Origin of the sequence: Lentilactobacillus farraginis DSM 18382 = JCM 14108, from assembly GCF_000583655.1 — a bacterium.
GTDB lineage: Bacteria > Bacillota > Bacilli > Lactobacillales > Lactobacillaceae > Lentilactobacillus > Lentilactobacillus farraginis.
The window spans coordinates 57,672-100,999 of record NZ_BAKI01000006.1 but is presented as its reverse complement, the minus strand read 5'-3'; the positions used below and the strand labels follow the sequence as shown (position 1 = coordinate 100,999).

Sequence of the window (43,328 nt, the reverse complement as noted above, 5' to 3'; positions counted from 1 at the left end):
ATCTAACAGAAATTCGAGATACCGTCAAAAATAATTATCGTCGTTTCTTCGCGCTTGACCAGCCAAAAGCCGGCTCTGAAAAAATACCGCAAATGCCGGCATTTCAGATCCGACTATTCATTGATAAGGCGCTTCAACAAAAACTGGTTATTGAAATCCAGTTTAATAATGGCACACCGGCTATGCACGGCAAAATGCGACGGCTGTCCCAAAAACGTTATTTATTAACAGATTCACATCAAAAACTGTCCCGAATCTTAAACATTGTGGAAATTCAATCCATCAAACGAATTGATCAACCTTAATCAATCCTGATTAATTTTAACCAATCGCTTATCTTATGGCAGGAAGCTGGATAAAAAATCAATTTATCCAGCTTCTTTTTTGTACCTTTCCGCATGGCCGTTATTCACGAATCTTGGCTTTCTCTTCATCTGCCAAACGGATTAACTCGCCGGCGTGCTCCTTAGTCAGCTTGGTAACAGCTGTTCCTGACAGCATTCTGGAAATCTCATCAACGCTATCTCGGGAATTAAGTTCGGTAATCGTAGTCGTTGTTCGACCATCATGAATCTTTTTTTGAATAAAGTAGTGATGGTCACTCATTGCCGCTACTTGAGGCAAATGCGTAATGCACAACACCTGTGATTTAGTTGAAATTGTATAAATTTTATTTCCCATTGCCTGAGCGACCCGGCCGGAAACACCGGTATCGACTTCGTCAAAAATAATCGACGTTACGCCGGCAGCTCTGGCAAACATTGTTTTAAGGGCCAACATAATTCTTGAAAGTTCTCCCCCTGAGGCGGATTTAACCAATGGCAGCATTTTTTCACCCGGATTGGTTTGAATGTAAAATTCAACCTGGTCGGCACCCAATCGGTTCAGTGTTTGGTTTTCCTTAAAATGAACTTCAAAAACCGCCTTGTCCATATAAAGATCACGAAGCTGCTGATGAACCGCCCGCTCCAGTTCCTTAGCATATCGTCGGCGGATGTCGCCGATTCTTTTGGCATTTTTCACCAAATCAGCCTTAATGGCCGCCAATTGCTGTTCGAGATTATCATCGGTACCGGCATTTCCGGACATTTCGCCTAACTCTGCTTTAATTTTCTGTAAATAATCCAAAATTTGGGTAACTGAATCCCCGTACTTGTGCTTTAACTGATAAATCGTACTAAGTCGTTGTTCAACTTGATCCAAGCGCTCCTGATCAAATTCCAAATTACTCAATTGATCGGAAATTTGACTGGCAACATCTTGGAGCGTATAGAACGCGCCTGACAGGTCATCCGAAATTTGTTTAAAATCCGGATCAAGATCCTCAATTTCCTGCATCGCACTCATCGAAGCCCCAATCGAATCCAGTGAACTGTTCTCCTCACCGCTGATTCCTTCATAACTATTAAGCAGTGCGTCATGAATTTTTTGAAAATTATTCAACCGATCCCGCTCGGCCGTCAGTTCCTCATCTTCATTTTCATGTAAGTCGGCCGCTTCAATTTCTTTAATTTGAAATTTCAGCATGTCCATTCGTTGGGCCCATTCCTTTTCATTTTGGTGTTTTTTTTCATTAATTGCCCGTAGTTTAACAAATTGATCGTAATCACGTTGATAAACTTTTAGGATTGGTTGGATTTCGTCTTCTGCAAATTCATCCAATAATTCAATGTGGCGTTCCGGTCGCATTAATTCCTGATGCTCATTTTGCCCTTGAATGTCAACCATTGTTTCACCAATGCGACGAAGTGTGGCGATATTAATCATCATGCCATTAACCCGACAGCTGTTTCGGCCGCTGGCAAACAGCTCTCTTTCAATGATGACATTCCCATCACTATGGTCAATCCCAAGTTCATCAAGAACTTCGTATGTAGGATTATCATCACTCAGGATAAAGTTGCCTTGAATTACCGATTTTTTAGCGCCGGTTCGAATCAAATCGTGAGATCCCCTACCGCCAACTAATAAGCCAACCGCATCAATTATAATAGATTTTCCGGCACCGGTTTCCCCGGTTAAAACAGTCATCCCGGACTGAAATTCAATATCTAAATGTTCAATAATAGCAAAGTCAGTAATAGATAATTCAAGTAACATGTCTAAACCCTTTCAAATGATTATTAATCGCTTTAGCCGATCAGCTGCCGACCATACCATTAATTCGTTCACGAAAATCAACCGCGTCCCGATTTGTTTTGCAGACAATAAAGACGGTACTATCATCGCCAATCGTCGCAAATATCTCACTGTAATTCATCTGATACAACAACGTCGAAATAACCGGACCGCTACCCGGTAATACCTTCATAAAAACAAATTTATCCTGAGAATCTACCGACACAAAGGAATCCCGAATTGTTTGAATTAATTTCTTTTCGGTATCAACATTTTTTTGAGTCGGCAAACTGTACCGATAGCCTCCCGTAATCGATGGGACTTTAACCAGCTGCATATCTTTTATGTCCCGAGAAACCGTTGCCTGGGTGACTTTAACCCCCTGTTCACCCAATAAAGCAACGAAATCTTCTTGGCGTTGAATGTCATTACTGACGAGTAATTGCTTGATCAATCGCTGCCGATCTTTTTTTCGCATACGAACACCTCCAAAAATTAATGAGAAATTGTTTATGATCTCTTTAATTCAGAATAAGCGTTTTCAATCACTTTTTCAATTGAAATATCTGGATTCATTGCCGGTTTATCAACTGATCTTAAGGCAACCAGAAATTCAATGTTTCCGGCACCACCTTTAATTGGTGAAAAATCGAGATTTTCTACTGAATAGCCCGCTGTTAACGCAAAGTTTAAAATCTTTTCCAAAACCATTCTGTGAACAGCCGGGTCATGAACAATGCCATGTTTACCAACATTTTGTTTGCCGGCTTCGAACTGTGGCTTAATTAAAGCAACTACCTGTCCATTGGGAACCAGGATCGTTTTTAGCGGTGGCAAAATCAGTTCCAACGAAATAAAAGAAACATCAATTGACGCAAACTGTGGCTGACCCTGTGTAAAGTCCGCCAGCTTGCTGTATCTGAAATTTGTATGTTCCATCACAACCACCCGCGGGTCCTGACGTAATTTCCAAACCAATTGTTACTGCCAACATCCAATGCATAACTCAGCTTAGCACCGCTTTGCAGCATGACGTCCGTAAAGCCGCCGGTTGAAGAACCGATGTCCAGGACCGTCAGCCCCTTAACTGCTATGTTGAAAACTTGAAGTGCCTTTTCCAATTTTAGGCCACCCCGACTAACATAGGGCATTGGTTTGCCTTTTAAATGCAACTCGGTATCTACCGGGATCTTCATTCCCGGCTTATCAAGCCGTTCCTCATTATCCCCCAAAACCTCACCAGCCATTACGGCCCGCTTTGCTTTTTCGCGGGTATCAAACAAACCTTGGGTTACTAATAAAACATCAACGCGTTGTTTTTCCATTGTGCTTTTCATCCTTAATTACAAAATAACTACAGAAATCTTCCAGTAATGACGTATCGACTTGCAGTGTTTGATCAGCTGTTTTCAAAGCGTCTTTTGCGCGATCAACCGTCTTTTTTAAGGCGTCATAAGCGCCAGCCAAGCCCAAGAGGTTCGGATAAGTATTTTTACCACTATCCTGATGAACCGGCTTGCCAATGGCTTTTTCGTCACCCACAACGTCCAAGATATCGTCATAAATTTGAAAAGCTGCCCCAAAATTACGCGCGAAATCCAATAATGGCTGCTGATCCTTTTCAGCAACCCCTGCCATAATCAGTCCAGCTTGAACCGCGTAGGAAATCAATGCGCCGGTCTTATTGCGGTCGAGCTTTTGAAGTTCTGCCAGCCGCAGCCGGGTGCCTTCAAACTGGATATCGTCCGCCTGTCCCGACGCCATTCCGTGTGGACCGGCTGCTTTGGCCAACGCCAGGGACAATTGACAACGTGTTTGGGCAGCCAATTCATTATCAACAACCCACTGAAAGGCCAACGCTTGAAGGCCATCACCGGCCAACGTTGCCATTCCGGCACCGTACACTTTATGATTGGTTGGTTTACCCCTTCTCAAATCATCATCATCCATTGCCGGCAAATCATCATGAATCAACGAGTACGTGTGCATTAATTCCAAAGCACACGCAGCCTTTAATTTTGAATCAGTAATTGTTTGTCGAAAAACAGTTAGCGTAGCCAAAGTCAGCAGTGGCCGCAATCGTTTTCCACCAGCGTTAACGGAATAACTCATCGCTTCAAACAATCGTCGTTGATCCGTATCTGGTTCAATATCCGTTTTTAAAACGTGATTAATCTTAGGTGTCCATGCCGCCACAAACCGGTTAAGCCTGCTGTCCATTATTATCATCCTCATTATTATCGTCGGAACCGTCGGACGGATTTTCGAATGGTTTCTCGTTGCCGTCTTTATCCATCATCTTAGCCATCGTGTGCTCAGCATTGGTCAACGTTGACTGGAGTTCTTCACTCAATTTAATCCCCGTCTTAAATTTATCCATGGAATCCTCAAGTGAAACATTGCCTTGTTCAAGCTGGTTAACAATTGTTTCCAATTTTTCCATTTTTTGTTCGAACGTTTCGTTGGTTTTCGGCTCTGTCATTTTACTCATCCTCTTTTTGATTGGTTATTTTATTGACGGTCGCGTTGACAATGCCATCGGTAAAGTGAACATTAATTGTTTTAGAATTCAAATCGGCAAGTCGACTAATAAAGCGACCGCTATCATCAGTCGTATAGGTATAGCCGCGACCCAGAATTTTTAAAGGACTCAGATGGTCCAGCGAGCTAACCAACATTTGGTAATGCTGCTTAGTTCTACTCAAATTTTGAAGCTGGTTTTGTTTAAGCCGCAGTTCCAAAACGTGTAATTTCTGTTGCTGTTCCTTAATGGCATAGGTTGGTGCAACCATTTTCAATCTCATAGTCAATTGTGAAACCGTATTTTTTCTTAAATCGGTTACTTTTCCCGACTGATTTAACAAACGTTGATTCAACAAATCAAGCCTTTGGGAAAAAACTTCATAAATACGTTGAGGGGAAGTGAAGACTGTTGACTGCCGCAATCGTTTCAGTTTTAATTTGGCCTGTTCAATTAGCTGGTATTCAGCATTAATAATTCGATTTTGCGTTGTTTTTAATTCAACCAGCGTTTGATCCAAACGGGGAACTGCCAACTCAGCGGCTGCCGTTGGCGTTGCTGCCCGAACATCCGCAACCAAATCGGCAATGGTTGTATCTGTTTCATGGCCAACCGAGGAAATAATTGGGATTTGACTTTCATAAATTGCCCGGGCAACGTTTTCTTCATTGAAAGGCCACAAATCTTCAATTGAGCCACCGCCACGTCCGATAATCAGTGTATCAAAGTTGCCAATTTGATTAACCCGTTTAATTTGTTGAACAATATCTGCACTGGCTTCGTTTCCCTGAACCAATGCCGGAAAAAGAACAATTTGAGCAATTGGGTATCGCCGCCGGACTGTCGTGATGATATCGCGGATGACGGCACCACTTGGTGAAGTGACAACCGCAATTCGTTTGGGATATTTAACCAGTGCTTTTTTAGGCTGACTAAACAAACCTTCCTTATCAAGTTTTCGCTTAAGTTGCTCATAAGCTTGATAAAGTTGGCCGACACCATCCGGCTCCATACTATCCACATATATTTGATAAGTGCCACCCGGCTCATAAACCGAAACGTGACCCGTTACCAACACTTTCATACCTTCTTCGGGCATAAACTTAATTCGTTTAAAAGCCGATTTAAACATAATCGCACTGATTTTAGCATGATCGTCCTTCAAACTGAAGTACTGATGGGCATTTGGTCGCAATCGAAAATTTGAAATTTCACCGGTTAAATAAACTTTGGTCAAATAGGGATCCACGTCAAATTTACGTTTAATATATTTCGTTAACGCTGTTATTGACAAATACTCAGTCGTCACGGTGAATGCTCCATTCTGCCAAATCAACACTTTGCTGCATTAAAGTTGCAATTGTCATTGGGCCAACACCACCAGGAACCGGTGTAATATAGGCAACTTTATCAAATAAATCATCATAATCAACATCGCCAACCAAGTGGCCCGCTTCATTAATATTTTGGCCAACATCAATCACCGTTGCGCCTTCCTTCACATCGTCTTTTGTTAACGTATGTAGTTGACCGGTTGCGGAGACAATCACATCAGCATTTTTAGTATACTCGGTGATATCTTTGGTCAGCCGGTGAAGAATTGAGACGCTGGCACCTTCATTTAACATCAAAGCAGCCATTGGTTTACCAACAATGGCACTGCGACCCAACATCACCGTGTTTTTGCCCTCCAGATTAATGTGATATTCGGAAAACATGGTCATAATTCCTTTAGGCGTACAGGAAACCGGGTATTTGGTTGAATCATTTAAAAACAATTTACCGACATTAATTGGGTGAAAACCGTCAACATCTTTTTCTGGCAAAATTGCTCGGGTAATATCCTTCTCATTAATTTGATCAGGCAACGGATCCTGAACAAGAATACCGTGTACCGTCGGATCATTGTTGTACTGATCAACCCACTTTAACAATTCTTCTTCCGAAACATCTTCAGGCAGCTGTTTGACAATTGAATTAATTCCCAATCGCTGGGCCGTGCGGTGTTTATTGCGGACATACCGTTGACTTGCCGGATCTTCACCAACAATTATGACAACCAGGCCGGGGGTTATGCCGTCGTTTTCCTGCATTTTTTTAACCCGTTCGCTGGTTTGCTGATTAAGTTTCTTTGCCAATGCTCTTCCATCAATTACTGTCGCCATCTTTTCAATTCTCTCCCTTGTTTATGACAATTCTTCAGAACCGCTTTAAGCAGGCATGAATGTCAACCATAATTTTATATTAACGAGTGTAAAGAAAAAATAGATTTACAATCGTGTAAATCTATTTTACCAGTTCTTCGAGGGCATGTGACAAAATCCCATTAACAAATTTTCGAGAGCGGTCATCACTGTACTTTTTAGCCAGTTCAATCGCTTCATTGATCGAAATTTTTGCGGCGAGATCATCTACATGCAGCATTTCATAAAGGGCAATTTCCAAAATAACCAAATCGGTTTTGGCGATTCGGTTAATTGACCAGCCACTTTTTAAATACTTCTCAATTAAATTGTCAAGCGCTTCTTTATTTGCCATGACACCGGTTACCAACTCATTTAGATACTTGGGATATTGATCACCGTACTTGCCATTTGTCAGAGCTTCAAAAAAATCTTCTTTATTTGTTTGCTGATTGGCATTCAACGCAAATAACGTTTGAAACGCAATCTCGCGAATTTGGTGTCGTGTTAATTCCACTATGCCTCACCATTCTCTTCGTCCGCAAACGGATTATTCGGGTCAACCGAGCTGGTTGTTTTTTCCGGAATAACCCCTTGCACATGGACATTGACTTCGTGAACATGTAACCCAGTCATGAAAAAGACTTGTTGTTCGACCTGTTCCTGAATTTTAAGTGCAACTTTTGGAACTGAAACACCGTAATTCAAGTAAACATAAATGTCAAAAACCAATTCTTCATTCTGATAAGTCAGCTTAACGCCTTTACCATGTTCTTTTTTCCGTGAAAACAATTCATTAACGCTGGACGAGAAAGACCCCCGCATCCGATTAACACCTTCAACTTGCGATGCAGCAATCCCCGAAATAATTTCTAAAACATTGGTAGCAAGTTCAATTTTACCAAGTTTTGGATCGTTCGTATGAAGAACAATATTCGTATCTTCAGCCATCTTAAAGCCTCCGTTTCTGTCCAAAAAAGAATTATGCCCGCGAAATGTAAGTACCGTCCGTCGTATTAATCAATAACTTGTCGCCCTGATTAACAAAGAACGGTACTTGAAGTGTCAGGCCGGTTGTCATCGTTGCCGGTTTAGAACCACCGGATGCCGTATCTCCTTTAATGCCGGGTTCGGTTGAAGCAACTTCAAGCGTTACGGTATTTGGCAATTCAACTCCCAACGTTTCGTTACCATACTGAATAACGTTAACTTCCATGTTTTCTTGAAGATAGTTCAATTCGGCTTTAATTTGTTCAGCCGGAATTGAAATTTGTTCATAAGTATCCATATCCATAAAGACGTGCATGTCACCGTCCGCGTATAAATACTGCATCTTTCGCTGGTCAATTTGAGCTTGTTCCATCTTGGCACCGGCTCTAAAAGTTTTTTCTTGAACAGCACCTGTTCGAAGGTTCTTTAATTTTGAACGAACAAAAGCGCCACCCTTGCCGGGCTTAACGTGTTGAAAACTTAAAATTCGCCAAATCGCGCCATCGACTTCGATCGTTAATCCATTTTTAAAATCAGCAGTAGAAATTGCCATTAATTTGTTCCTCCTAAAAATACCTGTTTGTCAGTATTGAAAAAGATTCCTTTATTCATTTTCAATACAAACAGCCTCATTGTAAAGTAACATACTTTGATTATATAATAATTTGATCGTAAATAGCCAATTTTTCGTGAATCCAGTCCAAACCTTAATTGACTGTTTATAATTGGAAAAAGCATAAAAAAAGGACCAATCGGCCCTCTTTTAACGCTTGTTAATAATTGTTACTTAGCAGCTTCAGTAACTGGGTAAACTGAAACTTGACGTTTGTCGCGTCCTTTACGTTCAAAGCGAACAACACCATCAACCAATGCAAATAACGTATCATCGTTACCACGACTAACATTATTACCTGGGTAAATGTGTGTTCCACGTTGACGATAAATAATTGAACCACTGTGAACAGACGAACCGTCGGCAGCTTTGGCGCCTAAACGACGACCAGCTGAGTTACGACCGTTGGCAGTTGATCCACCACCTTTATGGTGAGAGAAGAATTGTAAATTCATTGCAAGCATATCGACACCTCCAGATTAAAGTTTAATTTTCTACGTTCAACTTAATATATTGACTATAGCTTGTTGCGATGTCAGCCATCCCGTTTTCAAACGTCTTCAATACCGCATCGGATTGAAGTTGCTTGGTTGAATTGGTAGTGACTGGTATTTCAACCGATAAGTAACCACCGTTTTTTTCATCACTGTCGACATCAACATCCAGGCCAACGACTTCTTGAAGACCGTTAACAGTGGTAATGCTGAGCACCGAAACAGCTGAACAAACGATATCCTGTCCGTATTCACCAGCATCGGCATGCCCGGTAATGGTAAATCCCGCCACATGGCCTTTATAGTGGTGAATAGTCGCTTTAATCATCTTATCAGTACCTCATTATATCCGTAAATTAAGCCTTGATAGAATCAATAACAACCTTTGTATATGGTTGACGATGGCCCTTCTTGGAACGTGAGCCCTTCTTTGGTTTGTAACGGAAGATAATAATCTTCTTTTGACGACCTTGTTTTTCAACAGTGCCAGTTACTGATGCGCCATCAACTGTTGGCGTACCAATCTTAACTGAATCACCGCCGACCATAACAACTTGGTCAAAAGTAACCTTATCGCCTTCATTTGCGTCTAACTTTTCAACGTAAATAGCGTCACCTTCTGAAACCTTATACTGCTTACCGCCTGTAGTAATAACTGCGTACACGTTGTGCACCTCCTTATAATATTGCTTAGACTCGCCGAAACGAAGCGTCCCACAATTGGGATCTTATAGCTTGAACCGAGCGGTTGTAGCTGTGGAAGCCACAATTACAACGTTCTAAGTATACATAAATGAGGTGCTTTCGTCAAATTAAATGTGGGATAAAACTGAAAAAGTTTGATTGTGTGGACTACTTCTTTATTTTTTAGGGGTTTTCTTGATTTAAAGGAGTATTTATGTTTATTTTCTTCTGTAGTAATAGTACTCTAGACGTGTAAGTCAAAGTATTGCGTTAATTGAAGAGGTTAAAGAGAAAGTTGTGGCTTACTATGTTTGAAACTGATCTGTTCTAAAAGCTGGCAAATAAATTTTAAAATATTGAGGGAAATATGTATTTTCAACCAGTTTATTGTAATAAGAGATGTCCAATAACTGACGACATTAAAAGCTGAATTTACTTTGGGGAAGCAGAAATAATGAAAAACAATTTGGGGTGTTTAGGATATCTTGCCATTGCGATTCTTTTAGTGTTTGCTTATGACTATTGGATATATTGGGTACCAATAGCTGTAATATTTGGAATTGGCTACGTTGCCAGTCGTTATCATTCAGCGCCAGAAAGAAGACAGGCTCAGCAGCAAGCAGAAAATCAACGAGAGCAAGAAATTAAGCAGCTAAAAAATGACAGTCTAGTGCCTGAAAATGATTCTAGTAACGATCTTATTCTAAAAAATAACGAAAAAATTTATTTTAAGTCAAATATTACTGCAAACTGGGTTGAACCAAGAACTCACACAAGATCCATTCAATACCACGGCCTAACTTCAAGCGTTCGTATTATGAAGGGGATGTATTGGCGTGCTGGGTCAATTAAGCCATTTCGAGAAAAAGAGACTTCTCTTGAAACAATTTTGTCTGGCAATTTAATTCTGACAAATAAACGGTTAGTCATGGTTGCTGATAACGGTACCACTCGTCAATCAACTTACGGAACAATTGCCAATATTATTCCCTACTCTGATGCTGTCGGTATCATGAAAAATTCGGGTAAGACTGTCTATCTTACTGGCAACATTGATGGTGAAAAGATTGCTATTTATCTTACTCGATTAATTAGTGGTGACTTAGATTCACACCAAGTTGCCCCAAAAAATAAATTATCGCAAGATAACTCACCTGCTGATCATTCTGATCACAGTGGATTTGTTTTTGACGATGACAATAATCCCTCACAAAAATATCTAACGCCCCAAGAAGTTTTTGACCGAGTTAAGGGAAATCAACCTATGCGTCTGGATGAGGATCATCAGATATTCGATGTTGGTATGCCCTTTCCAAAGATTGATGACATAAAGGCGGAATTACAAAGCAATCATAGTTACGCAGTTAGTTCAATTAAAAATTGGGAAAGCGATTTAAAAGAATCGAGTGAGGACATTTGCAGATATTTGGGAAACAACCGTTACGAACTTCGTGCATTTAATGAAAACTTTCAAACTTTATATTTCACTTTTAGAAATGGAAAAATGGAATATTCAGCTTTAAATGATAACGGCATTACTAAGCTAATGTAAAAATTATTTAGAAAAGAGACAGAGCATCATGAATTTTACTAAGAAAATAGCTTTAATGGTCGCTAGTATGACTTTAGCAGCTCCCGTATTTTACGGGGAAAATATGATAACCACTCATGCAAGTTCAATGCGTTTTTGCACGCGTCACCAGAACAATCAAAGTTTATCGGTTTATCTGGGGCGGCAACTTTGCCAACAGCCGACTTGGCAAAGGCATCTGGCTAACCCCTGGCAGGCATATCCACATCAAACCGTTTTACCACATGGGTAAAGATGGCTATATGCTACATGTCAGCGGTCATGGCTCAAAAACATATTATGCAAGAACAAACAGTACAAGTTGGTTTAAATATTAATGTAGGCTCTCAACCGGGCTTTTATTTTACAAACCACATGAAGGAGGTAAAAACTATGCTCCCCAAAAGTTTCTTTATTAGTGGCTTTTCAATTAATGGAGACTCTTTATCTGATTATGTTCCCTTAGAAATTACAAAAGAAAAACCATACATTGAACTTAATGGCCTTTTAACTTCGTACTATAAAGGCGAAATGTTGAATGGGCAGAGTTTAATTCCAAGTCTGCTAATTCAATTAAGCTTAGTGATCTCTGATAATACTTCAAAGTCTGTTAAAGACATCAAAGAAATTCCAACACATACCCAAACTTTAGATGTAAAGTCCGCTTCTTTATCGGCTTACCCCTCTTTAAAAAAACCGGCACTGTTTACTGTAAGACTAAATCCATTTCGAGATTTCTCTTTCGACTCCAAGACTTTATCTTATGGAAATTATTATTTTCAGATTGCAATCTTTATAGATACCAAGCGATCAGTTGAAGCTGAAAACCTATTGGTTGTTAATGTACCTGGGAGATTTAAATATTTTGGGAACAATGGAGAAAATAATAATGAACAATGACGAAAAAAATAATGTTATTCCAATGCGCCCTAACGATTTCAAAGATGCTTATTTAAATACTTCATCATTACCTAAAAGAGAGAGATCGGATTATAATGGTGGCAATGATGGAGGTGGTGGAAATATGGATGATCACGTAACTCACAGAGAACTGGATAAGGCTATGGAATCTTTGCAAAAAGATATCAAGCTTTCCCAGGCTGAGACATCAAAACAAATTACCGAGTTGTCTGGAAAAATAGATACCATTCAATCTAACGTAACCGGAAAAATTGACAAAGCTAATTCTGATCTATCGGGAAAGATAAATGCATTAGAAACAAGCGTTGGAGGCTTATCAAAAATAACCTGGTGGATAATGGGAATTATAAGTGCGGGCATTATTGTTCCATTCGTTATTTTGCTTGTTAAAACAATTTTCAAATTATAATCAAGCCCCTTAATTGGGCTTTTATTTTTGATATTTAAAGAACGTATGTACGAAAGGAGATCGGCATATGGATACAATTATAAAGGTTAAAAATAAATGCTTTGCGAGAGTTTCTGTTACGCAAAATGGAAAGCGAACACAGCCAAGTAGAATTTTTGACCGTAAAAGCGATGTCAAGGATTGGATCACTTCTCTGGAAGAGCAGAAAAGGCAGGGCGATATTTATACATATTCTGACCAAGCCCTGCCCGACTATCTTGATCAATGGTATCGGATTTATAAAGAACCGGTAATCAGAGATACAACTAAGCGGCGGTACGAATCAACACTTAGGCTGGTCGAAATTTACTGACGTAATCGTTCGCTCAATTCACTCAGTTACGACAATTACCAAAGTTTCCTGAATACGCTAGCAACAAAATATAAGATCAGCACGGTAAAAAAAGTTCATACCCAAGTGAGGGCAGCAATTACTAAGGCTTTTCAGCAGCATAAAATTAGGGACAATTTTACTGATGGCGCTCAAATTTCTGGCAAGCCTACTAAATCTGCTGCTATGAAATATCTTGAACTTGACGATATTCAATCGTTAGGAACTTATTGCACTAATCACATTAATACAATGGATAACTGTCCAGAAATCATGATTCTAACAGCTTTAATGACTGGCATTCGTTACGAAGAAGCAATCGGTCTGACTTGGGATAATCTTGAATTAGATCAATCCTTAATGCACATTAATCGTGCCTATGATTATATAGCCATCAGTTTACTGAAACCAAAACCTTATCCTCGAAACGAAAAATCACATTAAACGGCCAATTGATTTTTGCCTAAAAAAAGTGGCGCTCAGTTACAACAAATCAATATATTTTGAAAAACGAGTTTAAGAATCCTAATAATTTTGTTTTTTTCACTCGTCAAAAAAAATGTTCCGAGTAATTCGTATTTAAATAATCGTCTGCGCAAATACTACCAAAGAAAAACAATTCATAAGCCGATTACATATCATGGCCTAAAACACTCTCACGCCAGCTTTTTAATTGCTAAACATATCTCTCTATTCAATATATTTCAAAACGTCTAGGACACGAAAACGTAGCCATTACACAACAAGTCTATGCGCATCTTTTGAAATCGGCAGAAAACGAAGAAAGTTCCAAAGCACAAGAGGCAATCAACGGCATCGTCACAAATGACTAATTTTTTTATTGCACAGTTTGTGTGCAGTAGAATGCTTCTCCCTTTATTATCAACAACTTAGCGCAACAATCTATTGCACATTTATTGCACGCACCACTGAAAAGCATTGAAAAAATTGCAAATTAGATAAACAAAAAAACCCTCTCAAACCGTTAAATATCAACGATTCAAGGGACTTTTTCATCAATAAGTTTCAACTACTTTCAGTGGCTAAAACTGCTCTTATGTCGCAAGAGAGATTCGAACTCTCGACCTACGGTTTAGAAGACCGTTGCTCTATCCAGCTGAGCTATTGCGACAAATCAACAATAACCATTATAAGGAAAATAAAGGGGCACGTCAATGTAAAATTGTATTCACCAACCACTTCCTGAACTAATTGCGTTTTTCTTAAGAAAGTTTCGTTTTTATTAAATGAAATTTTCTCTCATGCATAATATTTGAATTCTAGACGTCGTAGCCGGATAATTAAAATAGATAGTAGTGATACTACCTATATTATTAGGAGGTGGAAGTTGTGGGATTCGTTCTTTTTATTGTTTTAATTTTCGCAGTCTGTGGACTTATTCAGTATTTCATCGGTTCTCCAACATCCATAAAGGAGAATGCAAAGCATTTGGCTCAACGTAAATAAGCCATTTATTCAAGGCAGCCAAGACGATGGTTGCTTTTTTTATTTCTATTGTGCAATAAAGGCAGTCATTAAATCCGTCGTATACAAAAAGCAGCCCCCCAAAAAGAGCTGCTGACGGATTTTAAATTAAAATCCAGTTAATTAATAATTATTATCCTGACGTTCCAAATTAACTTTATTCTTGTCGTTAAAGGCTGCTTCAATTTCCTCTTCGGTATACCCAAAATCAACCAAGCCAAATTTAAGGAAGAGCCGCCAAGAATGATTAAAACTTTCTCCACTATGGTTAAAATAGGCATCGAACAACATTCGTTTCAGTGCAAGATATTGTTTGTCCAGGTTGTCTTCCTTCTTTAGATGCTTGATCTTCTCAAGGTCTTTCTCCGAATCAAGTACAAAGTGGTTCCAGTTTTTCAGATTCGAAATCAAGAGATAAAAATCCATTGCGTCTACATATTCATACAGAAGCGTTTCCCGGGGTGTTTTATCCGTATCACTTTTACCGCGATGCGTTTTCCAAACCTTAAACCATTCAGAAGTATTGGCCATTTCAGCCAATTCAACATCCAATGATACAAACGCGTTCTTTATCCTGCTTCATTTGACCAAAAAATCTGCTTCTTTTGCTCAATTTGCCGGTTTAAATAAACCGATGAAGAAATTAGTGCCTGAAGATCCATTCCAATACCTCACTTACATTAGCTATTAATAATTCATAATCGACTCATCCCACTACTGGTCGCTTTCTCATCGATCAATTAATCAGGATAAGCAAAAATATCTATTTTTAACCGGTTATCCAAAAACAAATTGGTTCGACAAAATTTCAAGCTGTTTTTGATTATTCAAATACCATTTTTTGATAAATGGATAATCCAACAATAAATACAGCCAGTTTTCACTCTGTTGATCGTCATGAATGGTGGCGCCCCATCGCGGCCGGCTATTATTCGAATCCGCATCGTAAACCGTCATTTTGGTCCCATTGTCCAACGTTAACGACGCCCCACCGTTATCTTCAGCCATCAGCACGAAATGATTCTCAGCGGACTTAACAAACAATTCATCCATCACATTTTCCGACAATGAACCGGCGGCAAACTGATAGAATTCGCCATTAACACTATCCAATACATTAAAATCAATCTTAAAGCCAAATTTTTCTTTAAGAATAGCAGCGGCTCGCGTGAGAAGTCTTAAAGTATCTTTAATGGCATTAACTTCCAGTTCTGCCAAGTCAACAACAAAATATTGAATTAACGAAGAACCATGAAACATCAGCTCTTTATTTTTCAAATTTAAATAAAAAAGCGGTCGATTATTAAACGTTGGGCCAAAGAAAAAGCCATCAGCATTTTTACTTGATTTTGTGAAGGTAAATGTTTGGTCACCAAGTGAGTCAAACCGACACAAAAGTTTTTGAACCCGCTGTGGGTTACTAATTTGAAAGTTACTATTAATTCCTGACAATGACAGTAACCGCGAAAAGAAAATCAGTTGCACATCTTCATCGGAAAATTGATGTGGAAAGGTGACAAATTCCGTGTTCAAACCAAAATTGGTTAGTGCCACAGCAGCAGACAGCAGACTTTGATTATCGTCCGTTTCACTTAACGCATGAAAAGCTTTTAAATACTGAGCACCATTATCAAGTCCTTGTTGAATGGAATCACTATAATTGGCCAGCAATTCAGCGGTAGTCATGATTTTTTCTTCTGATTCATTACTCACCGTCACTCACCTGCGATTCTTGAGCAAGATTTTGTAGGTATTTGACGTATAACTGATTGTTATTTTCAATGAATGCTTCAAAACTGCCAAAAGTTGCCCGGATATTCTGCTTTTCCAAAGATAAAATCGTCTCTTCCTTTGATAGTGCCAGTATTTTATTTTCATTCTGCTTAATCGTTGACCGACCACTTGCGGCTTCTTCATCAACTTGGGTCAGCTTTAGCATTTCATCATTTAATCGCTGGCGTTCTTCCTTGACTTTGCCAGCTTCCCAAGGCATTGGTGATTTTTCCTGATTCTCTTTTAACTGTTGCCGAATTTCCTCTTTACGGCGGTCACGCTGATCCTGTTCGTTAATGAGCTTGGTGATTCGTTCATTTTCATCACCCAGTTTTTGCATGGCAGCATCATTAACCCGCCGATTCTCAGCCTCCAGCTGAAAAGATTGCGCCAAGATGTGATACTCATTATCATCAAAATTAAATCGGATGTTGATCGGATCCAATTCACCGAACATTCGATGATCCCACCAATTACCAAAATAGACTTGAAATTTGCCTAACTCATATTCGTGATAATAAAAAAATGGATATGTAACCCCCAAATAGTCAATCAGTTTATTACTTAAATGATGACTTAATTCAGCTGTTAGATCAGATGCCAGACCAAAATAGTCAACTTGGGTATCCCCTGTGGCCTGATCGGTTGCCAATTCATTTGCATAGCGGTTTGGATCCATTAATTGGTAAATCCGTAAATCATCACCATTTTTAACAGAATCATTTAAATCGTTTAAATACTGAACCTTTTCCTTTAATGCTTTGGAGAGGAGCGTATCATTTTGACTGAATTGATCCGTTTCCATTTGTCTTTCCATAAATATAGCCTCGTTTTTCCCCGTTATTTATATAATCAATGTTATCTGAAAAACACCGATAAATAAAGCCTAAACATGGTTATTTCGGAATATTTTATAAATAAAAACAGAAAAAGCCCTAACGGCTATTTACTGCATCCCGTTAGGACTTTAAATGAGTTTATTAAGATATATTTAAATAACTATAAATTAATATTTTTCGAGATATTGATCACGTTCCCACTCGGATACTTGGGTCCGATATGAATCGTACTCAAGATTCTTCGCTTCAATAAAGCTGTTGTAGAGACGTTCACCCAATGCGTTCTTCATGACATCATCAGCTGAAAGATCTTTTAACGCATTGTGTAGTGTATCAGGCAGGTTTTGGATATGACTCTTCTGTAATTCTTCAGCATTCATCCGGTAAATATTCCGATCAACGCTGTGTTCCGGTTCGATTTGATTTCTCAAACCATCCAAGCCGGCTTCCAGAATTGTCGCAATTGCCAAGTATGGGTTAGCAGCAGGATCAACACTTCTTAATTCGAGTCGGGTTGAGTTGCCTCGAGCACTCGGAATTCGAATTAATGGTGACCGGTTTGAACCTGACCAGGCAACGTAAACAGGTGCTTCAAAGCCCGGAACCAGTCGTTTATAGGAGTTAACAATTGGATTACATACGGCAGTAAAGGAACGCGCGTGTTTCAGCAAACCGCCAAGGAAGTAATAAGCCTCCTGTGACAATTCCAATTCACCGTCTTTATCAAAGAAGGTATTTCCAGAATCATTAAAGAGTGACATATTGATATGCATACCGGATCCATTGATCCCACTCAACGGCTTTGGCATAAAGGTTGCGTACAAGCCGTATTTACGAGCAACTGTCTTAACAACCAGCTTGAAAGTTTGGATATTATCAGCAGCTGTTAAGGCATCGGCATATTTAAAGTCAATTTCATGTTGGCCAGGTGCCACTTCGTGATGGGCAGCTTCAACGTCAAAGCCCATTTCTTCAAGTGTCAGCACAATTTCACGACGACAGTTTTCGCCAAGATCCATCGGTGCCATATCAAAGTAGCTTCCCTTATCATTCAAATGTAATGTTGGGTCACCATTTTCATTCATCTTAAACAGGAAGAATTCAGGTTCCGGTCCAATGTTAAATGATGTGAAACCGGCTTTCTTCATGTCATTAAGTACCCGGATCAAGTTGTTGCGGGGATCAGCAGCAAATGGTTCGCCATCCGGTGTGTAAACTTCACAAATCACACGGGCAATCTTACCGCGATCGGTACTCCATGGGAAGATCATCCAAGTTGATAAATCAGGATGCAAGTACATATCACTTTCTTCAATTCGAACAAAGCCTTCAATTGAAGAACCATCAAACATCAACTTGTTATCAAGCAACTTGTCCAGTTGACCGATGGGAACCTCAACATTTTTAATTGTTCCGAACAAATCAGTGAACATCAGACGAAGAAATTTAACATCCTCATCCTTTACAATCTTGCGAATATCATCTTTTGAATAATTGTGTCTCGTGGCCATTTATAACGCTCCTATCACTCATTAAATTTGTGGAAATTATTTGGATTGTCAAACGTCGAAGAAGGCGGCTTCAGCCCACCGATATTCATAAATTCGTCTTGAAGAATTTTTCTGACATCGCTATCAGTGAGACCCTTTTGTAAATTCTTTTTCCGTTCATCTTCGAGTTGTTCCTGCTTCTTATAAACTTCTTTAATCCCAGAAATGTTCAGACCATCATCCAGGTAATCCTTGATCTCGAGAAGCCTGTCGACATCATTTAGCGAATACATTCGCCTGTTACCTTCATTACGAACAGGTTTGATTAAATCCTGCTGCTCATAATATCGAATCTGTCGGGCAGTCAAGTCGGTAAGTTTCATGACGGTTCCGATGGGCAAAACTGACATTGAACGCCGTAGTTCCTTCTCTCGCATGTTTCACCTCCTAAATTCTTGTTATCATAATACCATTCCCACAAACAAAGTCAAGCCCAAATGTTATATTTTATGACATCATTTTTTCAATCCTTGGTTTAAAGCCATTCTTCAACATCGTGTTGAAGACGTTTGACATCGTCAGGGCAGTCGATGACGTCGTACCAAGTTGGCTTAGTTTTATTTCGAAACCAAGTCAGTTGACGCTTGGCATAATGCCTGGAATCTTTTTTGACGTTGTCAACAGCCGTCGACAAGTCAATATTATTTTCAAAATAATCGTAAAATTCATGGTAGCCGATTCCTTTACCTGCCTGGAGCCGGTTGCCGCCCTTGTCGTAAAGGTACCGGGCTTCTTCAAGCAAACCGCGGGTCATCATTAAATCTACCCGTTGATTAATACGTGCATACAGCTTTTGTCGCTCGGTTGTTAAGCCGATTATCAACGGGTCATAGCGGCGAGGGTGGTTTACCTGATCCGAAAACCGCCGACCGGTCTTCAAGTAAACCTCCAAGGCGCGAATAACCCGACGAACGTTATTTGGCGAAATTTGTTCGGCTGCTTTTGGATCAACCTTTTTCAACCGTTCATACAGGGCGGCTTTACCGGCCTGCTGAACCGTTTCCATCAGCTGCCGCCTCAACTTATCACTTTCAAACTGATCACCGCCAAGTTCAAGGCCTTCCAACAGTGCCTGTAAGTAAAAGCCGGTACCACCAACAATAATCGGTAAATGGTCCCTGGCAATAATCTCGTCGATTAATCGACTTGCTTCAGCAACAAAGTCGGCTACTGAAAATCGTTCCGTAATATTTCTAACGTCAATTAAATGATGGACAACCCCTTGTTTTTCGGCAGCGGTTACCTTAGCCGTTCCGATATCAAGGCCACGGTATACTTGCATCGAGTCTCCGGAAATAATTTCGCCTTGAAACTGTCGTGCCAGTTTAATTGACATGGCTGTCTTGCCAACTGCTGTTGGACCGACAATTGCTAAAACCTTTTTCAAATCAAGCCACCCCGCATTTCCGCTCTCACTTGAACCGCCCTACCCGGATAATCCGTAATAATGGCTGCCATATTGCGTTCAAAGCAGTATTGCATGTCTTCAGTAGAATTAACCAGCCATGGTCTTAAATGCCGTGCAGCGGCGTAAAATGGGTGCTTTTTGACCCAACGGATATCGGGGTGAAAATCTTCAATTACTTTACTGCGTTTAAGTGTTTTAGCTTGTTTGGCCGCCGTCCTAAATATTCTGGCTTTATATGCCTGCGGATCAATTCGATTTAAAATCTCCAATGATTTGCCATTAAAGCTGGAGTAAATCAGTTGAAACGGATAGTGGCGCCCTGCAAAATACTCATAAACAGCCCGCTCCAACCCAGGGTAATGAATCTTATTGGTTTTTAATTCCAAATTGAAAATTCCTGTGAAATTTATTTTTATCAGCATTTCAACAACCTCTTCAAGTGTCGGTACCCTGGTTCCCTTGAACTCCTCACTAAATTTAATGCCTGCATCCAGTTGCTTAATTTCAGCCAGTGGTTTGTCCATAATCAATCCGGTCCCGTTAGTTGTTCGGTCAACCGTTTCGTCATGCATAATAATGAACCGCTTATCTTTTGAAAAATGGACATCCGTTTCAATGCCCTCGGCACCTTCATCAATTGCCGTTTTAAAGGAAATCAGTGTATTTTCCGGTCGGGTTCCCCGACTGCCGCGATGGGCAATTATTTTCGTATCAATTTGCATGCAATTGCAGCTCCTTAATTTATATTTAAACAATTGAACAAGAAACTAGATATCTGCCAGTAAATAACGCATAATGAAACTATAGAAAGTTTTTTGGGAGGGATTGTAATGAAACATTTCACTAATGGATTAATCGTTGGTGTTTTAGGAACGGTCGCGGCTGGTCTGGGCGCACTGCTGACATTTAAGAAGTCAGTTGTTGACCCGATTGAGGATCAAGAACAAAAATTCGAAGAAAACCGGAAGCGGGCAATGCGTAAAAGCCGAGCAGCCCATCATGGATAAAATCGTTTAAAATCATCAGGTTCAAATAAAAAAGCCGAAACAAAAGAAAATTACTTTTGTCTCCGGCTTTTTTAATACTCCGATTCATTTAATTGCTCTTTTTTTCTTTGCCATCCCAATTCTGATAGCCGGTTTTTAAAATAAAAATTTGTTGATATCCTTTTTTACTCAAAAAAAGTGCTGCCCGTTTGCTGACGGTCTTACCCTGATCATATAAATAAACCGGTAAATCAGGCCGAATCTGCTGGTAAAAGTTCCGGATCGTTGAATATGGCACGTTTCGAGCGCCCAAAATGTGACCGTCTTTAAAAGTCTTGGACTCGCGAAGATCAATCACCTGCGCCTTTCGCATTCCGGATTGAAAATCTGCATTTGTCAGGTATTTGGCCGCCTGTTTAACCCGATAATTTTGGATCAGCGTGTAAATAAGCCACCCCAACAAAATAATAATCAAAAGAATTGTCATCCAACCATTTGCATTCAACGCACCAACAATCAATTTCAGCATCTCACTTTCAAACTTTTATTTTAGGCCCGGTTAATTACAGGGCGTTATCATTTTTAAATTTTAGCGCCAGTGAAGCCGCGCCGATTACACCAGCGTCATTTCCCAACTGGGCGAGCTTTAACTTAGTTGAATCACGAACCGACTTAAAGGCATTTTCCTGGAAGTAACGGGTTGTCGGCTGAAGCAACGTATTACCGGCATTGGAAACACCACCACCGATGATAATATTTTCCGGATTCAGCGTGTTACCGACATGCGACAGTGCCAATCCCAAATATGAGCAGACTTCGTTAACAATTTGATTGGCTAAAATATCACCATTATCGGCTAGGAAAAAGACCATTTTGGAAGTCAGGTCTTCATGCCCATCAATTAATTCCTTAATCCGTGATTTCCCTGTAAAGCGCTTTGCCAAACTTTTGGCAACTTTGACAACACCGGTTGCAGAAGCGTACTGCTCCAAGCAACCACGTTTGCCGCAAGTGCAAAGAAAGCCGTTTTTCTGCACACAAATATGGCCAATTTCACCGGCACCATTATTAATACCGTGAACCAGCTTGCCGTTAGTGACAACACCACCGCCGACACCAGTTCCCAGGGTAACAAAGACAACGTCGTCAGCCTTGTCACCGGCACCTTTCCAATATTCACCCAAAGCGGCGGAATTGGCATCGTTATCAATTGCAATTGGCAGTCCCAGGCCTTCGGTAATGGTTGGGCCGACTTGTTGAACCTGATCCCAGCCAAGATTAAAGGCTCCGACAACCGTGCCCTTTTCACGATCAACAGCTCCGGGCGTTCCCATACCAATACCGATAAAGTCATTAGTATTGTAATCTTCTCGTCGCATCTGATCGGCAATTGATTTAATCATATTTGGTACGATTTGGCTGCCGCTATCACTGATGTCTGTAGGAATACTCCATTTTGTCAGAATATTGCCATCCTCATCAATAAATGCAAACTTCGTTGTGGTACCGCCAAGATCAATTCCAATTAGTCTCTTACTTGCCAAGATAAATCCCCCTGCTTTCATTTTCATGTTTTTCTTCAATTCGGTGCTCATGGTTTAAAACAAGTTTGGCATGAATAAAATCATCGTGGCTGATGAGATGTGCCTGGTGTAAATGATCCAATTCCAATGCCATCACTTCAATATCCCAGAGTCGTTTGCCGACATAAACATAAATGTCGAATTTTTTCAGTAACTGCTGAACATCATACAGCGTTTTCATTATCTCACATCCTTAGTCAAATTTCTTTCAATTTTCGAAATTTATCCTAAAAACTACCCCGCATGCCGATCACAAACAACGCGCCGGCAACCAAAACCAACGTGATACCGGCAATGACTCGTTTTATCGGGTTCACCTTACTAAACGAAACTCCCGATACATAAGCAATCAGAAAGCCGCCGACTAAGCCGCCAAGATGACCAGCAATGTCAATTCCCGGCGTAAAAAGGTCCATCGCGATATTTAAAACAATGAACAGCAAAAATGTTTTAGCCATTGAAACAATTGCCTGGTTTCTGGAAAAGCTTTCTCCCAGCATCATAAACGCACCAAACAAGCCAAAAATGGCCGTACTGGCCCCGGCCGACACGTTGTAACTAAAAGCAAAGCTGGCCAAATTACCAACCACACCCGATACCAGAAAAATAATCAAGAACCGCCAATGCCCAAACAGTGTTTCCACATACTGACCAATAAAGTATAAAGTGATCCCATTCATTAGAATATGGGTTAACCCAATGTGGATAAAAACAGGTGCAATTAGCCGCCAGTATTCGCCAGCCCGAATTAACGGATTGTATTTGGCGCCAAACCGCAACAAGTTACCTGGGTTTTCAGTCCCACCGGTAATGGTCATTATTAAATAAACAAGGATCATTATACCAAGCAATCCATAAGTCACGTAAGGCTTATCACGTAATCGATTTATCAAATTAACTATTCCTCCATAACTAGTGGATAATTTTTTTAACTTTCATATCAAAGTCTTCAATAGGCCAAGCCGCTTTTTCAAAAAATTGAGGCGGCGTTGCGACCGCGATTGACATCCCTTCAAAATCTGCTAAAAATCGGTCATAGTAGCCACCACCGAAGCCAAGCCGGTAATGATCGCGGGAAAAAGCCAAGCCAGGAACAATCAGGGCATCAATTTCTGATTTAGCCACAACAGTCCCACCAACCGGTTCTTGAGTCCCAAACTTTGTTCGCTCCAAGCGGGTCGTCTCATCGAGTACAACAAACGCCATTTGACGTTTGGGAAGGGTCCGGGGGACAACGACCTGCTTTTGATGAGCCTGTGCAAACGTAATAATCGGCTGGGTTGGAATTTCTTCAGCCATACTAAGTGTAACCCCAATGACGTTAGCTTTTAAAAAATCAGAATCTTCAAAAAGCTGCTGATAAAGATGCTGCAACGTCGCCGAGGTTTCCGGTTGTCCTAAAAAATGATGAATTTTTTCCAGCTGTTGTTTTCGAAAGGCAACTTTTACTTTATTTCGCATGCTTTAACCTACTTTACATTTATTTCAAGCTCGACTCAATAATGAGAAAAAGAGACTGGATAAACAGTTTCCCGTTCACTTCCGGCCTCTTATTAATCTCACGCTTTTGCAAAATGAATCTGATTTGGGCCTCACAAAGCCATGTAGCTGAGTTAAAATCCCGCATGAATCATTTTACAAATAAACGTTGTTATTTTGTTTCTCGATGTAATGTCACTTTGCGTTCACGTGGGCAATACTTTTTAAGCTCTAACCGGTCTGGATTGTTCCGACGGTTTTTGCTTGATAAGTAAGTGCGTTCGTGGCATTCAGTACATTCCAATGTAATGTGTACGCGCATGGAATAGGACCTCCAAACTTTTTTCTTTATACAGCTAGTCTAATAGCATCAACTCTGAATATTTTATCATCAATCATCACAAAATACTAGGATTAAATTGATAAATGTTAAGTATTTTTACTTAACAGTCGATGTCGACTGAACTTCTTTCCAATAAGCAGCGTAAATCCGCTTTGCCAGCTGCATATTGTTACTTTCGGCATTGACACCTAAGTTGGGCATTGCTAAAGCAACAACAACTTGTGGATTCGTTGAAGGCGCAAACGATGCCAAGCTCAGCGTAACCGTTTCATTTCCATTATAGAATGTCTGAGCCGTACCGGTTTTGGCGGAAATTTCCGGTTTGATGGTATCCAGCTCGCCACCGGTCTTATAAGTGTTGGTACCATGAACAACGTCATAGAGGCCTCGCTTAACAACATCCCGTTGCGCCTTAGTCATATCAATATGATTTAAAACCTTTGGCATAACCGTTGCCTTAACCGGACCCAGCTTACCGTTCTTACTGGTTCCCCGAATTGACTGCACAATATGCGGCGCAATTCGATAGCCGCCGTTAGCAATGGTTGACATATATTGAGCCACTTGCATTGTCGTATAAGCATCATAGTTACCAAAGGACTCATCCAAGGCACTTCCAATGTGGGAACGACCGCTGGCACCTTTCAAGCCGGTTGATTCACCCGGAATATCAATGCCGGTATTCACACCCAACCCGAACTGGTTGAAGTATCCCCGCAGCTTACTGAAGATCGATGGATTCATTGTCAAAGCCCCGCCTTCAACGTACTTAAACCGAGCCTCTTTCATTGCCAGCTGCATCATATACGAGTTTGAAGAAACTTCCAAGGCGCCACTGGCATCAACTGAAATATTGGAACCACCATTATGGTTGAACCATGATGACTTCTTTACGCCACCGGTCGTAATCGGCTGATCCGTTAGTGTACTATTAGTTGGCGTGATCACCCCGTCCATAAGTGCACCGGAAACCATTGCCCCTTTAACAACGGACCCCATGACAATTGAGCTGTTAATATTGCCAAGAATGTTATCCGTAATTTTAGACGTTTTCGGATTTCGATTAACGCCAGCCATACCAATAATCGCACCATTGTTAGGTTCATAACAACCGCATACGTCCCGGTTGAATTACCGCCGGCACCTTGTTCAGCAGATCTGACAAGCGACTGTAATGTTTTCTGGAACTTAGCGTTAATTGTTAACTGAAGATTATCACCCTTTTGGCCGCCATATTTCTTAATCTGTTTTTTGATCTCGTTGTCACTATTTAAAACAACCTGAGTTTGAGATTTGGTACCACGAAGAACGGGTTCATATTGACGCTCCAAATAACTTTGACCAACACTATCGTTACGAGAATAGCCTTCTGCCAGCAATTCGTTAACCCGGTCACTCGGTAAGCCGGTCTTTTCGTTTGAAACCGTTCCGGTAACCCCTTGGATGGACTTGCCATTTGGATAGTTTCGGCTCCAGCTGGTACCGACGTTAACGCCCGGCATTTCCGACAAATGTTCACCAACTTGGGCCACTTCAGCTTCGGAAACGTTATCGTCCTTGATGTTAACAGTTGAAAGCTGATAAGCACCACTCATTTTGGCAAAAATTTCCGCTGCATTTTTGGTTGCTTCACTAAACCGGGAATTAGGTATCTTTTCAACGTAATCCAAAGCCTTATTGTATTTAGCATCGGCACTATATCCGTCCAATCCGGAAAGTTTTTCCTCAACCGCAGCCAGGTTTTTAGGATTAGCCAAATAATAGTCGGCCAACTGACGCTTGGTCAAGCTGCTTTGGGAAACTCTAACATAATTGGAAAGTTTCGTGGCAGTCTTATACAAGTCGTTTGAAAGTTCGTTAACGCCCTTAGTATAGATGATCGCCTGGTGGGCTGAATTTCCAACCAATACCTTGCCGGTTGAATCATAAATCATCCCTCGCTGCACGTTTCCCGTAACTACGGACGTGTCGGATCGGTTAACCTCGGCTTTAAACTTTGATCCATACATCACTTGAAGATAAGCCAACTGTGTCAGCAATGCTATAAATAAAATACCAACAACAATAAAAATAACATTAATTCTAAAAGGCAGTGACGCTGCCTTTGTTTTTTGGTTCTTCTTAGTTCGTCTTCTAAAGATTTTCAAAGTCATTACTCCTTGCCCATGAACTCAATTCTATCAAATTTCTTTTACAAAAACTAGAACTGTTGGCCAATCTTTAACTTCTTATGATATTCTAAACGTTGACATTTATTTTAAAAAAGGAAGGTCAATGATGAAATCAAAGCGATACCCATTACTACTCTGCTTTTTGATCCCAGTCATCATTACGGTTGGGTACTTTATTTTTAGACATTTTGCACCATTCGGAAGCTCTTCTGTTCTAACAGTTGATATGGGTCAGCAGTACGTTGATTTTTTTGCGCACTATCGAGATACACTGCTGCATAATCCCAGCGGTTTTCTGTACTCGTTTGCCAAAGGATTCGGCGGTGACATGTTTGGGACGTGGAGCTATTATCTGATGAGTCCACTTAACCTATTGATTTTACTGTTTCCCGTTTCCATGTTGCCCAGTGTTTTGGCAATTATCACCATTTTAAAATATGGACTAGCCGGATTAAGCTGCGGTTATTTTCTTAAAAAGAAATACCAGGCAGCCGATTGGTCAATTATCGGGTTTGCCGTTTCCTACGCACTGATGGGTGGATGGTCGCAAACCAGCTTAATACACTTTGGATTGACGCCGCCATTCTACTGCCGATTATTTTTCTTGGACTTGACAATCTGTTAAAATCCCAATCCGCTAAGTTATATACGGTCAGCCTTACCGCAATGCTGATTATTAATTATTATATGGGATGGATGATTGCTATCTTTGTAACGGCCTATATGATTATTTTCGGTATTGCCAAAGCGTTGCCTGTCCAAACCGGCAGCTATGGGAAAGTCTTTTTCCGATGGTTGAAAGCCTCCTTGTTAAGTGGCGTTCTATCAGCTTGGCTCTTAATTCCGACTTTCTTCTCACTGCTGACAAGTAAAACCAATTATTCGAAAAATGAATTTCGGGTCAGGTTCGAATATAACCCGCTGGATATGCTGGGAAAGTTTATTAACGGCTCTTTTGACTTCAAACAGCTGCCGAGTGGGACGGCAAATATCTTTGTTGCCAGCGTCGTTATTATCTTATTTCTTTATTATTACTTCTCGCCAACCATTAACTGGCGATTCAAAATTGCCAACTTTGGCCTGACGGCTTTCTTTGTTCTTTCCATGTGCTTTCAGCCGCTGGATCTGTTCTGGCACGGGATGCAACTGCCCGTCTGGTATCCATATCGCTTTTCCTTTATTTTTTCGTTTTGGATGATTTTGACCGCCTTTGAAACTTTTAAAGATATTTCGGCTCACAACATTCGGTGGCGCAACTTCATTGCCAGTATGACCATTATCTTAATTGGGATGCTCTATATCGGCTTAAAAATGAAAAAATTTGAATATTTACGTGCCGGCAACTATGTCTGGGGTTGGATTTACCTGCTCCTGAGCATCGGCTTGATTATTTTTTACGGTTTATATCGGCAACACAAACTGCTTTCAGCCGCACTTGCCGTTTTAATGGTCGGAGAAATGAGTTTAAATTTTGTCAATTCACTCAACAATATCTCCTACTTAAATAATACCGATTACACCAAATTCGCAGGGATTACCCGATCACTTACCGATAAGATTAACCAAAATGACAAAAGCTTTTATCGAACCGGCCAAACCTTTTCCAGAACCAAAAATGACGCATTAACAGCGAACTTTAATGGCGGCTCGATTTTCTCGTCTACGCTTGAATCCGCAACTTCAAATTTCGCCGGTAACATTGGCCAGCCAAACGGCGACGCCTATATCCTTTATTCAAACGGGACCATGTTTACCGATTCGCTTTTATCAATGAAATATTGGTTAAATGAACGACCGGTTACCGTCAAAACGAATCAAAAAACCATGCCGCAATTTTTAAGCACTCTGACGAGTAAACCCGATTTAAGCAAGTATGAGCTGCTTTCACAGACAAAGCAGACAAATACCTATCGCAATCCATATGCATTGCCATTAGGCTTTGTATCTCCAAAACAGCCGTTAAAAACAACGGCCGTTCCCAACAGTCCAATCGCTTATCAGAATCAACTGGCCAAACAGCTGGATCCAAAAATCGGTGATTTATTTAAACCGGCAGCCTACACAGACGTTTCATATCATAATATTTATCCCGTTTTGGATTTGAATAACGCGGTCCTTCGAAAGAAGAACATGATGGAACAATCCTATATTACAATGAAAGTCCCAATTGAAAAGAACACGTCATACTACATGACAATGGGGCCAAACATTTCAAATACGCAGCTATCGGTTTTGGTAAACGGTAATAGCCTGGTGCAATTCAGGCCGGCTAAAAAAACCGTTGTCGCAAATATTGCGACTGGTGGAACTGCAAATGATACCATTACTGTTAAACTTTACGCAAACGCAAATGATGTTTGGCTTCAAAACGTTAAATTTTATAAACTAAACGATCAAAAAATCGCTCGTTTTTCACAGGATCTCAAACAATCACCATACAAGATCTCAAATTGGAATAATCATCAATTTACAGGAACTGTTCATGTTAAAGCAGCCAAACAGTCGCTTACCACAACAATCCCATACTCTAAGTTGGCACGTAAAAATTGACCATCAGACCGTCAAGCCCCGAAAATGGGCTAAAATGTTTATCTACGTCCCAATTACCAAAGGGACCCATCAGGTTACTTTTACGTATTGGCCAGAAGGCTTGGGAATTGGGCTAACCATTTCGTTAATAGGTATCTTTTTCGTTATCGGCAGTTATTATTACAAACGAAATCATTAATCCAATGCACAAAATTTAGCATTAAAAAAGCCAAGGATGATTGGGGAAGCTCCCTAAATCATCCTTGGTTTTTACATATTATCCAACTCAATCGTTTTATAACTCACCATTTTTGGTATAGGTATAGAAAACATTTTCTGGATCTTTGTGGGGATCGAAATCAACCCCCAAATCATACCCCTTGAAAAACCATTCATCGCCTTCGTCCACAAAGTATTTAACGCCATCTTTATCCGTTTCGGTATATACTTCTTCTGGATGATCGTCACGAGTGATTGCTAACGAAAAGCCGTCGTGTACGGGGGTTTTGCCATAAACTTTCCCATAAAACCGAACTCCGTTACCATCAGACAATCCCATTTCTTCATGGAACCACTTACTTGCAGCATCGGTAATTTCAATTTTCATTAATCGCACACTCCTCATTATTTACGAATTCGCTTACATCACATTATATCATCGATTGTGAAATTAACAAAGGAATAGCAAAAGGCAATCAGCCCAGTATTTCACTAAGCTGATTGCCACTTTGTTTAAACAAATTATTTTTGATATCTTACTTAACTTCTAAAATCTTAACTTTCATATCACCGGCTGGAATATGAATCGTCACTTCTTCATTCAACCGATGTCCCAAAAGCCCTTTTGCGATTGGCGAATCATTGGAAATCTTTCCCGACATTGGATCGGCCTCCGCAGCCCCTACAATTGTGTAAGTTTCCGGCTCTTCATCAGGCAGTTCTTTAAAAGTTACTGCCTTTCCAACTGTCACTTCGTCTTTATCGCTGTCATTAGAATCAATAATTTGTGCATACTGAAGCATGTGTTCAATCGTCGTAATCCGACTTTCCAACATACTCTGTTCGTCCTTTGCTGATTCATACTCGGAATTTTCAGACAAATCACCATAACTTCTGGCAACCTTAATCCGTTCAACCACCTTTGGTCGTTGATTTACCTTTAAGTCTTCCAATTCCTTTTTTAATTTATCCCGACCTTCTGCGGTCATTGGATATGCTTCTTGTTCAGCCATCAAAAAATTCCCCTTTGTAAAAGATTAAATTGTTGAATCAAAGTTTTGCTTGATCTGTTGATTACCCCGGCTTCTTAAAATAGCCCGCATTTTGGTCGTTAACAAATCAATTGCTACCTGATTCTCGCCGCCTTCGGGTACGATAATATCCGCATAGCGTTTGGTTGGTTCAACGAATTGATGATACATTGGTTTAACAGTTGTCAAATATTGCTTAATGATACTGTCCAATGAACGGCCACGCTCATGCATATCCCGTTCAATTCGCCGAATAAGACGAATATCATCATCCGTGTCGACAAACACTTTAATATCCATTAAATCACGTAATCGTTCATCGTCAAGTATTAAAATGCCATCGAGAATAATTACTTCGCGTGGATCCTGATGGATTGTCTCCTTACTGCGGGTAAACTGGTTATAATCATAAACCGGCTTCTCAATTGGTTGATAATTTAGCAGTTGCTTTAACTGCTGAATAATTAAGTCATAGTCAAAAGCCATTGGATGATCATAATTAACCTTTTTGCGCTGTGCCATTGTCATATTAGACTGATCTTTGTAATAAGAATCCTGCTGAAGAATCATAATCGAATAGTTTGACAATTCGTTAAAAATCTTCCGGCTTACCGTTGTTTTTCCGCTGCCAGAACCACCAGTTACACCAATGACAACTGGTTTTTGTTTTGGTTTCACCATGAATCGAAATTCCCTTCAGTATTGCTTGAATTAGTTATTGGCCGTGTGCTCGGCAATTTGTTGCTGATGTTCTTCATAAGTCTTTGAATAGTATACTTTCCGGGTCTTCGTATTTGCAACAAAATACAAATAGTTTTTTGATCGATCCAGTGGATGAAGAACCGCTTGAACAGAGCTAACGCTTGGACTATCAAAAGGTCCCGGCCCAAAGCCGGCATATTTGTACAGGTTATATGGTGAATTGCTCCGAAGATCCTTATTGGTTAATTCTTTACTATTACGATGAATTGCATAAAGAACAGCAACATCAGACTGTAGCGGCATGTTAATATCAATTCGATTTAACAAGACACCAGCCATTTTTCGACGATCCGTCTGATTAACGCCTTCACGTTCGATTAAAGATGCCAAGGTCATAAACTGCTGCATCGTCATTTTTGTCTTTTTAATCTGCTTATAATAAGGCGTCAAAACTTGATTTGTTTTGGCAACCATTTGATTAACAAGGGAATTAAGTGACGTATTTTTCTTAACCTCATAAGTTGCCGGATACAAGTATCCTTCAAGCCGATACCTGACGCCCTTGGCTTTCATCGCCGATGTCAATAATTGTGGATAACGAGCAGCCAATTGTTCCATAAACTGCTTATCTTTCATAACATTGATAAAATTCTGCTTTGAAAAATCAGTTGTCAGGGCAATTTGGGTTGCAATCTGATCAATATTAGCCCCCTCACGCACCAGTACCTTCCCCTTTGTACTTTGAATCGGTTCATCGGTACCGCCCCGCTGCAGTTTTTTAGCAATTGCTTTTAAACTCATTGATGGCTTTAACTGATAGTAACCAGCACGAAAATTACTCATATTATTTGATTTGACATAATAATCAAAAACCATGCCGCTTTTAACAATTTTTTTGTTTTGCAAAATCGAGCCGATTTGCTTATTAGACGCGCCTAATGGAATGTGAACTTGTTTCACACTTGTATTTTGAGGATTCATCGGCTTTAAAGCTTCCTGAAAATATCGATAGCCTAAAAAGCCAATGGCGATCGCCAAAATTACTAAAATTGTAATTACGGAAATAATAATTTTTCGCCCTAAACTCCGGTTGGGTTTAGGAGTCCGTTCATTTGAGTTATTACTCATCAGATGCTCCTCCTACTATTCTCAAATCCCATTATAAGGTTGAAACTAGCGAATTTCCGCATTTAACTCATCAGTTAACCGTTTTTTAATCTTTTCAAAAGCTGCTGTCACAACTTCATCTTTTAATGTTTCGCGCGGGTTAACATACAATAATGAATAAGCCATTGACTTTTTGCCGGCTGGGATATTTTTGCCTTCATAAATATCGAACAAATGAATATCATGCAAGTAAGCACCGCCACGTTTCTTCATTAAGTCCACAACCTGCTCATTGGTAACTTCATGATCAACCAAGAATGAAATATCTCTTTCAACAGATGGATACTTTGAGATTGGATGATACTGATCATCACTCTTAGGAAGCTCAATTAATGTCTGCAGATTCAATTCAAAAGCATAAGTTTCTTTGATTTTAAACTGTTTGGCGACCTTCGGATGAACTTGGCCGATAAAACCAACGTAATGACCATGAATACTAATATCTGCTGTTCGTCCCGGATGCATTTCCGGATACTTATCCGTTGCCGTGTAACTCAGTTCACCGTTAATTCCAAGATTTTCAATTAACTGGTTAACAATCCCTTTCAAGTCGTAAAAGTCAACTGGATGAACATGATTATTCCAGGATGCAGCTGTAAAGTTCCCCGTTACAACACCAGCAACATGCGCTACTTCGTCTGGGCGAACCTGCTCATCCGAGTCTTTGTAGAAAACCCGGCCGATTTCATATAGAGCCACATCATTTACTTTATGCGCATGATTATATGCAACATCGTCCAATAAACCGCTTAACAAATTCATTCGCAGCGTTGAATGATCCTGGGTCATTGGTGATAACAGCTTGGTTAACTTACTCTGGCGCATTAAGAACAGCTGCGCTTTGGTGGCTGTCGTCAACGAATAAGAGATTGCCTGAGTCAACCCTAGCCCTTCCAAAGCATGCCTTGTTGCCCGGTCAAGTTTCTGGGCAGGCGTCAGAGTACCAATCGTTTGTCTGCCGGTTGGCAGTGTCGCCGGTAGCTGATCATATCCGTAAATTCGAGCGATTTCTTCAAATAAGTCGGCCTCAATATGGATATCCCAGCGGCGAGCCGGAATTGTCACGTTCAACCCGTCATCTGCTTGTTGACTAATAAACCCTAACCGATCAAAAATTGCTTGAATGTCCGACAAGCTTAAATCCGTTCCAAGAACATGATTCGTTCTTTCAGCAGTTATAAAAATCGTTGGGAGTTTCGGATGATATTCGGAAGCAGTCACAATTCCCTTGGTAATTTGGCCACCGGCTAGCTCCTGAATCATGTTGGCAGCCTCATTAAGGGCATCCTCAACGCCATCCGGATTAATGCCGCGTTCAAAGCGTTGGGAAGCCTCAGAATGCAGAACGTGGCGCTGAGCGGTCTTTCTAATCCGAATAGAATCAAAAATAGCCGATTCCAAGGCCACCGCTTTGGTCTGATCATCAATTTGTGTATTATAACCACCCATAACACCGGCAATAGCGATTGGCCGTTCACTATCGGCAATCACAATGTCTTCGGAAGACAAATCATGATCTTCTTCATCTAAGGTTTTAATTTGTTCACCCTTTTTTGCCAGGCGAACCTGAACATTTCCCTTTATTTTATCCTTATCAAATGAATGCAGCGGCTGACCATACTTCAGCAAAATATAGTTAGTAACGTCAACAACGTTATTAATTGGCCGAATACCGGCATTCCAAAGCGTAATCTGCAGCCAAGCCGGACTGGGAGCTACCTTAACACCTTTGATTACTCTTAATTTATAAGTTTTAGCCAACGTTTCATCCGCCGACGCTTTAAGTTCGTCAGCCGCGTTTAAATCAGCAGCTTCTTTTACTACCGGTTTTTGAATATCCGGCTTTTGATCGTAAATCGCTGCCAGTTCGTGAACGGTTCCCAAAATACTCAGCATATCACCACGGTTGGGGGTAACATCCAAATCAATAATCGGATCGTCCATTCCAAGATAATGATAAACCGGTTCACCAACCGGAACACTATCGTCAAAAACATAAATGCCATCAGCCCATTCCTTGGGTACGACATCTTTACTAAAACCAATTTCGTCCAGGGCACAAATCATGCCTTCCGATTCAACACCCCGCATTTTGGAACGCTTGATTTTAACATTGCCGCCAATCCGGGAGCCCGGTAGAGCAACAATCACCTTTTGATCTGCCGCAACATTAGGCGCACCACAAACAATTTGCAGCGGCGACTCCTCACCGACGTCCACTGAACAGATATGAAGGTGATCGGAATCCGGATGATTGGTCATCGACAAAATATGACCGACTACCAGCTTCTTCAAACCTTCTTCAGCAACATCCACTGAATCCACCTCAACGGCCGTTCGCTCAATTTTTTCGGCTAAATCTTTAGCCGGCATATCCAAATCAAGATACTTTTTTAACCAGTTATATGAAACTTTCATTCTTTAGTTACCCCTCTTATCAAATTGATCTAAGAATCGGACATCGTCAAGATAGAAATCACGAATGTCATCAACGCCATATTTCAGCATTGCAAAACGATCAGGGCCAACGCCAAACGCAAATCCGCCATATACCTTTGAATCAACACCAGCCATTTCCAAAACGTTTGGATGAACCATGCCGGCTCCCAAGACCTCGATCCACCCGGTATGCTTGCAGACATCACAACCCTTACCCATGCAATTAAAGCAGGTGATGTCAACTTCTACGGACGGCTCGGTAAATGGAAAATAGCTTGGACGAAGACGAATATCAAATCTGTCGCCAAAGATTTTTTGGGCCATTGTCAGCAGCGTTCCCTTAAGGTCGGCCATCGTGACGTGACGGTCAATAACCAACCCCTCAACTTGATGAAATTGATGGGAATGAGTCGGATCGTCAGTATCACGACGATAAACGATTCCTGGTGAGATCATTTTAAGCGGCCCCTTTGAAAAGTCATGCTTCTCAAGTGCCCGAGCCTGCATCGGTGACGTCTGGGAACGCATCAAAAACTCCTTGCTTAAATAAAAAGTATCCTGCATATCCCGGGCTGGATGATTTTTAGGCAAGTTCATCATTTCAAAATTATACTTATCAGACTCTACTTCCGGCCCTTGTAAGACTTGATAGCCCATTCCTAAGAACAGATCAACAAATTCGTCAATAATCTGTTGAATTACGTGCGGCTGTCCTTGGGCAACCGGTTTTCCCGGCAGCGTTACATCAATTTTTTCTGCAGCCAATTGCTTATTCAAAGCCGCATCTTCAAGATCTTCTCGATGTGCTGCTACCGCTTGCGTAATTGCATCTCGAATCTTATTAGCATAACTGCCGACTTCCGGACGTTCTTCCACGGGCAAATCTTTAATACCACGTAAAGTGGCCGTAATAGGGCCTTTTTTACCCAAAAGATGAACTCGGATCTCATTTAACTTTTTTAGATCAACAGCCGAGTCAATATCCGCTAAACCCTTTTGTTTAATCTCTGTTAATTTATCGCGTAACGACATGGTTTCCCTCCAAATATTTTTTTGCGTTAAAAGTTAACTTAACAACTAATTCCCCGAAAATTAGGGCACAAAAAAACTCCGTCCACCCAGGGACGAAGTTTCGCGGTACCACCCTAATTTGTCACTAAAAAGTAACACTCTTAAGCATCATTAACGGTGATTACCGGAAAATTTTTGTTATCGTAAACTCCCATTTTCTGCTCGAAAAATGAATTCGATCAGCCACCCACTCTGTTCGCACCAACCACAGAGTCTCTGAATAGATTAGCCGTCTACTACTTTTTTCTCAAACGCATTTACTTAGTGAATGATAATCTAAAATAAAAAAATGGTCAAGCTAACTTTCAGTGCTTGGATACCATTTTTCAGACCAGGAATGAATTGCACTCATAATCGGTGCCAATTCTTTGCCTTGTTGGGTCAAAGAATATTCAATCAGAGAAGAGTCGGGATATTCTTTTCGAATAACGACACCGTCATTTTCAAGCTCACGCAGCCGTTCTACCAGTACTCGATCGCTGCATTTGGGAATCTGACGGGCAACTTCTCTAAATCTCAAAGCACCTTCCTGAAGTAAAACGTCAATAATTAAGCCGTTCCATTTTTTCCCCAGAAATGAAAAAGTTTTTTCGAATTTTGGACAGAGAAAATAATTGATAGGTTCTCTCAAGGCAATATTTTCTTTCATAAGTTTCCCCTCCTTAAACTTACTTTAAACCGACAGCTCGCTACTTAATGGCCGCGATTCGATTAAGCTGCTTCTTTACTTTCGTTCTAAACGGATTCATAAACTCGCGAACTGCTTCATAGTCATCAACCAACGAAACAATTACACTTTCTTCATATTTCGGACGGGCCAGGGTAAGTCCCCACATGTGCTTTAAAATAATATCTTTTTCAACCGGAGACAGTGTTGTGATTTTCTCAGCATTTCTAAGTGCCACTCGCGGATGAACAAATGCGTGTGACCCTAAATCAAACTTCGTTGTCCGCCAGTCATAAAAGAATAGATCATGAAGCAGACCTGCACGGGCAACCGCCCGATAATCCAGATCCCTTTTTTTGGCAATTCGGTAACTATCAAACGAAACAGCCAAAGAATGCTCGAGTCTGGTAGAATGATGGTGTTGTTTGTAGTTGGCTAATTTTTGAACAGTTGGATTCTTAATTAAATCACCAACAATTTGAACATATTCAGAATCATTTTTCCATTCATCTTTGCGCATATTATACCCCTTTGCCCTTTATTACAAGACATCATACTAGATATTTTCTGAAATATCAACAAAAACGAACATTACTTAAATAAAATGAAAGATTAAGATGCCCGCCGCAACAGCAACATTTAATGATTCAGCTTCACCGTTCATTGGAATATACAGATTTTGATCCGTTTTGTCAAGTAAATCTGCCGCAACACCATTTCCTTCATTCCCCATAATTAATGCAAATTGCTTTGTTGGTGTCGCATTATCATAGGCAATTGCCCGTTTATTTAATTCGGTTCCATAGGTCGGAATGTTATGCTTCTTAAACGCTGCAAGCCACCGCGAGAGGTCACCTGAAAATAACCGAATATGAAACTGACTGCCCTGCATCGAACGAACAACTTTGGGATTATAAATATCCACGGTCCCTTTACCAAAGACAACCCCATTCATTCCGGCAGCATCTGCCGTTCGAACCATTGTACCGATATTACCAGGATCTTGAATGTTATCAAGCATCAGCCACGAACCGCCCAGCTTTTCGGGAATTGATTCATGGTAATCTGCCGTATTTAAAATCGCAAAAATCCCCTGAGGCGTTTCGGTAGCGGAAATGTGTTTGGCAACTTCCGGTGTTATTAAATAAGTCTCAACCGTAGTAGAATCAAACTGAAGCTGCTCCAAAAAATCAGCGTCGGTTACGATAAGCGCCTTAATCCGGCCACCGTGTTTAATTGCTTCATTGACAATATGCCAACCCTCAATTAAATACTGTCCGGAAGTTAACCGGCCCTTTTTGGATTGCAGCTTCCGCCATGTTTTAACACGGTTATTCTGATTAGAGGTAATTGATTGCATTAAGCTCTTCCTTTTATGATAATTTAGTTAATAGATTTGTGAGGTGGTTTAATATGGATGAAGAAATTAAAACTGTCAAAATAGATGTATTCGGGATTGTTCAAGGTGTCGGGTTTCGCTGGGCAACTATTCAAGTAGCCAAACATTTTAATATTGCCGGCTGGGTCCAAAATAAACCAGACGGATCAGTCGAGATTGTAGCACAAGGCCCACTGGCGTCACTAACCCAATTTGCTGCCCGCATCCAGGAATCACCAACCCCTTACGCTAAAATCCATTCCATCACTACTAATTATATAACGAAATCAAGACTAAAAGGCTTTAATGTCAAATATTAATAAAGATTAAGAGGTTTGACCAGATTTAAATTGAAAACTTGGACAGTATCGAGTAAGATTTAATTTGTCTATGTATTAATAAAGAAAGGTCTTAATCGATGAAAAATTTAAAGCGCATAACGACATTCGGCGCACTTTCCGGAATGGCGTTACTACTCAGTGGTTGTGTCCAGACCACCAAATCAGGCAAACCATATGGACTGGTCTATGATTATCTTGCCCGTCCGGCTCAGTCAATTATGGAAGCAATTGCCCAACTTGTCGGCAGTTACGGCTGGGCAATTGTTGTATTGACTGTGATTGTTCGAATGTTTCTACTGCCGATTATGGTTCGCCAAATGAAAAGTTCAACAATTCAACAGGAACGCATGCAAATGATTCGCCCGCAAATGCGTGAACTGCAGCAACGACAAAAAGCTGCTAAAACACCAGAAGAACAAGCAGCCGCCAGTCAAGCTATGATGGCACTTTACCGACAAAACAATATTTCAATGACAGGTGGTATTGGCTGTCTGCCGTTACTTATTCAAATGCCGATTTTTACAGCCCTATACGCAGCGATTCGATATTCGCCGGAATTGTCACACACCGTCTTTATGGGGATTCGACTGGGACAAACCAGCTGGCTTTTAGCCGTCCTATCTTTTCTGTCCTATCTACTCCAGGGTTATCTAATGATGTTGGGAACCCCTACAGCTCAAAAGAAACAAATGGGGGCCATGATGTTAATGAGCCCGATTATGATTCTGTTGTTTACGCTCTCGGCACCAGCCGGGTTGGGAATCTATTTCTTTATCGGCGGTTTGTTTGCCTGCCTGCAGACTCTAATTATGAACCTTTACCGGCCAGGAATTCGTAAACGAATTGCCAAAGAAATGGCAGGTAAAAAGCCGGTAACGGTTGATGACCTGATGCCCAAAACATCTGTTAACAAGTCTGATCCGGCTGCAACTCAAAAAACAATTCACAACCGCAATCGGCAACGAAATACCGGTAAGCAGCAAATGAATTCTCAAAAGCCGGAAAAATCAAGTTCAGCTTCTAACCAATCGATTAAAAACAAGTCAAGCAACCAGCCGGCTCGAAATAATCGGCAGCGTAATGCTGGTAAGCAACAAAATCATCATCAAAAATAAAATTAAATAAACTCGTTGTTTGCACTTTAAAGAAAAAGATGTTGGAAAAATTGAGGCATACCTCAAAAAATTCCAACATCTTTTTTGTCTTTATGAACGCAGTTAACGCGCTATTTTAATTGTGAGCCATTATCCTGATCCGAATCAGCAGTTTGATCCGGCTTGGCTACCGAAGTATCTTCATCGTCTTTATCTTCATCAGGCATATTTTTAACGATTGGCAAGTTAATTTGGAAGATTGAACCATATCCCAATGAACTTTCAATTGAAATGTTACCATGATAAGCTTCCACTAACCGATGAGCGATTGAAAGGCCTAAGCCGTTGCCCCCCTTATCTCGGCTTCTGGCTTTATCGACCCGATAAAAGCGATTAAAAACTTTGTTGATATCTTCTTGGGAGATGCCTTCACCAAAATCCTGAATCGCAATATTAACCATCGACATCGATGTCGACAACGACATGTGAACTTCTTTTCGCTTTTCGGAATATTTAATCGCATTATCCAATAAGATAACCAAAACCTGTTCCAAATGATTTCGATAAATCTGCACGTACACATTATCATTCGTATCGTCATCAAAAGTAAACGTAAAGTCGGGATGGATCATCTTAAAATCGTTATAAACTTGTGCAAAGACCTCATTGACATTGGTTATCTCTTCACCATAGTTTAATTCAACCTGTTCAGCACGAGACAGATCCAACATTTCCGAAACCAAACTTTTCATGCGTTTGGTTTCCTGAAGAGACGCTTTCAATGATTCTTCCAAAACTTCCGGATCATCTTTACCCCACCGGAGCAACATATCGATATGACCTTGGATAACTGCCACCGGCGTTCGCAATTCATGGGAGACATCTTCGACAAATTGCTGTTGTTGGTCAATATAACGGCGAGTCTGATCCAACATACTATTTAAAAGATCAGCCAAATCCGACAATTCATCATGACTTTTCAAATCAGGAACCCGCGCATCAGAATCCGGATCGGTTTTAACCTTGTTGATGGTTTCCTGGATTTGGTTAATTGGCCGCAATAGCTCGGCAACCAACAAATAAGCCAAAATTAGAGAAACCAAAACAGAAATTAACACCAGAATCGCTAAAATTACACCAAGTTTTCTGGCTGTCTGCCGATAACTACTCAGTTCATCAATGACCTGCGCGTAACCAATCAGAGAGCCATTCTTCTTCGCATGCAGTGGTTCAATCCCCACCAACACGTTCTTACCGTTTTGGCGGGTTGTCATAATCCGTCGCTTTGTCGAAGCGTTAAACTTGGACATATTCTTTTTTGATTCAAACAGTCGCTTTCCGCCAACACTGTATACATTAACCAGAATATTATCCCTTGAAAAATTAACGATTAACGAATCAGAATAAATGTTGCTGTCGTTATCCTGAGACGCTTCACTATTCAACGAGGGCCGTAAGTACCGCTCAACATCCCCCTTTGATAGCGGAGAAGCATAGTTGGTCAACCTTGAGGAAACCGTTGAAAGCGTGTTATCAATGTGCATTCGTTCCTGTTCAAGCAACACATTGGTAAAACGATTAAAGATTAATACTGAAAAAGCAATTACAATTGCCAAAACACCGATCGAGGTAAAAAAAGCCCATTTCCACTTTAACGAAATTTTGCGTTTCCCAGACTGATTATCGGTTTGGGTCATGACCGCATCACATACCCGGTCCCTCTTACAGTTTGGATATAGCTATTTTCACCAGGACGATCGATCTTGTTTCGTAAGTACCTAATGTAAACATCAACCACGTTGGTTTCGACTTCTGAGTCATAGCCCCATACCTTGGTTAACAGAACATCCCGAGCCAAAACGACGTCAACATTTTCCATCAACGTTAATAGTAATTCATATTCACGCTTGGTTAAATTGATAACTTCATCACCACGACGGACAATCCGGCTTTCCTTTTCGATTGTCAGATCTTTAAAAGTAACCGATTTTTTGCTGTTCTTCTGCTGATCGTTTTCAATTTGAATTCGACGTAATAATGCCCGAATTCTGGCTAAAAGCTCTTCAATTGCAAAGGGCTTCACGATATAATCATCAGCGCCATGATCAAATCCGGAAACCCGGTCGATAACAGAATCTCTGGCAGTCATCATAATGATCGGCGTATTCTTCTTTTCACGAAGCCGACGGGCAACTTCCATACCATTCAATTCCGGAAGCATCAGATCCAACAAAATAACATCGAAATTCTCATCCAATGCTGCTTGAAGACCCGTTCGACCGTTTAACTCAACTTGAGTGTCATAACCTTCGTGTTTTAATTCCAGTTCGACGAAACGCGCCAAATTCTTTTCGTCCTCAATTATCAAAATTCGACTCATAAATAATCAGCTCTCCTAAATTATCTTAATTTATTTATTATTGCACCTTAAAACATTTTAACATAATTCTCATTTTACCATAGTTGTAAGAAAAGTAGTGAAGTAGTTTAAAAATTCGAAATAATCTTAAACTTTGAAAAAAAGTTTTCTTTTTTGGTTAATATGTTCACTTTTTCACTTGAATCAAATCACTTTCTTGCTTATAATGAACTTGTTTGAAAATAAATTACAAAAAGGATGATTTATTAAATGAAAGCAGCAGTTGTTAGGGACCCAGTTGATGGTTACGTTGATATTAAAGATGTTCAATTGCGCCCAATCCACCAAGGCGAGGCCCTGGTAAAAGTTGAATATTGTGGATTATGTCACACAGATCTTCACGTTGCCGCCGGCGATTTCGGCAAAGTACCCGGCCGGATCATTGGTCACGAAGGTGTCGGAAGAGTTATTCAAGTTGCTGATGACGTTGATAACTTGAAGATTGGTGACCGGGTTTCCATCGCCTGGTTCTATAAAGGTTGCGGTCACTGTGAATATTGTACAACCGGTCGTGAAACACTGTGCCGAAACGTCCAAAATTCAGGCTTCTCTGTTGATGGTGCAATGGCTGAACAAGTAATTGTACCGGCCAACTACGCGGTTAAAGTCCCTGAAGGCTTGGATCCTGTAGAAGCAACATCATTAACTTGTGCCGGGGTTACCATGTATAAAGCCCTCAAGGTTGGTCAAACCCGCCCTGGTCAATGGGTCGAAGTTGTTGGTGCCGGTGGTCTGGGGAACCTGGCTGTGCAATTTGCACACAATGTCTTTGGCGCCCACGTGATTGCCGTTGATGGTAATGAAGATAAGTTAAACGCCGCTAAAGAAAACGGTGCCGACATCACTATTAACCGTCATGATCCAGATGTTGCCGAACAGATCCAAAAGAAAGTCGGCGGTGTTCACAATGCTCAAATTACAGCAGTTACAACAGAAGCTTTCACAACTTCTGTTAACGCATTGCGTCCCGATGGCCGGTTGGTTGCCGTTGCACTTCCAAAGGGTGATATGCGCTTAACATCGATAAGACCGTTTTAGACGGGATTCAAGTAGCCGGTTCACTGGTTGGAACCCGCCAAGACCTTGCCGAAACTTTCCAATTTGGTGCTGAAGGCAAAGTTAAGCCAATCGTTAAGACTCGTCGACTAGAGAAGTAAACGATATTATCAATGAAATGAAACAAAATAAAATCGTTGGCCGGATGGTTGTCGATTTCACTAAATAATGGCTCTTCTCATCAAACAATTTTGAAAAACGTTCGTTAATATAATCGATGCCAATGAAAAAATTTTTCGTTGGCATCTTTTTTACTATCACGATAACTGAGACAATTTTGGACATAAAAAAAGCAATTTAGAATCCATGGCGTTCTAAACTGCTTTCTTTATTTTACTTGTTCTTCAAAACCTTACGGCCTTTATACATACCAGATAGTGAAACGTGATGTGGTAATGTGTATTCGCCGGTTCTTGGGTCGAGACTCAAGTTAGGAGTCTGCAACTTAATGTGACCGCGACGCATCCGTTTTCTGGCTTTTGAAGTTCTACGTGCTGGTGTTGCCATGTCTTTCCCTCCTCATAACTAAAATATCCACTAGTGAATTTTTAAGTCCAGCTAATTAGAATCCTGATCTTTAAAAAAGTTCTTTAATTTTGCCAGACGTGGATCAACTGTTTTTAATTCTGCCTTCTGATCCGCGTAGTCATCAACTGAAAGAACCTTCCAATCGTCACCACTCGGCATCGGTTTCCCCGCTTTTTCTTCAGGAGACAAAATGTGCA

General features: G+C 40.6%; 47 protein-coding genes, 1 tRNA gene, 5 pseudogenes and 2 other annotated features (1 of these 55 only partly in view). Of the genes and pseudogenes, 12 read left to right on the top strand and 41 right to left on the bottom strand.

The annotated features are described in order from the left end of the window. The coding region (locus JCM14108_RS04110; RefSeq protein WP_081759841.1) for a hypothetical protein at positions 1-305 on the top strand (305 nt) is incomplete at its 5' end. 100 nt (positions 306-405) lie between these two features. Here JCM14108_RS04110 and recN read toward each other — a convergent pair. The 13 genes and pseudogenes from recN to rplU form a co-directional block, all read right to left on the bottom strand. Then, complete coding sequence (gene recN, locus JCM14108_RS04105; protein WP_035178593.1) at positions 406-2,100, bottom strand: DNA repair protein RecN; 1,695 nt, start codon at positions 2,098-2,100, stop codon at positions 406-408. 40 nt (positions 2,101-2,140) lie between these two features. Then, a complete protein-coding gene (locus JCM14108_RS04100) occupies positions 2,141-2,596 on the bottom strand; it encodes an arginine repressor (protein WP_035178591.1) in 456 nt (151 codons plus the stop codon). Between the two features lie 32 nt (positions 2,597-2,628). After that, positions 2,629-3,443, bottom strand: a pseudogene (locus tag JCM14108_RS04095) (TlyA family RNA methyltransferase). Further along, complete coding sequence (locus tag JCM14108_RS04090) at positions 3,424-4,347, bottom strand: polyprenyl synthetase family protein (RefSeq protein ID WP_035178589.1); 924 nt, start codon at positions 4,345-4,347, stop codon at positions 3,424-3,426. The pseudogene JCM14108_RS04095 and the gene JCM14108_RS04090 overlap by 20 nt, the downstream one beginning before the upstream one ends. Beyond that, the gene (locus JCM14108_RS04085; protein WP_152536904.1) at positions 4,322-4,600 is read right to left on the bottom strand and encodes an exodeoxyribonuclease VII small subunit; all 279 of its coding nucleotides are present in this window, start codon (positions 4,598-4,600) and stop codon (positions 4,322-4,324) included. Before JCM14108_RS04085 ends, JCM14108_RS04090 begins: the two co-directional genes overlap by 26 nt. A gap of 1 nt (position 4,601) precedes the next feature. Next, complete coding sequence (gene xseA, locus JCM14108_RS04080) at positions 4,602-5,948, bottom strand: exodeoxyribonuclease VII large subunit (RefSeq protein ID WP_035178586.1); 1,347 nt, start codon at positions 5,946-5,948, stop codon at positions 4,602-4,604. Further along, a complete protein-coding gene (locus tag JCM14108_RS04075; protein WP_035178584.1) occupies positions 5,938-6,804 on the bottom strand; it encodes a bifunctional 5,10-methylenetetrahydrofolate dehydrogenase/5,10-methenyltetrahydrofolate cyclohydrolase in 867 nt (288 codons plus the stop codon). Before JCM14108_RS04075 ends, xseA begins: the two co-directional genes overlap by 11 nt. A 121-nt stretch (positions 6,805-6,925) precedes the next feature. Further along, entirely contained in the window at positions 6,926-7,339 is a 414-nt protein-coding gene (nusB, locus tag JCM14108_RS04070) for a transcription antitermination factor NusB (RefSeq protein WP_035178582.1), read from the bottom strand. After that, a complete protein-coding gene (locus JCM14108_RS04065; RefSeq protein ID WP_035178580.1) occupies positions 7,339-7,773 on the bottom strand; it encodes an Asp23/Gls24 family envelope stress response protein in 435 nt (144 codons plus the stop codon). The genes nusB and JCM14108_RS04065 overlap by 1 nt, the downstream gene beginning before the upstream one ends. Before the next feature lie 31 nt (positions 7,774-7,804). Then, on the bottom strand, positions 7,805-8,365 hold the full coding sequence (gene efp, locus JCM14108_RS04060) for an elongation factor P (RefSeq protein WP_035178579.1): 561 nt from the start codon (positions 8,363-8,365) through the stop codon (positions 7,805-7,807). A gap of 230 nt (positions 8,366-8,595) precedes the next feature. Next, complete coding sequence (rpmA, locus tag JCM14108_RS04055) at positions 8,596-8,889, bottom strand: 50S ribosomal protein L27 (protein ID WP_035178577.1); 294 nt, start codon at positions 8,887-8,889, stop codon at positions 8,596-8,598. 22 nt (positions 8,890-8,911) lie between these two features. Beyond that, a complete protein-coding gene (locus JCM14108_RS04050) occupies positions 8,912-9,247 on the bottom strand; it encodes a ribosomal-processing cysteine protease Prp (RefSeq protein ID WP_035178576.1) in 336 nt (111 codons plus the stop codon). Between the two features lie 28 nt (positions 9,248-9,275). After that, positions 9,276-9,584 (bottom strand): 50S ribosomal protein L21, encoded by a 309-nt coding sequence (gene rplU, locus JCM14108_RS04045; protein WP_035178574.1) that lies wholly within the window; start codon positions 9,582-9,584, stop codon positions 9,276-9,278. A 17-nt stretch (positions 9,585-9,601) separates the two neighbouring features. Beyond that, positions 9,602-9,679 (bottom strand) — a sequence feature (ribosomal protein L21 leader region). Between the two features lie 378 nt (positions 9,680-10,057). On the opposite strand from rplU, the gene JCM14108_RS04040 reads away from it, so the two are divergent. The 5 genes from JCM14108_RS04040 to JCM14108_RS04015 all read left to right on the top strand — a co-directional run bounded on the left by JCM14108_RS04040 (position 10,058) and on the right by JCM14108_RS04015 (position 13,317). Beyond that, positions 10,058-11,155 carry a hypothetical protein gene (locus tag JCM14108_RS04040; RefSeq protein ID WP_035178572.1) on the top strand — a complete coding sequence of 366 codons (1,098 nt, stop codon included), beginning with the start codon at positions 10,058-10,060 and terminating at the stop codon, positions 11,153-11,155. Positions 11,156-11,455: 300 nt separating this feature from the next. After that, the gene (locus tag JCM14108_RS04030; RefSeq protein ID WP_152536903.1) at positions 11,456-12,073 is read left to right on the top strand and encodes a hypothetical protein; all 618 of its coding nucleotides are present in this window, start codon (positions 11,456-11,458) and stop codon (positions 12,071-12,073) included. Then, entirely contained in the window at positions 12,063-12,503 is a 441-nt protein-coding gene (locus tag JCM14108_RS04025) for a hypothetical protein (RefSeq protein ID WP_035178569.1), read from the top strand. The genes JCM14108_RS04030 and JCM14108_RS04025 overlap by 11 nt, the downstream gene beginning before the upstream one ends. 67 nt (positions 12,504-12,570) lie before the next feature. Continuing rightward, positions 12,571-12,855, top strand: a complete 285-nt coding sequence (locus tag JCM14108_RS04020; RefSeq protein WP_035178567.1) for a hypothetical protein — start codon at positions 12,571-12,573, stop codon at positions 12,853-12,855. Positions 12,856-12,960: 105 nt separating this feature from the next. Next, positions 12,961-13,317 carry a site-specific integrase gene (locus JCM14108_RS04015; RefSeq protein ID WP_035178566.1) on the top strand — a complete coding sequence of 119 codons (357 nt, stop codon included), beginning with the start codon at positions 12,961-12,963 and terminating at the stop codon, positions 13,315-13,317. A 614-nt stretch (positions 13,318-13,931) separates the two neighbouring features. Here JCM14108_RS04015 and JCM14108_RS04010 read toward each other — a convergent pair. From JCM14108_RS04010 to JCM14108_RS03975, 8 genes and pseudogenes are all read right to left on the bottom strand, one after another. Next, positions 13,932-14,005 (bottom strand) — tRNA-Arg (locus tag JCM14108_RS04010). A gap of 476 nt (positions 14,006-14,481) precedes the next feature. Continuing rightward, a pseudogene (locus JCM14108_RS04005) lies at positions 14,482-15,020 on the bottom strand (dUTP diphosphatase). Between the two features lie 115 nt (positions 15,021-15,135). Beyond that, a complete protein-coding gene (locus tag JCM14108_RS04000; protein WP_035178565.1) occupies positions 15,136-16,071 on the bottom strand; it encodes a hypothetical protein in 936 nt (311 codons plus the stop codon). Continuing rightward, a complete protein-coding gene (locus JCM14108_RS03995; protein ID WP_035178564.1) occupies positions 16,064-16,948 on the bottom strand; it encodes a hypothetical protein in 885 nt (294 codons plus the stop codon). Before JCM14108_RS03995 ends, JCM14108_RS04000 begins: the two co-directional genes overlap by 8 nt. A 189-nt stretch (positions 16,949-17,137) precedes the next feature. Next, the gene (glnA, locus tag JCM14108_RS03990; protein ID WP_035178563.1) at positions 17,138-18,481 is read right to left on the bottom strand and encodes a type I glutamate--ammonia ligase; all 1,344 of its coding nucleotides are present in this window, start codon (positions 18,479-18,481) and stop codon (positions 17,138-17,140) included. Between the two features lie 14 nt (positions 18,482-18,495). Further along, positions 18,496-18,897 carry a MerR family transcriptional regulator gene (locus JCM14108_RS03985; RefSeq protein ID WP_003554282.1) on the bottom strand — a complete coding sequence of 134 codons (402 nt, stop codon included), beginning with the start codon at positions 18,895-18,897 and terminating at the stop codon, positions 18,496-18,498. A 98-nt stretch (positions 18,898-18,995) separates the two neighbouring features. Next, positions 18,996-19,907, bottom strand: a complete 912-nt coding sequence (gene miaA / locus JCM14108_RS03980; protein WP_035178562.1) for a tRNA (adenosine(37)-N6)-dimethylallyltransferase MiaA — start codon at positions 19,905-19,907, stop codon at positions 18,996-18,998. Further along, positions 19,904-20,650 carry a glycerophosphodiester phosphodiesterase family protein gene (locus JCM14108_RS03975; RefSeq protein ID WP_035178561.1) on the bottom strand — a complete coding sequence of 249 codons (747 nt, stop codon included), beginning with the start codon at positions 20,648-20,650 and terminating at the stop codon, positions 19,904-19,906. Before JCM14108_RS03975 ends, miaA begins: the two co-directional genes overlap by 4 nt. Positions 20,651-20,758: 108 nt before the next feature. Between JCM14108_RS03975 and JCM14108_RS14260 the strand changes: the two genes are divergently transcribed. Next, positions 20,759-20,935 carry a DUF3042 family protein gene (locus tag JCM14108_RS14260; RefSeq protein WP_035178560.1) on the top strand — a complete coding sequence of 59 codons (177 nt, stop codon included), beginning with the start codon at positions 20,759-20,761 and terminating at the stop codon, positions 20,933-20,935. 88 nt (positions 20,936-21,023) lie between these two features. Here JCM14108_RS14260 and JCM14108_RS03965 read toward each other — a convergent pair whose 3' ends face one another. The 7 genes and pseudogenes from JCM14108_RS03965 to JCM14108_RS03940 form a co-directional block, all read right to left on the bottom strand. After that, a complete protein-coding gene (locus tag JCM14108_RS03965) occupies positions 21,024-21,443 on the bottom strand; it encodes a rhodanese-like domain-containing protein (protein ID WP_035178559.1) in 420 nt (139 codons plus the stop codon). A 34-nt stretch (positions 21,444-21,477) separates the two neighbouring features. Beyond that, positions 21,478-22,479: an ROK family glucokinase gene (locus JCM14108_RS03960; protein ID WP_035178558.1), complete on the bottom strand. Its 1,002-nt coding sequence runs from the start codon at positions 22,477-22,479 to the stop codon at positions 21,478-21,480. Next, positions 22,448-22,678, bottom strand: a complete 231-nt coding sequence (locus tag JCM14108_RS03955) for a YqgQ family protein (protein WP_035178557.1) — start codon at positions 22,676-22,678, stop codon at positions 22,448-22,450. The genes JCM14108_RS03960 and JCM14108_RS03955 overlap by 32 nt, the downstream gene beginning before the upstream one ends. Positions 22,679-22,724: 46 nt before the next feature. Continuing rightward, positions 22,725-23,387, bottom strand: a complete 663-nt coding sequence (locus tag JCM14108_RS03950) for a rhomboid family intramembrane serine protease (RefSeq protein ID WP_035178595.1) — start codon at positions 23,385-23,387, stop codon at positions 22,725-22,727. Positions 23,388-23,409: 22 nt separating this feature from the next. Next, complete coding sequence (locus JCM14108_RS03945; protein WP_035178556.1) at positions 23,410-23,958, bottom strand: 5-formyltetrahydrofolate cyclo-ligase; 549 nt, start codon at positions 23,956-23,958, stop codon at positions 23,410-23,412. Positions 23,959-24,148: 190 nt separating this feature from the next. Then, on the bottom strand, positions 24,149-24,298 hold the full coding sequence (gene rpmG, locus JCM14108_RS14255) for a 50S ribosomal protein L33 (protein ID WP_003554303.1): 150 nt from the start codon (positions 24,296-24,298) through the stop codon (positions 24,149-24,151). Between the two features lie 117 nt (positions 24,299-24,415). Beyond that, positions 24,416-26,472: pseudogene (locus tag JCM14108_RS03940) on the bottom strand (peptidoglycan D,D-transpeptidase FtsI family protein). Between the two features lie 121 nt (positions 26,473-26,593). On the opposite strand from JCM14108_RS03940, the pseudogene JCM14108_RS03935 reads away from it, so the two are divergent. Both JCM14108_RS03935 and JCM14108_RS15780 read left to right on the top strand, forming a co-directional pair. Continuing rightward, positions 26,594-29,040 (top strand): annotated as a pseudogene (locus JCM14108_RS03935) (YfhO family protein). A 34-nt stretch (positions 29,041-29,074) separates the two neighbouring features. Beyond that, positions 29,075-29,218: a YfhO family protein gene (locus JCM14108_RS15780; protein WP_272944508.1), complete on the top strand. Its 144-nt coding sequence runs from the start codon at positions 29,075-29,077 to the stop codon at positions 29,216-29,218. 96 nt (positions 29,219-29,314) lie between these two features. Here JCM14108_RS15780 and JCM14108_RS03930 read toward each other — a convergent pair whose 3' ends face one another. From JCM14108_RS03930 to JCM14108_RS03890, 9 genes are all read right to left on the bottom strand, one after another. Continuing rightward, on the bottom strand, positions 29,315-29,626 hold the full coding sequence (locus JCM14108_RS03930) for a HesB/YadR/YfhF family protein (protein ID WP_035178555.1): 312 nt from the start codon (positions 29,624-29,626) through the stop codon (positions 29,315-29,317). Between the two features lie 148 nt (positions 29,627-29,774). Next, the gene (gene greA / locus JCM14108_RS03925) at positions 29,775-30,251 is read right to left on the bottom strand and encodes a transcription elongation factor GreA (RefSeq protein ID WP_035178554.1); all 477 of its coding nucleotides are present in this window, start codon (positions 30,249-30,251) and stop codon (positions 29,775-29,777) included. A 24-nt stretch (positions 30,252-30,275) separates the two neighbouring features. After that, a complete protein-coding gene (gene udk / locus JCM14108_RS03920) occupies positions 30,276-30,950 on the bottom strand; it encodes a uridine kinase (RefSeq protein ID WP_035178553.1) in 675 nt (224 codons plus the stop codon). Positions 30,951-30,980: 30 nt separating this feature from the next. After that, positions 30,981-32,099, bottom strand: coding sequence for an endolytic transglycosylase MltG (mltG, locus tag JCM14108_RS03915; RefSeq protein ID WP_035178552.1), 1,119 nt, complete (start codon positions 32,097-32,099; stop codon positions 30,981-30,983). A gap of 45 nt (positions 32,100-32,144) precedes the next feature. Then, entirely contained in the window at positions 32,145-34,556 is a 2,412-nt protein-coding gene (gene pheT, locus JCM14108_RS03910) for a phenylalanine--tRNA ligase subunit beta (protein WP_035178551.1), read from the bottom strand. A gap of 3 nt (positions 34,557-34,559) precedes the next feature. After that, positions 34,560-35,609 (bottom strand): phenylalanine--tRNA ligase subunit alpha, encoded by a 1,050-nt coding sequence (gene pheS / locus JCM14108_RS03905; RefSeq protein WP_035178550.1) that lies wholly within the window; start codon positions 35,607-35,609, stop codon positions 34,560-34,562. Between the two features lie 85 nt (positions 35,610-35,694). After that, positions 35,695-35,909, bottom strand: a binding site (T-box leader). Positions 35,910-35,946: 37 nt separating this feature from the next. Then, on the bottom strand, positions 35,947-36,297 hold the full coding sequence (locus JCM14108_RS03900; protein WP_035178549.1) for a winged helix-turn-helix transcriptional regulator: 351 nt from the start codon (positions 36,295-36,297) through the stop codon (positions 35,947-35,949). 40 nt (positions 36,298-36,337) lie between these two features. Then, a complete protein-coding gene (locus JCM14108_RS03895; protein ID WP_035178548.1) occupies positions 36,338-36,835 on the bottom strand; it encodes an HD domain-containing protein in 498 nt (165 codons plus the stop codon). Between the two features lie 75 nt (positions 36,836-36,910). Beyond that, on the bottom strand, positions 36,911-37,675 hold the full coding sequence (locus tag JCM14108_RS03890) for a TrmH family RNA methyltransferase (RefSeq protein ID WP_035178547.1): 765 nt from the start codon (positions 37,673-37,675) through the stop codon (positions 36,911-36,913). A 53-nt stretch (positions 37,676-37,728) separates the two neighbouring features. On the opposite strand from JCM14108_RS03890, the gene JCM14108_RS03885 reads away from it, so the two are divergent. Together JCM14108_RS03885 and yidC are read left to right on the top strand one after the other, a co-directional pair. Next, positions 37,729-38,013, top strand: coding sequence for an acylphosphatase (locus JCM14108_RS03885; RefSeq protein WP_035178545.1), 285 nt, complete (start codon positions 37,729-37,731; stop codon positions 38,011-38,013). A 98-nt stretch (positions 38,014-38,111) separates the two neighbouring features. Further along, the gene (gene yidC, locus JCM14108_RS03880; protein WP_035178544.1) at positions 38,112-39,149 is read left to right on the top strand and encodes a membrane protein insertase YidC; all 1,038 of its coding nucleotides are present in this window, start codon (positions 38,112-38,114) and stop codon (positions 39,147-39,149) included. 110 nt (positions 39,150-39,259) lie between these two features. On the opposite strand, the gene JCM14108_RS03875 is transcribed toward yidC, so the two are convergent. Both JCM14108_RS03875 and JCM14108_RS03870 read right to left on the bottom strand, forming a co-directional pair. Further along, positions 39,260-40,825: a HAMP domain-containing sensor histidine kinase gene (locus JCM14108_RS03875; RefSeq protein WP_035178543.1), complete on the bottom strand. Its 1,566-nt coding sequence runs from the start codon at positions 40,823-40,825 to the stop codon at positions 39,260-39,262. Continuing rightward, entirely contained in the window at positions 40,822-41,508 is a 687-nt protein-coding gene (locus JCM14108_RS03870; RefSeq protein ID WP_035178542.1) for a response regulator transcription factor, read from the bottom strand. Before JCM14108_RS03870 ends, JCM14108_RS03875 begins: the two co-directional genes overlap by 4 nt. A gap of 249 nt (positions 41,509-41,757) precedes the next feature. On the opposite strand from JCM14108_RS03870, the pseudogene adhP reads away from it, so the two are divergent. Further along, positions 41,758-42,772: pseudogene (gene adhP / locus JCM14108_RS03865) on the top strand (alcohol dehydrogenase AdhP). A 164-nt stretch (positions 42,773-42,936) separates the two neighbouring features. On the opposite strand, the gene rpmF reads toward adhP, so the two are convergent. Together rpmF and JCM14108_RS03855 are read right to left on the bottom strand one after the other, a co-directional pair. After that, positions 42,937-43,110 carry a 50S ribosomal protein L32 gene (gene rpmF / locus JCM14108_RS03860; RefSeq protein WP_003554336.1) on the bottom strand — a complete coding sequence of 58 codons (174 nt, stop codon included), beginning with the start codon at positions 43,108-43,110 and terminating at the stop codon, positions 42,937-42,939. 51 nt (positions 43,111-43,161) lie between these two features. Beyond that, positions 43,162-43,328 carry the 3' portion of a DUF177 domain-containing protein gene (locus JCM14108_RS03855; RefSeq protein WP_035178541.1) on the bottom strand. It continues 388 nt past the right edge of the window, so the window shows 167 of its 555 coding nt (coding positions 389-555); its start codon lies off the right edge, out of view; its stop codon occupies positions 43,162-43,164.

Excerpts from the sequence above, each read along its gene's own strand:
- JCM14108_RS04075 (WP_035178584.1), bottom strand. The coding sequence starts at position 6,804 with ATGGCGACAGTAATTGATGGAAGAGCATTGGCAAAGAAACTTAATCAG.
- JCM14108_RS03955 (WP_035178557.1), bottom strand. The coding sequence starts at position 22,678 with ATGAAAACGCTGTATGATGTTCAGCAGTTACTGAAAAAATTCGACATT.
- JCM14108_RS04100 (WP_035178591.1), bottom strand. The coding sequence starts at position 2,596 with ATGCGAAAAAAAGATCGGCAGCGATTGATCAAGCAATTACTCGTCAGT.
- JCM14108_RS15780 (WP_272944508.1), top strand. The coding sequence starts at position 29,075 with ATGTTTATCTACGTCCCAATTACCAAAGGGACCCATCAGGTTACTTTT.
- JCM14108_RS03890 (WP_035178547.1), bottom strand. The coding sequence starts at position 37,675 with ATGCAATCAATTACCTCTAATCAGAATAACCGTGTTAAAACATGGCGG.
- yidC (WP_035178544.1), top strand. The coding sequence starts at position 38,112 with ATGAAAAATTTAAAGCGCATAACGACATTCGGCGCACTTTCCGGAATG.
- rpmG (WP_003554303.1), bottom strand. The coding sequence starts at position 24,298 with ATGCGCGTACACATTACATTGGAATGTACTGAATGCCACGAACGCACT.
- JCM14108_RS03960 (WP_035178558.1), bottom strand. The coding sequence starts at position 22,479 with ATGAAAGCAGGGGGATTTATCTTGGCAAGTAAGAGACTAATTGGAATT.
- glnA (WP_035178563.1), bottom strand. The coding sequence starts at position 18,481 with ATGGCCACGAGACACAATTATTCAAAAGATGATATTCGCAAGATTGTA.
- JCM14108_RS04050 (WP_035178576.1), bottom strand. The coding sequence starts at position 9,247 with ATGATTAAAGCGACTATTCACCACTATAAAGGCCATGTGGCGGGATTT.
- pheT (WP_035178551.1), bottom strand. The coding sequence starts at position 34,556 with ATGAAAGTTTCATATAACTGGTTAAAAAAGTATCTTGATTTGGATATG.
- JCM14108_RS03995 (WP_035178564.1), bottom strand. The coding sequence starts at position 16,948 with ATGGAAAGACAAATGGAAACGGATCAATTCAGTCAAAATGATACGCTC.
- JCM14108_RS03945 (WP_035178556.1), bottom strand. The coding sequence starts at position 23,958 with ATGCGAAATAAAGTAAAAGTTGCCTTTCGAAAACAACAGCTGGAAAAA.
- JCM14108_RS03975 (WP_035178561.1), bottom strand. The coding sequence starts at position 20,650 with ATGCAAATTGATACGAAAATAATTGCCCATCGCGGCAGTCGGGGAACC.
- rpmA (WP_035178577.1), bottom strand. The coding sequence starts at position 8,889 with ATGCTTGCAATGAATTTACAATTCTTCTCTCACCATAAAGGTGGTGGA.
- JCM14108_RS03885 (WP_035178545.1), top strand. The coding sequence starts at position 37,729 with ATGGATGAAGAAATTAAAACTGTCAAAATAGATGTATTCGGGATTGTT.
- JCM14108_RS14260 (WP_035178560.1), top strand. The coding sequence starts at position 20,759 with ATGAAACATTTCACTAATGGATTAATCGTTGGTGTTTTAGGAACGGTC.
- udk (WP_035178553.1), bottom strand. The coding sequence starts at position 30,950 with ATGGTGAAACCAAAACAAAAACCAGTTGTCATTGGTGTAACTGGTGGT.
- JCM14108_RS04040 (WP_035178572.1), top strand. The coding sequence starts at position 10,058 with ATGAAAAACAATTTGGGGTGTTTAGGATATCTTGCCATTGCGATTCTT.
- JCM14108_RS04065 (WP_035178580.1), bottom strand. The coding sequence starts at position 7,773 with ATGGCTGAAGATACGAATATTGTTCTTCATACGAACGATCCAAAACTT.
- recN (WP_035178593.1), bottom strand. The coding sequence starts at position 2,100 with ATGTTACTTGAATTATCTATTACTGACTTTGCTATTATTGAACATTTA.
- greA (WP_035178554.1), bottom strand. The coding sequence starts at position 30,251 with ATGGCTGAACAAGAAGCATATCCAATGACCGCAGAAGGTCGGGATAAA.
- JCM14108_RS03985 (WP_003554282.1), bottom strand. The coding sequence starts at position 18,897 with ATGCGAGAGAAGGAACTACGGCGTTCAATGTCAGTTTTGCCCATCGGA.
- JCM14108_RS04090 (WP_035178589.1), bottom strand. The coding sequence starts at position 4,347 with ATGATAATAATGGACAGCAGGCTTAACCGGTTTGTGGCGGCATGGACA.
- JCM14108_RS03965 (WP_035178559.1), bottom strand. The coding sequence starts at position 21,443 with ATGCTGAAATTGATTGTTGGTGCGTTGAATGCAAATGGTTGGATGACA.
- JCM14108_RS03930 (WP_035178555.1), bottom strand. The coding sequence starts at position 29,626 with ATGAAAATTGAAATTACCGATGCTGCAAGTAAGTGGTTCCATGAAGAA.
- JCM14108_RS04085 (WP_152536904.1), bottom strand. The coding sequence starts at position 4,600 with ATGACAGAGCCGAAAACCAACGAAACGTTCGAACAAAAAATGGAAAAA.
- mltG (WP_035178552.1), bottom strand. The coding sequence starts at position 32,099 with ATGAGTAATAACTCAAATGAACGGACTCCTAAACCCAACCGGAGTTTA.
- JCM14108_RS04030 (WP_152536903.1), top strand. The coding sequence starts at position 11,456 with ATGGCTCAAAAACATATTATGCAAGAACAAACAGTACAAGTTGGTTTA.
- pheS (WP_035178550.1), bottom strand. The coding sequence starts at position 35,609 with ATGTCGTTACGCGATAAATTAACAGAGATTAAACAAAAGGGTTTAGCG.
- efp (WP_035178579.1), bottom strand. The coding sequence starts at position 8,365 with ATGGCAATTTCTACTGCTGATTTTAAAAATGGATTAACGATCGAAGTC.
- JCM14108_RS03875 (WP_035178543.1), bottom strand. The coding sequence starts at position 40,825 with ATGACCCAAACCGATAATCAGTCTGGGAAACGCAAAATTTCGTTAAAG.
- JCM14108_RS03900 (WP_035178549.1), bottom strand. The coding sequence starts at position 36,297 with ATGAAAGAAAATATTGCCTTGAGAGAACCTATCAATTATTTTCTCTGT.
- JCM14108_RS03870 (WP_035178542.1), bottom strand. The coding sequence starts at position 41,508 with ATGAGTCGAATTTTGATAATTGAGGACGAAAAGAATTTGGCGCGTTTC.
- rpmF (WP_003554336.1), bottom strand. The coding sequence starts at position 43,110 with ATGGCAACACCAGCACGTAGAACTTCAAAAGCCAGAAAACGGATGCGT.
- JCM14108_RS03895 (WP_035178548.1), bottom strand. The coding sequence starts at position 36,835 with ATGCGCAAAGATGAATGGAAAAATGATTCTGAATATGTTCAAATTGTT.
- JCM14108_RS04025 (WP_035178569.1), top strand. The coding sequence starts at position 12,063 with ATGAACAATGACGAAAAAAATAATGTTATTCCAATGCGCCCTAACGAT.
- JCM14108_RS04020 (WP_035178567.1), top strand. The coding sequence starts at position 12,571 with ATGGATACAATTATAAAGGTTAAAAATAAATGCTTTGCGAGAGTTTCT.